Below are 47552 nucleotides of genomic sequence, written 5' to 3' on the forward strand. Positions count from 1 at the left end.
CGGCCGCATAATCCCCACGCGCAACAGCACTCATCAAGGAACGACTGCCCCTATGACCTCCAGCTCCGAACACGCCCGCCTGCTGCGGCTGGCGACCCGTGCCTCGGTAGCGGTGGCGTGCACATTGGTCGTCGCCAAAGCCATCGCCTGGTGGCTGAGCGGCTCGGTGAGCATGCTCGCCGGGCTCACCGACTCGGCCCTCGACGGCGTCACGTCATTGCTCAACCTGCTGGCGGTGCATTACGCCCTGCGCCCCGCCGACGATGATCATCGCTACGGGCACGGCAAGGCCGAGTCATTGGCCGGCATGGCCCAGGCGCTGTTCATTGGCGGCAGTGCGGTGCTGATTGCCTTGCAGGCCTACGAGCGGTTGAAACATCCCGAACCGGTCGGCGCGCCGTGGATCAGTATCGGTGTGATCGTGTTTTCGCTCGCCCTGACCCTGGCCTTGCTGATGCTGCAACATCGGGTGGTCAAGGCCACGGGCTCGAACGCCGTGCGGGCCGACTCGCTGCATTACCGTTCGGACATGCTGCTCAATGGCAGCATTCTGCTGGCGCTGATACTGGCCGGGTTTGGCTGGCATCAGGTCGACGCCTGGTTTGGCCTGGGAATCGCCGCTTATATCTTGTGGAGCGCGGTGCAGATCGCCCGGGAAAGTTTTGCGGTGTTGATGGATGAAGAGCTGCCGCCGGATGTCAGCCAGCACATGCTGGAACTGGCGTGCAGCGTACCCGGCGTATTGGGGGCGCATGACCTGCGCACTCGGATCTCCGGCAACCAGTGGTTTGTGCAGTTGCACCTGGAGTTGCCGGGGGAGTTGACGCTGTCAGTCGCCCACGGCATCAGCGATCAGGCGGCCGCGGCCATTCACAGCGTCTACCCGCGAGCCGAGGTGCTGGTGCACGCCGACCCGCAGGAAGTGGTAAAAGCCGCCCGGGCTCAGTAATTGACCTGATAACCGCGACTGCTCAGGCAACTGCCCTGGGCCTGTCGGTAGGCTTGCACCACCGACGGGTCTGGCTGGTAGGTGGCGGTTCGTGGATTGAAACCACTCTGCTGCACCGCGTATTGATAACACTCGTAGCCATCCCGGCTGACCTGCTCCGGTGACTGACCGTTGGCCGGATACGCCTCCACGTCATAACTATTGCTGCCGACTGACGGTTGCGATTGATCAACCGGCGGATCGACCACCTCGTAGTCCTGAGTGCTTTCCTGGTAGGCGTAATAGGAGCCGGCCGCGAGGAAAAACAGCGTCCCGGCGATCCATACCTGTTGGGCATAATCGGGCAGGTAGCGAACCCGAATCCCGCGTGGTGGCTGCACCACCTCATAGCGCGGGCCGAGCGGGCGGTACCAGTAACCGCCGGAAAAGTAATAATCCATGCCACGGTAAGGCACGCGGTAATTACGCTCGGGGAAGCGGTCGATCATCTGGCCAGGGCGATACCTCGGCCCGGGTCCCCAGCCGTTACCGCGCCCCTCAGGGTGACCCTGCCAGTGATTGTCATTGGTCGGTGCACCTATGTAGCCGCTCCAGCGCTGGTTGTAGTCATTGCGATGCGGCTGGTCCTGGTAATAACCACGCTGCGGCTGCTGGGTCTGGCGCACGGTGTCGGGGCGCGGCTGGATCGGAAAGTCATTGGCCGGCAGCTGCGGTGGCGGCGGCGGCGAGCGAACCGGGCTGTTGAAATCCGGTGCCGGACGTTTCTGCCACTGGCTGTTGTCCTGGTGTTGATTCTGGCCGTTGTGCTCGAACTGGCGATTGTCGTTGTTCTGCGCACGGGGCTGGTTCTGCGGCTGGCTGTTTTGTGGAGACGGCTGGTTGTTGCCTCCGTGGCCCTGATTACCACCCTGATGCCCATCCTGGCGCCCTTCCTGGCCGTGCTGCCCGCCATCACGGCCATGGTTTTGCTGCTCATCGGCCATCGTTTGCGCAGTGACACTGACACACAGCAAACCAACACCGGCCAAACGCCAGATGCGCGATTTCATGCTTTTCCTCATTGCGGGTTAGGGCCTGTACATAAGACTGGTAAAGCACGAGCCGGTTCTGCTACAGGTTATCAGTCACGCAACTTATTTATTGAGGGCTGAGCGTCAATTCACGGCAGTAAATTGCGCGCAAGAAAAAGGGGAGACCCGTCGGCCTCCCCTTGGAGAACTTCGTCCTGGCTCGACGCTTTTGACGTCGGCTCACCTCACGCCGTCTTCTGGACAGTGTGTAGCTCGGGGGCCGGCACGTCCCCGGTGGGGGTGGCGACCGCGGCGGGCCTGATTGGGCGAGCCGCACTGGACTGTTTGTCCGAGCAGTGATTCTGGTGATAAGAATAGGCCGGGAGCGCCGGCAGAGGATTGCGAAGATTGCTCAATTAAACATCACTTGCGCAATTTTTAACCCTGGATAGATAATCTGTCGCAATAGTTATGACAAAGGACTGATTGATGAGCAAGCTCGACCGTTATGACCTGAGTATTTTGGCGGAATTGCAGCGCGACGCACGCATCTCCAACCAGGAGCTGGCCGAGCGCATCGGCCTGTCGCCTTCGCCGTGCTCGCGGCGGGTCAAGCAACTGGAAGACGACGGCTACATTTCCCGTCAGGTCGCCCTGCTCGACCGCAAAATGCTCGGCCTGAGCCTGACGGCCTATGTGCTGATCGGCATGGACCGTCACACGCCGGAGCGTTTCGAAAACTTCGAAGCCGCCATCCGCACCTTGCCCCAGGTACTTGAATGCAGCCTGGTGACCGGGATGGACGCCGACTATCAACTCAAGGTCGTGGTGCCGGACATGGATCACTACCAGAAACTGCTGCTGGGGCATCTGACCCGGATTGAAGGGGTGACCAGCGTGCGCTCGAGTTTTGTGTTGAATCAGGTGTTGAATAGCACCGAACTGCCTTTGACTCATCTGCGTAGCTGAAATCGCCTTCGCGAGCAGGCTCGCTCCCACAGGGATCTCCCATGCACTGAAGATCCCTTGTGGGAGCGAGCCTGCTCGCGAAGGGGCCGGCACAAGCGACGAATGACTGCGACACACCGACGCAGGTCAATACTGCACGAAGCCAGCGCGGCGTATACTCGCCGCGCCCTTTTAGCCTCGCCTGTGCTGGAGATGTTCGATGGATCCTGCCGTATTCGAAGAGTGGATGATGACCGGACTGGTCACGATCCTGATCATTTTCATGGGTTTCATCGTCTGGGATCTGGCGAAGAAGTCCAAGGCCGGACGCTTTGGCTCGTTCATCCTGTTCTTCGTACTCGGCCTGGGCGTTGCTGCATTCGTGATCAAAAGCGTGGTCATCGGCCTGATCGAATCCGGCACGTTATAAGCGCGCTGGCACTTCTTTCCACTGCCCCTGATCGAGCCCTTCGATCGTCCAGTCGCCGATTCTGACCCGTACCAGGCGCAACGTCGGCAAACCGACCGCAGCCGTCATGCGCCGCACCTGGCGGTTGCGCCCCTCGCGAATCACCAACTCCAGCCAGCTGGTCGGCACGCTTTTACGAAAGCGCACCGGCGGATTGCGCGGCCATAGCTCGGGCTCGTCCAGTTGTCGCGCCTCGGCGGGCAAGGTCATGCCGTCATTCAATTCAACGCCGTCACGCAAGCGCTGCAATTGCTCGGCGCTCGGCTCGCCCTCGACCTGCACCCAATAGGTCTTGGCCAGTTTGTGTTTCGGGTCGGCGATCCGCGCCTGAAGCTGACCGTCGTTGGTCAGCAGCAACAAGCCTTCGCTGTCGCGGTCCAGCCGTCCGGCCGGATAGATGCCCGGTACATCGATGTAATCCTTGAGGGTCGCGCGCCCTTCGCCATCGCTGAACTGCGTCAGCACATCGAACGGTTTGTTGAACAGGATCAGTTTCGGCTCGGCCGGCGGCGCCTTGGCGACACGGCGCGGGGCTGATGGGGATGGCTTCACGCCAGGGCGGCGGGAAACGGGACGTGGCGGACGGGACATGGCAAAGAGAACATCTAACGGTCAGGGCTGCTAATGCTAGTGCCCTGACCGTCAAATGACCATGACAACCGTTAGCGGAACGGCGGCTCGTCGAAGCTGCGCAGTTTGCGCGAGTGCAGCGAGTTGAGCTCGGTACGCAACAGATCCACCGCCTCGATACCGATCTTCAGGTGCTGGCTGACCGCGCGTTCATAGAAAGCGTTCGCCGAACCCGGCAACTTGATTTCGCTGTGCAGCGGTTTGTCCGATACACACAGCAACGTGCCGTATGGCACCCGCAAACGATAACCCTGGGCGGCGATGGTGCCGCTTTCCATGTCCACTGCCACGGCGCGGGACAGGTTGATCAGCGGCCGTTCCTGCGCCCAGCGCAGTTCCCAGTTACGGTCGTCGTAGGTCAGCACGGTGCCGGTGCGCAGACGCTTCTTCAGTTCGTCGCCCTTCTCGCCGGTGATGTTCGCCGCCGCTTGCTGAAGCGCCAGCTGCACTTCGGCCAGGGCCGGAATCGGAATGTTCGGCGGCACCACCCGGTCAAGAATCCCGTCGCGGCGCATGTAGGCGTGGGCCAACACATAGTCGCCGATGGTCTGCGACTGACGCAGGCCGCCGCAGTGACCGATCATCAGCCAGCAATGCGGGCGCAGAACGGCCAGGTGGTCGGTGATGTTCTTGGCGTTGGACGGGCCGACACCGATGTTGATCAGGGTCACACCGTGACCGTCGCTGGCGATCAGGTGATAGGCCGGCATCTGATACCGGTGCCAGACCACACCGGCGGCAATGGCCGAAGCTTCGCCGTGGTCCATGCTCTTTTCGATGATCACGTTACCCGGCAGCACCATGCGCACGAAGCGCGGATCATTGCGCAGCTGCTCCAGGCCATGGACGATGAACTGGTCGACATAGCGGTGATAGTTGGTCAGCAGAATCCACGGCTGCACATGCCGCCAGTCACTGCCGGTGTAATGCACCAGTCGGCGCAGGGAGAAATCCACCCGCGCGGCATCGAACAGGGCCAGTGGCAGCGGATCGGTGTTTTCCCAGTCGTACAAGCCGTCGGCAATGCCGTCGGTCGCGGCCGACAGGTCGGTACTCGGGAACACCCGGGCCAGCACGGCAGCGGTGACGCCGGAACCCGCCAGCTCATCGCCCTGCTCGACCACATACGGATACGGGATGTTCTGCTCGCTGACCCCGACTTCCACGGTCACGGTGAAGTCGTGCATCAGCGGAACCAGCTGTTCCAGCAGGTACTTACGGAAAGCCGACGGATGGGTGACGGTGACGCTGTAGGTGCCCGGCAGCTGGACCTTGGCATAGGCACGGGTGGTCTGCGGGACTTCGCCCTGGCAATGGTACGTCAGGCGCAGTTCGGGATAACGGAACAACGCCCGCTGCTCGGCGTCCGGCTCGACACGATCCTTGAGATAACGCTTGAGCGCCTGGCTCAGCGCGGTGGTTGCACGATTGTGCAAGAGCGCAAGCCGATCCACGGCTTGCTCGGCGGTTTGAACGACAATAAAAGCTTCGGTCACGATCAGCATCCTGTGTTCTGACTTGCAGACCTTCATCTTGCCTGCATCGTCGCTTCACGGGAACAGTGGCATGTTGGCGATGTGCATAGAGAACATCTGTGGGAGCGGGCTTGCTCGCGAAAGCGGTCTTTCAGCCACATCAATGTTGAATGTGACACCGCATTCGCGAGCAAGCCCGCTCCCACATGGGGCCCGATGGCGATCAGAAGCCCTGCGGAGTCGAGCGGGCGACAATCGCTTCCACGCCCAGGCCTCGAGGCAACGCGCCGTACACTCGGCCGCCGCCCTCCAGACGACTGGCAATGAAGGCATCACTGACCACCTCGTTCCCCGCTTCCAGCAACAATTTGGCCTGCAGCGCCAATGCAATGTCCTCGGTCAACTGCCGGGCGCGGTACTGGATGTCACCGGTGTCCTTGAAGGCCGCCTGCAGTTGATGAATGTGCGCAGCCAGGCGCTTGTCGCCATGGCCATCGCCCAACTCGCTGAACAGCGCGTCGAGCACACCCGGCTCTTTCGACAGGGCACGCAGCACATCAAGACACTGCACGTTGCCGGAACCTTCCCAGGTTGAATTCACCGGTGCTTCACGATAGAGCCGCGGCAGGATGCTCTCTTCGACATATCCCGCGCCGCCCATGCATTCAGCCGCTTCGTTGATCATGGCCGGCGCCCGCTTGCAGATCCAGTACTTGCCCACGGCTGTCACCAGACGGGCGAATTTGGCTTCCTGCGAATCGTCCAGATGATCCAGCGCCCGACCCATGCGCAGGCTCAAGGCCAGGGCGGCTTCGCTTTCCAGCGCCAGATCCGCCAGCACGTTCTGCATCAAAGGCTGTTCGCTGAGCAGTTTGCCGCCAACCGAACGGTGCGCGCAGTGATGGCTGGCCTGAGTCAGCGCCTGACGCATCAACGCACTGGAACCGACCATGCAATCGAAGCGGGTCATGGCAACCATCTCGATGATCGTCGGAACGCCACGCCCCTCTTCACCGATCATCCACGCCAGTGCGCCACGGAACTCCACTTCGCTGGAAGCGTTGGAGCAATTGCCGAGCTTGTTCTTCAGGCGCTGGATGTAGAACTGATTGCGCGTGTCGTCCGGACGATGACGCGGCAACAGGAAACAGGTCAGGCCCTTGTCGGTCTGTGCCAGTGTCAGGAAGGCGTCGCACATCGGCGCCGAGCAGAACCACTTGTGCCCCACCAGCTCATAGGCCTGGCCCGGACCGCTGGCGCCAACCGGATACGCCTTGGTGGTATTGGCCCGCACATCGGTGCCGCCCTGCTTCTCGGTCATGGCCATGCCGATGGTGACCCCGGCCTTGTGGGCCATGCCGACGTTGCGCGGATCGTATTCGGTGGCGAGGATTTTCGGCAGCCACTTTTCGGCCAGGTCCGGCTGCAGACGCATCGCCGGAACGCTGGCGAAGGTCATGGTCAACGGGCAGCCACTGCCGGCTTCGGCCTGGCTGTGCAGATACGACATGGACGCGCGGGCGACATGGGCGCCGTCCTGCGGGTGCGCCCAGGGCAGCGAGGTCAGGCCGTGCTCGACCGCCGTGCGCATCAATTGGTGATAGGCCGGATGAAACTCCACCAGGTCGATGCGATGACCGAAGCGGTCATGGCTGTTGAATACCGGCTTGTTCTGATTGGCCAGGAACCCGGCTTCCATCAACGGGCCACCGGCCAGTGCGCCATAGGCGTCGATCCGCGATTCGGCCCAACCGGCCCCGAAGCGTCGTGACCATTCCTGCAACGGCAAGTCGATGCGGTACAGGTTGGCGCCGTCCAGTGACGGTGGCTGGTTGTTGACTTCGTGGGTTTCGGCGAACTGATGCAGGTTCATGACTGGGCTCCTTTGGTCGGCCAAGGGATTTCAGTTAAGCACCGCCCCCCGGTCGATCAAAGTGTCATATCCGCCTAATTGTCGGCGCTTTCGCCCTGTTGCGAGCAAAGCACGCGGCGGTAGAGCGCAGCCTGCAAGTCTTCGAATTTCACCGGTTTGCTCAAGTGATCGATCACCGCGCCGGTCGGACAGCGCTCTCGGTCACCGCTCAGGGCGATCATGAACAGCGGCAGCTCGGCATAACCGGGCAACGCACGGATCTGGCAGCACACCGACTCACCGTCCAGAAGCGGCAACTGACAATCGACCAGCACCGCGTCAAACACTTCGCGCTGCAAGAGATCGAGCGCGACATCGGCGCTGTCGGCCGTCCGCACGCGGAAACCCAGCTTGAGCAACATGCCGCGCATCACCAGCTGGCTGATGCCGTTGTCATCCACCAACAGCACGGCACAATCCTGGGGCAGGCGCAGGCGCGCAAAGTCCCGGGTCATCAACGGCATCACAGGACGCTCGACCACCGGCAACCCGACTTCCACATCAAGCTGAAACCGGCTGCCGCGTCCTGGCTCGGAGCGATGAGTCAGGCGTCCACCGAGCAATTCGACCAACTGTCGGCAAATCGCCAGGCCAACACCCAGGCCACCGTATTCACGGGTCATCGAGCCATCGAGCTGGAAGAACCGCTGATACATCGTGGCCTCCCCCAAATCGGTGAAACCGATGCCCGTGTCGATCACCGCAAAGGTCAGCGCCAGCCGATCAGGTTCAATCGCCTTGCCGGTCACCCGCAAGGCCAGGCCGCCGACCCGGGTGAACTTGATGGCGTTATCCAGCAAGCATTCCAGGCACTGGGCGATCTTGACGTTGTCGCCGTACACACGATCCGGCACACCTGGCGCGACATCGACCTTGAAGTCCAGCGACTTGCCCGATGCGTTGCCGTCGAACTGCGCGCGCAACGCCTCGACCATGCCGCGCAAGCTGAAAGTATCGGCCGAGGCCTTGAGTTTGCCGGCCTGCAATTCCGTGAGGGTGAGGATGCCGTTGACCATGCGCATCATGTCCCGCGCCGAGCCCGAAGCCGTCTGCTGATACTGCTCTAGCTCAGGGTCCATTTCGACCGTCTGCATCAGCTCCAGCGAACCGATCACACCGTTCATGGGCGTGCGCAATTCATGGGTCAGGGTGGCCAGGAACTCGTCCTTGAGCTTGTTGCTGCGTGCCAGTTGCTGGTTGAGCACTTCAAGCTTCTGGCTGGCGTCGAACAGGGTTTGCGCCTGCTGCTCGCGCATGGCGTTGATGCGGTCGGCCAGCGCCAGGGACAGCAACGCCACTTCGATGGCCGAGCCGATCTGGCTGGAATACATGGTCAGGAACACGTTTGGCAGGTATCCCAGCACCATCAGTGTATTGACGATGCCGCCGAGCAAAAACGCCGACCAGGCAATAATGAAATACCGCGCGACGCGCAGGCCCCGCAGCCAGGCAAAGATCCCGGCGGCGAAAATCACCACGGTGAACGTCAGCGCCAGCGCGGTGGCCAGGCGCAAGGCCAGGGCGTAGCTGGTCATCAACGACAGGCCCATCACCAGCGCACTGAAGGCGATCAGCACCAGCAACAAGCGGTCGAGCCAGCGACTGTGGGTAGCCATTTGCAGGAAACTGCGGGCGAACTGACTGCCGAACAGCCCTGCACAGGCGATGAAAAACGGCGTCGCAGCGTTGGCCCACCAGGGGTTGTCCGGCCAGAAATACTGCACCGCCGCGCCGTTTACCGACAGCTGATACAGGCCGAACGAGGCGATATAGAAGATGTAGTAGAGGTAGCTGGTGTCGCGCACGCTGAGGTAGATGAACAGGTTGTAGACCAGCATCCCCAGCAGCACGCCGTAGATCAGCCCCAGTACGTAGAGGCGCACGGGCTGCTCTTCGAGGTAGGCCGTGCTCGACCACAAGGTGACCGGTGCCTGGATCGAGCCTTCGCTTTGCAATCGCAGGAATACGGTTTCGGCCTGGTCGGGCTTGAACGTCAGGTCGAACAGATAGTTGTTCTGACGAACCTCGCGGCTGGCGAACGGCAAGGCATCGCCGGTCTGCCTGACCAACTGATAGTCGCCAGCCGCATCAGGCAAATAGAGGTCGAGATGATCGAGGGGCGGATAGGCCAGTTCCAGCAGCCAGGTCCGCTGTGCCGCCGGATTGGCCGGGCGGTAATGCAGGTCGATTTTCAGCCAGTACACCGAACGCGAATACCCGGCGTTGAGCGTGTCCTTGTGGTGCGGCTTGAAGTTGCCGGCTGTCGCTTGCGCACGGATATCGGCGATGGTCGCCTGACCACCTGCGTCCTCGTAGACCTGCAGGGTACGGCCCAAGGGGAGGCTTTGAGTGAACTCATCGAACTCGACGGCGTTTGCCAGGAGGGGCAAACACAACAGCAACATCAGCAAATAGTGCATTGAAGCCCCAGCGTGGCCAGTCCGGTTCTGTCAGGAAGCCCCCCATTCCTTTTGAGCAGACGTAAAACCGGTATCACCTGTTATTGGTTTGGATCCACTCTAGCATAGCCGTTGATGGCCATTAAACACCATTGAAATTTTTCCTGAAAAGGCTCTAGGACGGGCGTCTCAGAGTAAATACCGGAAGACATTTTGTGGATGATGAGTCACCGTGGCGAGGGAGCAGCCGGACTGGCTGTCGCTACACCCGAAAAACGTTGTTTGGTGGTAAGCTCGCGCACCATGAATATCTACAGCTCTCGCCCCGTTGTCCTCTGTCTCTCCGGCCACGACCCAAGTGGTGGCGCCGGCTTGCAGGCAGATATCGAAGCCCTGCTCGCTCAGGGTTGCCATGCGGCTCCGGCCGTCACTGCCCTGACCGTGCAAGACACCGTCAATGTCACTGACTTCCGCGTCCTCGACCGTGAGTGGGTACTGGCCCAGGCCAATGCCGTGCTCAACGACTCCGAAGTCGCGGCCGTCAAACTGGGCATGCTCGGTTCCCTAGAAATGGTCGACACCGTCGTCGAACTGCTTTCGGCGCACCCGCACTTGCCGGTGGTCTGCGACCCGGTGCTGCGCGCCGGCGGCGGCGGACGCCTGGGCAAGGACGAAGTCGGCTACGCCATGCGCGAACGCCTGCTGCCCTTGTCGATCATTGCCACCCCTAACCTTCCCGAAGCCCGAATCCTCGCCGAACTGCCCGAAGGCACCGCGGACGAGTGCGCTGAAAAACTCCTGCCGTTCGTCAAACACCTGCTGATCACCGGCGGTCATGGCGACGAAACCGAAATCCACAATCGCCTGTACAGCCGCGATGGCCTGCGCGAAACCTACACCTGCCAGCGCTTGCCCGGCAGTTACCACGGTTCCGGCTGCACCCTGGCCAGCGCGCTGGCCGGTCGTCTGGCCCAGGGCGAAAACCTCGCCAGCGCCGTGCAGACCGCGCTTAACTACACGTGGCGCACCCTGCGCGATGCCGAGCAACTGGGCAAAGGCCAGTTCGTGCCGCGCCGCTTGCCGCTGGATTTCTGTTCGTAACTTTCTATTAGCAATGCGGTGAGGCTTGTCCGATGAAACTACGTGGCCTGTACGCCATCACCGACAGCCATTTGCTGGACGGTAAGTTGCTCAAGTACGTGGAGGCGGCGCTGGAAGGCGGCGTCACCTTGCTGCAATACCGCGACAAGAGCAGTGACGAAGCCCGCCGCCTGCGCGAGGCCGAAGCCTTGCGCGAGCTGTGTGAGCGCTACAAGACGCAGTTGATCATCAACGACGATGCCGAGTTGGCGGCACGCCTGAACGTGGGCGTACACCTGGGTCAGACCGATGGCCCGCTGACGCCGGCCCGTGCACTGCTCGGGCGCCAGGCGATCATCGGTTCAACTTGCCACGCGCAGCTCGAACTGGCCGAACAGGCCGCCAAAGAAGGCGCCAGCTACGTCGCGTTCGGTCGCTTCTTCAATTCCAATACCAAGCCCGGCGCGCCGACCTGCAGCCTCGACCTGCTCGACCAGGCCCGCAAACAGTTGCACCTGCCGATCTGCGCGATCGGCGGCATCACCCTGGATAACGCCGCCCCGCTGGTGGCCCACGGCGTCGACCTGCTGGCCGTGGTGCATGGCCTGTTTGGCGCCCAGAGCACGGCTGAAGTCACTCGCCGCGCCCGCGCATTCAATGAATTACTAAAAGTCTGAGAGCCCGATCATGTCTCGTTCCGAAACGCTGTTTGCCAATGCCCAGAAACACATTCCCGGTGGCGTGAACTCGCCGGTTCGCGCGTTCAAGAGCGTCGGCGGCACGCCGTTGTTCTTCAAGCACGCCGAAGGCGCCTACGTCACTGACGAAGACGACAAGCGCTATGTCGATTACGTCGGCTCCTGGGGCCCGATGATCCTCGGCCACAGCCACCCGGACGTGCTGGACGCCGTGCGCAAACAGCTTGAGCACGGACTGTCCTACGGCGCCCCGACCGAGATGGAAACGCAGATGGCCGACCTGGTCTGCTCGCTCGTGCCGTCGATGGAGATGGTGCGCATGGTCAGCTCCGGCACCGAAGCCACCATGAGCGCCATCCGCCTGGCCCGTGGCTTCACCGGCCGCGACAGCATCATCAAGTTCGAAGGTTGCTACCACGGTCACTCCGACAGCCTGCTGGTCAAAGCCGGCTCCGGCGCACTGACCCAAGGCGTACCGAGTTCGGCCGGCGTACCGGCAGCGTTCGCCAAACACACCCTGACCCTGCCGTTCAACGACATCGATGCCGTTGAGAGCATGCTGGCCGACGTTGGCCAGGACGTGGCCTGCATCATCGTCGAGCCGGTGGCCGGCAACATGAACTGCGTGCCGCCTGCTCCGGGCTTCCTCGAAGGCCTGCGGACCCTGTGCGACAAGCACGGCGTAGTGCTGATTTTCGATGAAGTGATGACCGGTTTCCGTGTCGCCCTCGGCGGTGCCCAGGCGTACTACGGCGTGACCCCGGACCTGACCACCTTCGGCAAGATCATCGGTGGCGGCATGCCGGTCGGCTGCTTCGGCGGCAAGCGTGAAATCATGTCGCGCATCGCCCCGCTGGGCCCGGTGTACCAGGCCGGCACACTGTCCGGTAACCCGCTGGCGATGGCCGCCGGCCTGACCACCCTGCGCCTGATCAGCCGCCCGGGCTTCCACGCCGAGCTGACCGACTACACCACTCGCCTGCTCGACGGCCTGCAACAGCGCGCCGATGCGGCCGGCATTCCGTTCGTGACCACCCAGGCCGGCGGCATGTTCGGCCTGTACTTCAGCGGTGCCGACGACATCGTCACCTTCGATGACGTGATGGCCAGCGACGCAGCCCTGTTCGGCCGCTTCTTCCACCTGATGCTGGAAGGTGGCGTGTACCTGGCACCGAGTGCCTTCGAAGCCGGTTTCACTTCGATCGCTCACGGCGAAGCCGAGCTGAAACTGACCCTGGACGCCGCCGAGCGTGCCTTCGCTGCCTTGAAATAACGCTGTAGCGCTGACGTTGGCCATGGCCAGCGTCAGCTTTCACCTACATGCCCGCGTTTTTTCCTACTCATCTGCCGATAATCCCCCGCAAAGTGGGCGATATATTTCCCGTGCAGCAGAAAAACGAGTAAAGACTTTGTAAGGTTGGCCCTGCTTATTTCATAATGCGCGCTTATTGGATCCCCTCGATGGGTCCGCGCGCCCTTCAGAGGTAAGTCGATTCCCATGAACCGCACCGGCCGCACCCTTGCACTGGGCTGCCTGTTGCTTCTTCAGCCCCTGCTCGCGCAAGCACAAGCAGGCGGCAACTCGTTGTTAATCCCAGCGATGGGTCGCTGCACCCTCAATACCCAGCCGCAAGATTTTGAACAGGCGCTCGCCGCCTGCCAGAAAGCGTCGGATGAAGGGGATGCGCAAGCGCAGTACGAGTTGGGTGAGTTCTACTACGAAGGCAAAAACGCGCCGCGCGACCTCAATAAAGCCCTGAGCTATTTCGAAAAAGCTTCGCTGCAAGGCCACGCCCAGGCGCAATTCAAGCTCGGCACCATGTTCTTCCACGGCGAAGGCGTGCCGGCCAATAACGTTCAGGCGTACATCCTGCTGAAGATGGCGGCGGTCAATGGCGCCGAAGATGCACTGGACACCGCCGACGAAGTCACCGAAAAAATGCCCCGCGAAGAGCTGGAGGTGGCGACCCAGGTGCTCGGGCAAATTTTCCGTAAATACCTGATGGAATTGCAGAGCGCCGATGGGCGTACGCCTTTTTCGCCGCTGCCCTGACAGCGACTCGCCCCCCTCGCCACAGAGCCTTACTTCTCAGGCATCGGCATCGGGAACGGCATGACATTGCCGACCGCGCCACGGGCTTCGCTGATTTTCGGTGTCCCCAGTCGCTCGACTTCGTCGATACGCACGATCGAATGCATCGGCACAAAACTGCGCACCACGCCTTCGAACTGAGCCTTGAGCTTTTCTTCGCTCGGATCGACGACCACTTGCGTGCGCTCGCCAAAGACGAACTCTTCCACTTCCAGAAAGCCCCACAGATCACTTTGATAGATCTGCTTGGCGTACATTTCGAACACCTGGCCCTGGTTGAGGAAAATCACCTTGTAGATTGGAGCTTCACGTTTGGTCATGGTGGGCGGGTAACACATCGGGGTAAAAATGAGGGCGCAAACTATAGCACAGCCGTCGGACGCGCAACGGTAGGAACCACAGGACATGTCCCCTATAATGCGCGGTTCTTTGAATCAGGTGATGACTCTTTCCATGGCCAAGAAGCTTTACATCGAAACCCACGGTTGCCAGATGAACGAGTACGACAGCTCGCGCATGGTCGATCTGCTGGGCGAACATCAGGCCCTGGAAGTCACCGCCCGCGCCGAAGACGCCGACGTGATCCTGCTCAACACCTGCTCGATCCGCGAACGTGCCCAGGACCGGGTCTATTCCCAGCTCGGTCGCTGGCGCGAACTGAAGCTGGCCAACCCGGACATGGTGATCGCCGTCGGCGGTTGCGTGGCCAGCCAGGAAGGCGCGGCCATCCGCGATCGCGCACCCTACGTCGACGTGGTCTTCGGCCCGCAGACCCTGCACCGCCTGCCGGAAATGATCGACGCCGCGCGCATCAGCAAGCTGCCGCAGGTCGACGTCTCGTTCCCGGAAATCGAAAAATTCGACCATTTGCCCGAGCCGCGCATCGACGGCCCGAGCGCTTACGTGTCGGTGATGGAAGGCTGCAGCAAGTACTGCACGTTCTGCGTGGTGCCCTACACCCGCGGCGAAGAGGTCAGCCGGCCGTTCGACGACGTGATTGCCGAGATCATTCACCTGGCCGAAAACGGCGTGCGTGAAGTGACGTTGCTGGGGCAGAACGTCAACGGCTATCGCGGCACCACTCACGACGGGCGCCTGGCGGATCTGGCCGAGCTGATCCGCGTGGTCGCCGCGGTCGATGGCATCGACCGCATCCGTTACACCACGTCGCATCCGCTGGAGTTCTCCGACAGCCTGATCCAGGCCCACGCCGACGTGCCGGAACTGGTCAAACACCTGCACCTGCCGGTGCAGTCGGGCTCGGACCGCATCCTCGCCGCGATGAAGCGCAACCACACCGCGCTGGAATACAAATCCAAATTGCGCAAGCTGCGCGCCGCCGTGCCGGGAATCTGCATCAGCTCGGACTTCATCGTCGGCTTCCCGGGCGAAACCGAGAAAGACTTCGAGCAAACCATGAAGCTGATTGCCGACGTCGGTTTCGACTTTTCCTATTCGTTCGTCTACAGCCAGCGCCCCGGCACCCCGGCCGCCGACCTGGCCGATGACACGCCGGAAGAGCTGAAAAAAGAACGTCTGAATGCCCTGCAGCATCGCTTGAACCAGCAAGGTTTCGAGATCAGCCGACAAATGGTCGGTTCGATCCAGCGGATCCTGGTGACCGATTACTCGAAAAAGGACCCTGGCGAGCTGCAAGGCCGGACCGAGAATAACCGTATCGTCAACTTCCGCTGCGACAATCCAACCCTGATCGGCCAGTTCGCAGATGTGCACATCGATGCCGCGCAGCCGCATTCGCTGCGCGGCTCGCTGATCCAGTAACACATTTCGGAAACACTGAGGACCTGTGGGAGCTGGCTTGCCAGCGATGAGGCCATCAACCCCGACAAATAGTCGTCTGTTGCACCGCTATCGCTGGCAAGCCAGCTCCCAGAGTGGACTGCATTGTTCTCGAGAATGGGCTTATCCATTTAAGAGCTTTCGCACCCAGCCCACTGGCGTTATCCTTGATTTCATCTCAATTGCCCCAGGGCGGCTAAATACGACCTTGAACGCACCCATAGAACCACATCGTTTCATCCTCGAGCCTTTTGAAGCTCGCCGCTTCGCCAATCTGTGCGGGCAATTCGACGAGCATTTGCGCTTGATCGAACAGCGCCTGACCATCGAGATCCGCAATCGCGGAAACCAGTTCGAACTGATCGGCGAACCCAAACACACCACCTCCGCGGAAAACCTCCTGCGCCGCCTGTACCGGGAAACCAAGGGTACGGAGCTGTCGCCGGACATGGTGCACCTGTTCCTGCAGGAATCGGCCGTCGAACAGCTGGACAACCACTCCCCCGCCGAAGCGTCCGTGGCCCTGCGCACCAAGAAAGGCATGATTCGCCCTCGCGGCTTGAATCAGCTGCGCTACGTGAAGGAAATCCTCGGTAACGACATCAACTTCGGCATCGGCCCGGCCGGTACCGGCAAGACCTATCTGGCCGTTGCCTGCGCGGTCGACGCACTGGAGCGCGAGCAGATCCGCCGCATCCTGCTGGTTCGCCCGGCGGTCGAAGCAGGTGAAAAACTCGGCTTCCTGCCCGGCGACCTGTCGCAAAAAATCGACCCGTACCTGCGCCCGCTCTACGACGCACTCTACGAAATGCTCGGCTTCGAATACGTCGCCAAGCTGATCGAGCGCCAGGTGATCGAAGTCGCACCGCTGGCCTATATGCGCGGCCGTACGCTGAACAACAGCTTCATCATTCTCGATGAAAGCCAGAACACCACGGTCGAGCAAATGAAGATGTTCCTGACCCGGATCGGCTTCGGCTCCACGGCCGTCATCACCGGCGACATCACCCAGGTCGACCTGCCCCGTGGCACCAAGTCCGGCTTGCACCACGTGATCGAGGTGCTCAAGGACGTGCCGGGAATCAGCTTCACCCATTTCCAGCCCAAGGACGTCGTGCGCCATCCACTGGTGCAACGGATTGTCGAAGCCTACGAGCGCTTCGAAACCAAAGCGGCCGATGATGCCGCCGCCAAGGATAGCCGCCGCGATGCTTGAGCTTGACCTGCAAATCGCCACCGAAGCCACCGCCCCCAGCGAAGCCGAATTCCGCCAGTGGTGCGAACTGGCTTTGCGCCAGCGCACCGCCGACTCGGAGATGACCATTCGTCTGGTCGACGAAGCCGAAGGACGCGAGCTGAATCACACCTGGCGGCAAAAGGATTACGCAACTAACGTCTTGTCATTCCCGGCCGATGTGCCGGATGAGTTCCTCGACATCCCGCTGTTGGGCGACCTGGTGATCTGCGTCGCCGTGGTCGAGCGCGAGGCCGCTGAACAAGGCAAGGAACTCAAGGCCCATTGGGCACACCTGGTGATTCACGGCTGCTTGCATCTGCTTGGCTACGACCATATTGATGACGACGAAGCCGAAGAAATGGAAGCACTGGAACGAACGTTGCTTGCAGAACTGGGCTTTCCCGATCCGTACGCGGACGACGAAACCGATTTATCCCCCACCAAAACAACAAAGGATTCAGAGTAATCGCTATGAGCGAAGATCGATCGAGCAACGGGCAGAAGTCATGGCTGGGTAAGCTCACCCAGGCTTTTGCCCACGAGCCGAAGAACCGCCAGGAGCTGCTGGAGCTGCTGCGCGATGCACATCAGAACAAACTGCTGGACAGCGAAGCGCTGGCCATTGTCGAAGGCGCCATCCAGGTGGCTGACCTGCAGGTCCGGGACATCATGGTCCCGCGCTCGCAAATGGTCAGCATCAAGGCGCACCAGACACCCCGCGAGTTTCTGCCTGCGGTGGTCGACTCGGCCCACTCCCGCTACCCGGTCATCGGCGAAAGCCACGATGACGTGATGGGCGTGTTGCTGGCCAAGGATTTGCTGCCGCTGATCCTCAAGGAGAACGGCGACAGCTTCAATATCAAGGACCTGCTGCGTCCGGCCACCTTCGTACCGGAATCCAAGCGCCTCAACGTGCTGCTGCGCGAGTTTCGCGCCAACCACAACCACATGGCCATCGTCATCGACGAGTACGGCGGCGTGGCGGGCCTGGTCACCATCGAAGACGTACTGGAACAAATCGTCGGCGACATCGAAGACGAACACGATGTCGAGGAAGACAGCTACATCAAGCCGCTGCCCAGCGGTGATTTCCTGATCAAGGCCCTGACGCCGATCGAGAACTTCAACGAGTTTTTCGACAGCACGTTCTCCGACGATGAATTCGACACCGTTGGCGGCCTGGTGATGAGCGCGTTCGGGCATCTGCCAAAACGTAACGAAATCACTGAAATCGGCCCGTACCGTTTCCGCATCCTGAACGCCGACAGCCGTCGGATTCACTTGCTTCGCCTGACGCCCATTGCTCGCTAAGGATTGAAATGCGCTGGACAACCCGCCCCGGCTGGCCCGGTAACCTGCTGGCCGTGGCGGCCGGTGCAATCACCACACTGGCCCTGGCGCCGTTCGATATCTGGCCACTGGCACTGCTCGCCGTCGGCCTGTTCTATGCCGGTCTGCGCGAACTGAGCCCACGTCAGGCATTGGGTCGCGGCTGGTGTTTCGGTTTCGGCCTGTTCGGTGCCGGCACCAGCTGGATCTATTACAGCATCCACCATTTCGGCGGTGCTTCGGTCCTGCTGGCCGGTTTCCTGATGCTGCTGTTCACGGCGGCGATTGCCTGGTTCTTTGCCCTGCCTGCCTGGATTTGGGCGCGCTGGCTGCGCCGCAATGAGGCGCCACTGGCCGACGCCCTGGCCTTCGCGGCGCTGTGGGTTGGCCAGGAAGCCTTCCGTGGCTGGTTCCTGACGGGCTTCCCGTGGCTGTATTCCGGCTACAGCCAGCTTGATGGCCCGCTGTCCGGGCTCGCCCCCATCGGTGGGATGTGGCTGATTTCCTTCACCCTGGCCCTGACAGCTGCGCTGATCTACAACGGCCTGCGTCTGGTCCGCACGGGACGCAAAGGCTTCATCGCCGCCGGCGTATTGCTGCTGGTCGGTCCGTGGCTGGTCGGCATGGCGCTCAAGCACCACGCCTGGACCAGCCCGTCAGGCCCGCCACTGAGCGTCGCCGCCATTCAGGGCAACATCGAACAAAGCATGAAGTGGGATCCGGCGCAGCTCAACGCGCAACTGGCGCTGTACCGCGACATGAGTTTCAGCTCCAAACGCGTCGATCTGCTCATCTGGCCGGAAACGGCAATCCCGGTGCTCAAGGAGTCCGCCGAGGGCTACCTGAACATGATGGGCAACTTCGCGGCCGAACGTAAATCGGCGTTCATTACCGGCGTCCCGGTCCGTATGGAAGTACGCCACGAAAAGCGCTTCTTCAATGGCATCACCGCTACCGGTGAAGGCGACGGCACCTACCTGAAGCAAAAACTGGTGCCGTTTGGTGAATACGTGCCCCTGGAGGACATGCTGCGCGGATTGATCGCCTTCTTCGACCTGCCAATGTCGGACTTCGCTCGCGGCCCGGCTGACCAGCCGCTGCTGCAAGCCAAGGGTTATCAGATCGCGCCGTTCATCTGCTATGAAGTGGTGTATCCGGAGTTCGCCGCCAGCCTTGCCGCCCGCAGCGACCTGCTGCTGACCATCAGCAACGACACCTGGTTCGGCACTTCCATCGGTCCGCTGCAACACCTGCAGATGGCACAGATGCGCGCCCTGGAAGCCGGCCGCTGGATGATCCGCGCCACCAACAACGGTGTGTCCGGCCTGATCAACCCGTACGGCCAGATTACCGATCAGATCCCGCAGTTCGAACGCGGCATCCTGTATGGCGAAGTGGTGCCGATGCACAACCTGACGCCGTACCTGCAATGGCGTTCGTGGCCGCTGATCATTGTCTGTGTGCTGTTGTTTGGCTGGGCACTGATCGCCAGCCGGATGGCCAAGACCGTCTGAAATCATCTGTGGCAAGGGACTTGCTCCCTTGCCACAGGGTTTGGCGCTCAGCGATAGAAGAGCGAATAACCGACCTGCCCCACCGCCTCGTTCATCAATTGCCCGTTCTGCCAGATCGCCTTGAACTCCGGCATCCAGCCACCCAGTGGCCGCGCGTTGTCGCCCCCCAGAAACCCTACCGGCGCCGGTACCACTTCAAACCCGGCCTTGCGGAAACTCCAGACCGCCCGTGGCATGTGCCAGGCCTGAGTCACGACCACCACACGCTTGATGCCCTGAGGCAGCAACACCTCGGCGCTGAACTGGGCATTCTCCCAGGTCGTGCGGCTTTGCCCTTCCTGCCAGCGTACTGTCACGCCGAAATCGTCACGCAAGGAGTCAGCCATCATTTGCGCCTCGCTGGGCGGCGTGCCGTAGTGCAAGCCGCCGCTGGTCAATACCGGCAGGCCGGAAGCCTTGGCCAGTCGCGCGGCAAAGCGCTGGCGTTCCAGACCAACGCCCGTGGGCTGGTCGGTGCCCCAGGCGATGTCACCGCGCTCGCGCCCCGAGCCGAGGACCACGATCGCATCCGCGCGCTGCCCCAGGCCTGCCCATTCATTGTGGGCCAGCGGTGGCTCCCGCTCGAGCAGGCCGGCACTCCACTGCACCACCACCGGCAGGCTCATCAGCCAGAAGCCCCCCAGGCCCAGTGCAAAGCACGCACTGGCAAGCCTCGGCCTTGAGCGGCGCAACCACCAGGCAAGCAGAAGCAGCAGCAATAGAATGCCGGGGGGCAAAAGGAGTTGTTTTACGAAATAACGAAAAGGCATCGAGCATCTCCCGGAGATGCCCGAAGCCTAAGTGGGTTGGCGCAATACGACAATCAATACGGAAGGACTATGCTTGAAAAAACCCTTCGGCACGGCTCTGTGTCCTATTTGAAGTGCAAAGACCGGACCTTTACCGCGTCTCTGCCGGGAACCTTGTCCTTGAGCCAGATGATCTTGGCCGAACGTGGTGCATCGAGTTGTTTTATCGCCTCTGACAAGCATCCGTGTGTCTCACGCTCACTGCGATCCAGATACGCTTTGACCAATGCAAACTCTGCGGGGCTCAGGCCGCGCAGTTCCAGTTCCAGAGGGTGTTCGTCGCGCAACCGGCCAGCGGTCCTTGCCGCCTCCAGGGCCAAGGCCAAACGATCGATCAGCCTTTCGTACAGCTCCGGTTTTGTAGCTTTTTGCTGTGACTCAACCATCCCTCACCTCATTGGAAGATAAGACCTACTCCCCAGTTAGAGCTTAGCTTCCATGAACAAACCGGCTGAACGCCGCGACCAACGGCCCTCACAGCGGTTTTCGCAGGACCTGCGGCAACAATCAGGGTTTCCCTCGGTAGAGCACGGTCATGTATGCTACGACGCTTCCTGTAACTCCACTTCCAGCTCGGCTGGGCATCGAAAACGCCAATTTGGCGTGATCACCGTCCAGCATTGCATTGAAGAGGATTAGGCCACCCCTATTCAGTTCAAAAGTAGCCATGCACGAACAATATCAGCCCCGTGAAATCGAAGCCGCCGCCCAGTCGTTCTGGGACGAGCAAAAGTCCTTTGAAGTCAGTGAACAGCCAGGCAAGGAGACTTACTACTGCCTGTCGATGTTCCCTTACCCCAGCGGCAAGCTACACATGGGGCACGTGCGCAACTACACCATCGGCGACGTGATCTCCCGCTACCAGCGCATGCAAGGCAAGAACGTTCTGCAACCTATGGGTTGGGACGCCTTCGGCATGCCGGCGGAAAACGCCGCGATGAAGAACAACGTAGCACCCGCCAAGTGGACCTACGAAAACATCGCCTACATGAAGTCCCAGCTGCGCAGCCTGGGCCTGGCGGTGGACTGGTCGCGCGAAGTGACCACCTGCAAGCCGGACTACTACCGCTGGGAACAATGGCTGTTCACCCGCCTGTTCGAAAAAGGCGTGATCTACAAGAAAAGCGGCACCGTGAACTGGGACCCGGTCGACCAGACCGTCCTGGCCAACGAGCAAGTGATCGACGGTCGCGGCTGGCGTTCCGGCGCGCTGATCGAAAAACGCGAAATCCCGATGTACTACTTCAAGATCACCGCCTACGCGGATGAGCTGCTGGAGAGTCTCGACGAACTGACCGGCTGGCCTGAACAGGTCAAGACCATGCAGCGCAACTGGATCGGCAAGTCCCGCGGCATGGAAGTGCAGTTCCCGTACAACGTCGATTCCATTGGCGAAACCGGCACCCTGAAAGTCTTCACCACCCGTCCGGACACTTTGATGGGTGCGACTTATGTCGCCGTGGCAGCCGAACACCACCTGGCGACCTTGGCCGCCCGCAACAATCCTGAGCTGCAAGCGTTCATCGCTGAATGCAAGGGCGGCAGCGTGGCCGAAGCCGACGTCGCCACCCAGGAGAAAAAAGGCCTGCCGACCGGCCTGTTCGTCGAACACCCGCTGACCGGCGAAAAACTGCCGGTATGGGTCGCCAACTATGTGCTGATGCACTACGGCGATGGCGCGGTAATGGCCGTTCCTGCCCACGACGAGCGCGATTTCGAATTCGCCCACAAGTACAGCCTGCCGGTCAAATCGGTAGTGCGCACCAGCTCCGGCGATAGCAATCCGACACCATGGCAAGACGCCTACGGCGAGCACGGCACGCTGATCAACTCGGGCGAGTTCGATGGCCTCGATTTCGCGGGCGCCTTCGACGCCATCGAAGTCGCGCTGATCAAGAAACAACTCGGCGCCTCGCGCACCCAGTTCCGCCTGCGCGACTGGGGCATCAGCCGCCAGCGCTACTGGGGCTGCCCGATCCCGATCATCCACTGCGGCACTTGCGGTGACGTACCGGTGCCGGAAGATCAACTGCCTGTCGTGCTGCCGGAAGACGTCGTACCCGACGGCGCCGGCTCGCCACTGGCGCGCATGCCCGAGTTCTACGAGTGCAACTGCCCTAAATGCGGCGCACCGGCCAAGCGTGAAACCGACACCATGGACACCTTCGTCGAGTCCTCGTGGTATTACGCCCGCTACGCCTCGCCGCACTACCAAGGTGGCCTGGTCGAAAAATCCGCGGCCGATCACTGGCTGCCGGTGGATCAATACATCGGCGGTATCGAACACGCGATCCTGCACCTGCTCTATGCGCGCTTCTTCCACAAGCTGATGCGTGACGAAGGCCTGGTGAGCTCCAACGAGCCGTTCAAGAACCTGCTGACCCAGGGCATGGTGATCGCCGAGACTTACTATCGTCGCGAAGCCAATGGTGCCTACACCTGGTTCAACCCGGCGGACGTTGAACTCGAACGCGACAGCAAGGCCAAGGTCATCAGCGCCAAGCTGATCGCGGACGGCTTGCCGGTGGAAATCGGCGGCACCGAGAAGATGGCCAAGTCGAAGAACAACGGCGTTGACCCACAGTCGATGATCGACCAGTTCGGCGCAGACACCTGCCGCCTGTTCATGATGTTCGCCTCACCTCCTGACATGAGCGCGGAATGGTCCGACTCGGGCGTCGAAGGTTCGCACCGCTTCCTCAAGCGCGTCTGGCGTCTGGCTCAAGCCCACGTCACCCAGGGCCTGCCGGGCAAACTCGACGTTGCCGGCCTGAGCGACGAGCAGAAAGCCATTCGCCGCTCGATCCACCAGGCTATCAAGCAGGCCAGTCATGACGTCGGCCAGAACCACAAATTCAACACCGCCATCGCCCAGGTGATGACGCTGATGAACGTGCTGGAAAAAGCCGCGCAAGCCACAGAACAGGATCGCGCACTGGTCCAGGAAGGCCTGGAAACCGTGACGCTGCTGCTGGCCCCTATCACCCCGCACATCTGCCACGAGCTGTGGCATCGCCTGGGTCACGCCGACCCGGTGATCGACGCCGGTTGGCCGGTGCTGGACGAAAGCGCGCTGGTACAGGACAGCCTGCAACTGGTGATTCAGGTCAACGGCAAGCTGCGTGGCCACATCGAAATGCCGGCCAGTGCCAGCCGCGAAGAAGTCGAAGCGGCCGCTCGTGCCAACGAGAACGTCCTGCGCTTCGTCGACGGTCTGACCATTCGTAAAGTGATCGTAGTGCCCGGGAAACTGGTCAATATCGTCGCCAGCTAATTGGATCAGGCGCCAGGTGAGCCTGGCGCCGAGTAAAACCTTTCGGGCCGCTTGATCGGCCCACATGGTTTCAAGGGGAGCAACAAGATGATCAAACGCAATCTGCTGGTGATGGGCCTCGCGGTTCTGCTGAGCGCCTGTGGTTTCCAGCTGCGTGGAACCGGCACCGACGAACTGGCGATCAAGGAACTCGACCTGAGCGCCCGTAACGCCTATGGCGATACCGTGACTCAGTTGCGCAAGGCGCTCGAGGGCAGTGGCGTCAAGGTCTACAACGGTGCACCGTACAAACTGGTGCTGACCAATGAACAGGATACCCAGCGCATCCTCAGCTACGCAGGTGCCGGTCGTGCAGGCGAGTACCAGCTGACCAGCGTACTGAACTACGACATCCGTGGTCGCGGTGACCTGCCACTGATGAGCGACAAGCTTGAAGTGCAGAAAATCTACATGCACGACGGCAACAACCTGGTGGGTTCCGACCAGGAAGCCGCAACGGCCCGGGCCGAAGGCCGCCGGGAAATGGTCCAGCGCATGATGCTGCGCCTGCAACAACTGACCCCGAGCCAACTGGATCAGTTGCAGCAGACTGCCGAAGCCCGGGCCAAGGCTGAAGCCGCAGCACTGGAAGCGGCAAAGAAGGCTGAAGCGGACACCCCGCGCCAGTCGCCAATCGAACTGCCGCAGCAGTAAGACTTACGGGGCGCTCAGGCGCCCCGTTCGCCCTCTCTTATGAAGCTCGCCCCCGCCCAACTCGCCAAACACCTGCAAGGCGCCCTTGCGCCGGTCTATATCATCAGCGGCGATGACCCGTTGTTGTGCCAGGAGGCAGCCGACGCTATTCGCGCTAGCGCCCGCCAGCAGGGATTCGATGAACGCCAGGTGTTTGCCGCCGACGCCAGTTTCGACTGGGGCACTTTGCTACAAGCCGGTGCCAGCATGTCGCTGTTCGCCGAAAAGCGCCTGCTGGAACTGCGCCTGCCTTCCGGCAAACCCGGCGACAAAGGTGCTGCCGCGCTGATCGAGTACTGCTCGCGCCCGGCCGACGACACTGTGCTGCTGATCAGCTTGCCGAAACTCGATGGCAGCGCGCAGAAAACCAAGTGGGGCAAGGCACTGGTCGAAGGACAGCAGACCCAGTTCGTGCAGATCTGGCCGGTCGATGTCGCCCAGTTGCCAGGCTGGATCCGCCAGCGTTTATCCCAGGCCGGGCTTTCCGCCAGCCAGGACGCCGTTGAGTTGATCGCAGCAAGGGTCGAGGGCAACTTGCTGGCTGCCGCCCAGGAAATCGAAAAGCTCAAGCTGATGGCCGAAGGCGGTCAGATTACCGTTGAAACCGTGCAGGCCGCGGTGGCCGATAGTGCGCGCTTCGACGTCTTTGGCCTGACCGATGCGATTCTCAATGGTGAAGCAGCCCACGCGCTACGCATGCTCGAAGGGTTGCGTGGTGAAGGTGTCGAGCCGCCGGTGATTCTCTGGGCCCTGGCCCGGGAGCTGCGCCTGCTGGCCAACATATCGCTGCAATACAGCCAGGGTACGCCGCTGGACAAGGCCTTCAGCCAGGCCAAGCCTCCGGTCTGGGACAAACGTAAGCCGTTGATGAGTAAAGCGCTGCAACGTTACTCGGCACAACGCTGGGCGCAACTGCTGCTGGAAGCGCAACGCATCGACGCGCAGATCAAGGGCCAGGCTGCGGGATCGCCGTGGATGAGCCTGAGTCGGTTGACGTTGTTGATGGCCGGGCAACGCTTGTCGTTACCGGCGGAGTGAAAAGTCCTACACAAAGTAGGGACTAGACAGCACCCTCACTTGAGCAGATGATTCGCCTCGCAAAATCCACTCATTTGCGAGAAATCATCATGAGCAAAAAGCCATCGAAGCATGGCCCCAACAAGGCCAAATCCATCATCGCCCAGCCATTGTTCCGCAGCCGCCAGGAACGCCCCGCCAAGGGCAAGGGCAGCTACCGCCGCGAAGCCTTCCAGTCTGACAGCTGGGAGGCTTCTTACTTTCTGGCAGCCTGAAAGGCAAGCATCCGCTCAACATGTTAAGGTCTGCACCTGATACGTTTTCCCTGGACTTGTGCATGCCCCTTTGTATTTCCCGTCGTTGGCACCTACGCCAATTGATTGCTGCCTCCAGCCTTGTTTTGCTAGTCGCCTGCGCGGAAAAACCAACCGCTGCCGACGCACAGCCGCTTCAGACACTCCCGGTCGCCACCGCCCCCGCAGTCATTGCGCCCGTGGTTCCGAGCGGCGAAAACCTCGATATCCAGCCAACCCAGACCTTCGCCGAATGGCAGGCGGGTTTCCGCAAGGATGCCCTGGCCGCCGGTATCCGCGCCGACCTGTTTGATCGCGCTTTTGCCAATGTCAGCTTCGACCCCAGCGTGATTCGTGCCGACCGCAGCCAGCCGGAGTTCGCAAAACCGGTGTGGGAATACCTCGACGGCGCCCTGTCGCCGCTGCGGGTACGCAAAGGCCAGTCACTGATCAACCAGTACGCCGACATCCTGCAAAGCATCGAGCAGCGTTACGGCGTTGATCGTCAGGCGTTGGTGGCCGTTTGGGGCATGGAAAGCAACTTTGGCCAGTTCCAGGGCAACAAGTCGGTGATCAACTCGCTGGCGACCCTGGCCTACGAAGGGCGTCGCCCCGGATTCGCCCACGCGCAATTGATTGCCGCGCTGCAGATTCTGCAACAAGGTGATATCGAACCCGAGAAGATGCTCGGTTCCTGGGCAGGCGCCATGGGCCAGACCCAGTTCATCCCGACCACCTACAACACCCATGCCGTGGACTTCGATGGCGACGGGCGCCGCGATATCTGGGGAAGCTCGGCCGATGCCCTGGCCTCGACTGCGCATTATCTGCAAAGCTCAGGCTGGCAAAAAGGCCAGCCATGGGGCTTCGAGGTGCAGCTGCCAGGCGGGTTCAACTACGTGCTGGCCGATGGCACGATTCGCAAGAGCGTCGCGGAATGGCGGCAACTGGGGATTACGCTGCCCAATGGTGGCCAGGTCCCGGCCGGCTCCGAGCAATTGTCCGCGGCCCTGTTGCTGCCGGCCGGTTACCGTGGCCCGGCGTTCCTGGTGCTCGACAACTTTCGGGCGATTCTCAAGTACAACAACTCGTCGTCCTACGCCTTGGGGGTGAGCCTGTTGTCCGAACGCTTCAATGGCGCGGGCCTGATCAGCGGCATGTGGCCCAAAGATGATTTGCCGCTGAGCCGCACCGAGCGGATCGAGCTGCAAAACCTGCTGAGTGCCCAGAATTACGACGCGGGCAATGCCGACGGGATTATCGGTGCCAATACCCGCAAGGCGATCCGCAGCGCGCAGCAGTCGTTTGGCTGGCCGGCGGACGGGTATCCGACGCACAAGTTGCTGGAAGGGTTGCGCAGCCGCTAAAAGCTTCGCGAGCAAGCCCGCTCCCACATTGTTTTTGTGTCGTTCACAGATCAAATGTGGGAGCGGGCTTGCTCGCGAAGGCGGACTGTCAGGCGATGAAGACCTACTGCCTGACCACTACATCCTGCTCCAACACCAACTCCTTGTTCCCCGCATCCAGCCGGACCAGCGCGCCCATGGGCAATGTCAGGTTCGGATCGCAATGCCCGCTACGCCATCCGGACAACACCGGTATCCGCAACGGCTCGAACGTCTGCTTGAGCAAGCGTTCCAGCGCAGGCACCTCCACCCCCGCCACATCCCCCACCAGCACCCCGCGCAACTTGCCCAGAGTGCCAGCCAGCCGCAGTTGGGTCAGCAATCGATCGATGCGATACAGCGGCTCGTTAATGTCCTCGATAAACAGGATGACACCCTCGGCATCAATCTCGTAAGGCGTGCCCATGGTCGCGGCAATCATCGACAGATTGCCCCCCAGCAAACGGCCGTGGGCGATGCCAGGTTCGATCGTCGTCAATGGATAGGCAACGGGATGCGCCAACACGCTGCCGGCCTTCACCTGCCCGCGCAGCATGTTGAAAAACGAAGGCTCGGTGGGCTTTTGCTTGTCGCCCAGCAGATCAGCGTTGAGCAGCGGGCCATGGAAGGTCACGAAGCCTGCATAACGACTGATGGCCAGATGCACTGCGGTGATGTCGCTGTAGCCGATGAACGGCTTGGCGTTATTGCGCAGCAGCTGGAAATCGATGCGATCAAGCAACCTTGGTGTTCCGTAACCACCGCGCAGGCAAATGATGGCATCGACTTCGTTGTCGGCGAACGCTGCGTGCAGGTCATTGAGCCGCACCTCGTCACTGCCGGCAAGATAGCCATCCTTCTCGTAGACGCCAGGAAAGATCTTCAGCGAATAACCGCGGGCGCGCATCCATTGCACGGCTTTATCGGTGTCCAGCGGCGCGGGACCGGCAGGCGCGATGACACCGATCGTTCCTTCCGCCGGCAAGGCAGGAACCGGTTTGTGGGGACAGAGGGTGTGGGTCGGTCGAGCGGTCATCCTTGAATCTCCGTTGGTGAAAACTTCAACACACAGTAGTCAGGAACGACGACAAACAGAAGTAGGTTCGTTGCCTCGCAAGTTGCAGGAAACGTCAACTGCTGCCGTAGGCAAGACAAAAAAACGCCCGCAAGACTGAACGCCATGCGGGCTGTCTTCATTGCTGGCAGTCGATCAGGACGACATCAGCTCGGCCTTGACCAGTTTCGCCTGTTCATCGGCATGGTACGAGGAACGTACCAGCGGACCGGAGGCAACGTTCTTGAAGCCCATCTTGTAGCCTTCCTCGGCGAACCAGGCGAAGGTGTCCGGGTGCACGAAGCGCTGCACCGGCAAGTGGCTGCGGGACGGTTGCAGGTATTGGCCCAGGGTCAGCATGTCGATATCGTGCTCGCGCATGCGCTTCATGACTTCGATGACTTCTTCGTCCGTTTCACCCAGACCCAGCATCAAGCCGGATTTGGTCGGGATGTGCGGCATCATCTGCTTGAAGCGTTGCAGCAGGGTCAGCGACCACTGGTAGTCCGAACCAGGACGTGCAGCCTTGTACAGGCGCGGCACCGTTTCCAGGTTGTGATTGAACACATCCGGCGGCTCGGCGGCAGTGATTTCCAGGGCAATGTCCATGCGACCACGGTAGTCCGGGACCAGGGTCTCGAGCTGGACGTTCGGCGACAGCTTGCGGATTTCACGGATGCAGTCGGCAAAGTGCTGTGCACCACCGTCGCGCAAGTCGTCGCGGTCCACCGAAGTGATCACCACGTACTTCAGGCGCAAGTCGGCGATGGCGATGGCCAGGCTTTCCGGCTCGTTGACGTCCAGTGGCTTCGGACGGCCGTGGCCGACGTCGCAGAACGGGCAACGACGGGTGCAGATGTCACCCATGATCATGAAGGTTGCGGTGCCGCCGGAGAAGCACTCGCCCAGGTTCGGGCAGGAAGCTTCTTCGCACACGCTGTGCAGCTTGTGTTTGCGCAGCAGGGCCTTGATGCGGTCGACTTCCGGCGAAACCGGGATGCGCACGCGAATCCAGTCCGGCTTCTTCGGCAGTTCGGTGGTCGGAATGATCTTCACCGGGATGCGTGCAACCTTTTCGGCGCCGCGCAGCTTGACGCCGGCTTCAACCTTGGGACGCGGGGTCGGGCGCTCGGTGACATCGAGCGTCGGGATCATGGTTTGCACTGCATCAGTAGTCATATCAGTCGATTCCGCCCGTCAGGGTCGTCTGCTCAGCATAGTCGAGGTGTTTGACGAGCTGCGCACGCAGCCGGGCACTTACCTCGGCAAATTCAATCGATCCTGCGTGATCGCTCAGCTGGGTCATCGCCAGCCCGGCGTAGCCGCAGGGATTAATCCGTCGAAACGGTTCCAGGTTCATGTCCACGTTCAAGGCCAGGCCATGAAAGGAACAGCCGTGGCGAATCCGCAGACCCAGCGAAGCGATTTTCGCCCCGTCGACGTAGACACCCGGTGCATCGGGCTTGGCCACGGCGGTCACACCGTAACTGGCCAGCAGCTCGATCAGGCATTGCTCCATCCGGCTGACCAGATCGCGCACACCAAAACCCAGCCTGCGCACATCCAGCAGCAGATAAGCCACCAGTTGGCCGGGGCCGTGGTAGGTCACCTGACCACCCCGGTCGACCTGCACCACCGGAATATCACCGGGAAGCAGCAGATGCTCGGCCTTGCCGGCCTGGCCCTGGGTGAACACCGCAGGGTGTTCCACCAGCCAGATCTCGTCGGCAACGTCGGTGCCGCGTTCGTTGGTGAAGCGTTGCATGGCATGCCAGACCGGCTCGTAAGCCATCTGGCCGAGCTCGCGAAAGCCCAGCGTGCCGGACATCACAGCACCATGTGCACGAAACCGGTCGCCCGCAGAAAGCTGTTGATGTTGTACAGCTGGTCCTGGTCGGTCGCGACGATGTGCAACTGAATGGTGGTGTACTTGCCGTTGCTGCTTTGACGCTCATCGACACGTTCATCGTTGATCGTCGCGTACTGCTTGACGATTTCGATGATCCTGTCTTTGTTGCCTGCGCCCGTATCGCAAATCACCTTAACCGGATAATCAGTCTGGGGAAATTCGATCTTTGGCGCCTTTACTTCGGTATCGGTCATGGCGTAACGGCCTCGTAAGCGTAAGCCGTGGCGACGGGCATGGCTGCGCGCCAGATCAGCGCGGAGCCATGCAGGTGCACACTAAATTCAGTTGAACAGGCTGTAGAAGAATAGACGGATGCTATCCCACATGCGGCGGAAGATACCACCTTCCTCGACGGCGTCCAGAGCGATCAGATCGGCGCTGTGCACCACCTTGTCGTCCAGTTTCACCTCGACCTTGCCGATCACGTCGCCCTTGGCGATTGGCGCGACCAGTTGCGGGTTCATGGTCATGCTGGCAGCGAGCTTTTTCAGCTGGCCTTTAGGCAGGGTCATGGTCAGGTCTTCAGCCAGGCCGGCCTTGACTTGATTGGTCGAACCCTTCCAGACAGGTGCCTGGGCCAGTTCGGCGCCCTTCTGATAGAAGGTCTGGGTTTCGAAGAAACGGAAACCGTAGGTCAAAAGCTTCTGGGTTTCGGCGGCACGGGCCACTTCGCTGTTGGTGCCGAACACCACGGCGATCAGGCGCATGCCATCACGTACGGCCGAAGACACCATGCAGTAGCCGGCTTCGTCGGTGTGGCCGGTTTTCAGACCGTCGACGGTCTTGTCGCGCCACAGCAGCAGATTGCGGTTCGGTTGCTTGATGCCGTTCCAGAAGAACTCTTTCTGCGAGTAGATCGCGTAGTGAGCCGGGTCTTCGTGGATGATCGCGCGGGCCAGGACTGCCATGTCGTGAGCCGACGAATAGTGCTCCGGGTTCGGCAGGCCGGTCGGGTTCATGAAGTGGGTGTTGGTCATGCCCAGGTCGGCGACGGTCTTGTTCATCAGGTCGGCGAACGCGTCTTCGCTGCCGGCGATGTGCTCGGAGAGCGCGACGCTGGCGTCGTTGCCCGACTGGATGATGATGCCGTGCAGCAGGTCGCTGACAGTGACCTGCGAGCCGACCTTGATGAACATCCGCGAGCCGCCGGTACGCCAGGCGTTTTCGCTGACGGTCACCGGATCGTTTTCGCCGATCTGGCCACGACGGATTTCCAGGGTCGCGATGTACGCGGTCATCAGCTTGGTCAGGCTGGCCGGTGGCAGACGCTGGTCACCGTTGTTCTCGACCAGCACGTTGCCGCTGCTGGCATCCATGAGCACATAGGCCTTGGCAGCCAATTGCGGTGGCGACGGCATCATCTCGACCGCGAATGCGGCAGGTGAGAGGAGCAGCGGGACTAGCAGGAACAGGCGTTTGGCAAAGGTGGTGATGTTCATCCGTCTCTCGAAATCGCTAATGGAAACTTGCCCGAAGGCAAAACTATTCAGATGACCTTCTAACGGGCCATCGCGTATTCAGCTGCTCACTCTGTAACCCTTGCCGGGTTTTTGTTCTTAAAAGAGCCAACAACCTGGTTCATCCCCCAAAACCGCAGATGAACCGTCAATCAAGTCCTACGTTTTTTACTCTGTGACCACGCTCGGTGAACCGAGATTGGCCAGGCGCACGCTGTTCTGCACCTGCTGGATTTCACCCGGCGATCCGATCGGGCCCAGGCGAACCCGATGCAGGGTCTGCTGATTGCGCACGATCGAGCTGATGAACACCGGAGCGCTCACCATCCCGCTGAGCTTCGATCTCAGGAGTTCTGCAGCGTCCGGGTTGGCGAACGCGCCCACCTGCAGATACTGGCCAGAGGCTGGTACAGAAGCGTTTTTTTTTGCATCAAGCTGCACCGGCACCACTGCGGCGGCGTGTTGCTGCGGCGGCGGTGTCCATTGCTCGACGGTGCCGGCCGAGGCCGTGATCACCGGGGCGCTATTCTGCGCGACTTGCGGCTCGTTGAGCATCAAAGGCGCCGGACGGCCTTTGGCTGCCCAATAGGCCTGTGGATCGATGCCCTCGACTTTCACCCGCGCGGTGCCGATTTCGGCATAACCGAGCTTCTTGGCGGCGGCGTAGGACAGGTCGATGATACGGTCCGAATAGAACGGTCCACGGTCGTTGACCCGCAGGATCACGCTCTTGTTGTTGTCCAGGTTGGTCACCCGGACATAACTTGGCAGTGGCAATGTCTTGTGCGCGGCACTCATGCCGTACAGGTCATACACTTCGCCGTTGGCGGTGTTCTGGCCGTGGAACTTGGTGCCATACCAGGACGCCGTGCCCGAAGCCACGTAGGTCTTGGACTCTTGCAGCGGAAAGTAAGTCTTGCCGAGCACAGTGTACGGGTTGGCCTTGTACGGGCCGGTGTGCAGGGTTGGCGTGGCGTCCGGGATGCGCGAGACATCGACATCCCACCATGGCGCGCCATCCTTGTGGGCCCGGTTGATGTCCAGCCCCGGCGTCGAGCGCACGGCGGTGGAGGACTTCTGGGCCGGCGCACGGCTGGTCGAACAACTGGCGAGCAGCACGGTCAACGCGGCGAATGCCATCAGCTTCAGGGGTTTATTGATAGGCAATGCCCGCATTACTTGACGCCCCGTGCTTGGACCAGCTGTTCAGACAGTTGATGTACGGCCATGGCGTACATCACGCTGCGGTTATAACGCGTGATCGCGTAAAAATTCTTCAGGCCCATCCAGTACTCGGAGCCATTGTCGCCTTCCAGGCGGAAAGCGGTAACCGGCATATCATCGCGCAGCGCATCATGACTTGACCACCCCAGGGCTCGCAACTCCCCAACGGTTTTCGTTGGTTCGATTCCTGTGGTCAAGCCTTCGTCGACCTGATCGCCACGGACATCGGCGCGGCTGACGACCGGTTCGCCGGCAACCCAGCCATGACGCTTGAAGTAACTGGCGACACTGCCGATGGCATCGTCCGGGTTGGTCCAGATGTTGATATGACCATCACCGTCGAAATCCACCGCATAGGCGCGGAAACTGCTCGGCATGAATTGTGGCAATCCCATTGCGCCGGCGTAGGAGCCCTTGAGCGTCAACGGATCGACCTGTTCTTCGCGAGCCAGCAGCAGGAACTCACGCAATTCCTTGCGGAAAAACTCGGCACGAGGAGGATAGTCGAAACCCAGGGTAGACAAGGCATCGATCACCCGGAAATTTCCGGTATTACGACCGAAAAAGGTTTCAACGCCGATGATCGAGACAATCACCTGGGCCGGTACGCCGTATTCCTGCTCGGCACGGGCCAACACCGCTTCGTGCTGACGCCAGAAGTCCACACCCCGGGCAATGCGCGCATCGGTGATGAACATCGGGCGATATTCGCTCCACTGCTTGACCCGTTCGGCGGGTTTCGAGATGGCGTCCAGAATCGACTGCTTGCGCTCGGCTTCGCGGAACACGCCCATCAACTGTTCACCGGCGAAACCGTAGTCGCGGGTCATTTCACCGACGAATTCGGCCACTTGGGGTGAGCCTTCATAGTCGCCGGCCAACGCTTCCTGCACGGTGCCAAGGATGCTTACCAGGCCGACCCATGGTGCATGTCGAGTCGCCCAGCCACGCATTACTTGCATTGAAAATTTCACCTTATTCAAACCTGCGCGATCCACTTGCGATGGGTATGGATCGACATCAAAACCCCAAACGCTGACAGCAGCGTCACCAGCGAAGTTCCTCCGTAGCTAATGAACGGCAACGGCACCCCCACCACCGGCAACAGGCCACTGACCATACCGATGTTGACGAAAACATAAACAAAAAACGTCATGGTCAGGCTGCCCGCGAGCAACTTGCCGAACAATGTCTGCGCCTGGGCGGTAATCACCAGGCCGCGACCGATCAACAGCAGGTAGATCAGCAACAGCGCGCAGATCCCCACCAGGCCAAATTCTTCGCCCATGACGGCAATGATGAAGTCGGTATGGCTTTCCGGCAGGAAGTCCAGGTGCGACTGGGTGCCCAGCAACCAACCCTTGCCGAACACGCCACCGGAGCCGATGGCGGCCTTGGACTGGATGATGTTCCAGCCCGTACCGAGCGGATCGCTCTCCGGATCGAGGAACGTCAGGATTCGCTGCTTCTGGTAGTCGTGCATGATGAAGAACCACATGGCAACCGCCACGGGAACGGCGGCGGCCAGTACGCTGAGGATCCAGCGCCAGCGCAAGCCACCCATGAACAGCACGAAAGCGCCGCCAGCCAGGATCAGCAGCGAAGTGCCGAGGTCCGGCTGCCGCACGATCAGAATGAACGGAATGCCGATCAGCATCAGGCTGATACCGACGTGCTTGAGCTGTGGCGGCAAGGTGCGCTTGGACAGGTACCAGGCAATGGTCGCCGGCATCAGGATCTTCATGAACTCCGAGGGCTGGAAGCGGATGACACCGGGGATGTTGATCCAGCGCGTGGCGCCCATCGCGTTGTGGCCCATGACGTCCACGACCACCAGCAACAACACGCCGATCACATAGCCGACCGGTACCCACCGCGCCATGAACCGCGGCTCGAACTGGGCGATGACGATCATCGACACCAGGCCGATGCCGAACGAAGTGGCCTGCTTGGCCAGCAGATCCCAGCTTTTTCCACTGGCGGAATACAGGACGAACAGGCTGCCGGCGGCAAGCGTCAGCAGCAGGATCAGCAACACGCCGTCGATGTGCATACGTTGCAACAGGGTTGCACGGCGACGCATCACATCCTCGCTGGAGAGCATGCGATCAAAATTATTCATCACGGGCGGTAGCCTCTGCACTGATAGGGCTGGCGTATTCGGGCTTCAACCGACCGTCCTGGTCCAGGAGCCAGGCGTCCATGACTTGACGCACCACTGGCGCGGCGACACCGGAACCGGACTCGCCGTTCTCGACCATCACCGACACCACGATTTTCGGGTCGTCTGCCGGCGCGAAGCCGACGAACAAGGCGTGGTCACGGTGACGCTCCTGGACCTTGGAGCGGTCGTACTTTTCACCCTGCTTGATCGCGACCACCTGGGCCGTACCACTTTTGCCGGCGATCCGGTACTGCGCACCGATCGAGGCCTTGCGCGCCGTGCCCCGGGCACCGTGCATCACTTGCTGCATACCGTGGTTCACCCGGGTCCAGTCCGCCGGATCGCGCAGGATGATGTCCGGCATCGGGTTAGGATCCACCGGCTTCTGGCCTTCAATGGTCCTGGCCAGGTGCGGACGATTCCAGATGCCCTTGTTGGCCACCAGCGCGGTGGCCTGGGCCAGCTGCAACGGCGTCGACTGCATGTAGCCCTGACCGATACCGAGAATCAGTGTCTCCCCCGGGAACCAGGCCTGACGACGCGTCGCACGCTTCCATTCCCGGGTCGGCATCAACCCCGGCGATTCTTCGAACATGTCCAGGGAGACTTTCTGGCCGATACCGAACTTGCTCAGGTACGCCGACAGCCGGTCGATCCCCAACTTGTGGGCCAGGTCATAGAAGTAGGTGTCGTTGGAACGCATGATCGCCGTATCGAGGTCGACAAAGCCGTCGCCGGTACGGTTCCAGTTACGGTACTTGTGATCGTAGTTGGGCAGCATGTAGTAACCGGGGTCGAACACCCGGGTCGACGCCGTCACCACGCCGGAATCCAGGCCGGCGATCGCCACCGCCGGCTTGATGGTCGAACCCGGCGGGTACAGGCCACGCAGCACACGGTTGAACAGCGGTCGGTCGATGGAGTCGCGCAGTTCGGAATAGGCCTTGAAGCTGATGCCGGTGACGAACAGGTTGGGGTCGAAACTCGGCTGGCTGACCATCGCCAGCACTTCGCCGGTCTTCGGGTCCAGCGCTACCACCGCGCCTCGACGACCACCGAGCGCAGCTTCGGCGGCTTCCTGCAATTTGATGTCCAGGCTCAGGACGATGTCCTTGCCGGGAATCGGATCGGTGCGCTTGAGCACGCGCAATACGCGGCCCCGGGCGTTGGTCTCGACTTCCTCGTAACCCACCTGGCCGTGCAATTCAGGCTCGTAGAAGCGCTCGATGCCGGTTTTGCCAATTTGATGGGTGCCGCTGTAGCTCACCGGGTCCAGAGTCTTCAGCTCTTTCTCGTTGATCCGCCCCATATAGCCCACCGAATGCGCAAAATGCGCGCCCTGCGGATAGTGACGGACCAGCTGCGCAACCACCTCCACCCCAGGCAGGCGGAACTGGTTCACGGCGATCCTTGCGATCTGCTCTTCGGTCAATTCGAACATGATCGGCACCGGCTCGAACGGCCGGCGCCCCTGACGCATGCGCTTCTCGAAAATCACCCGGTCCTCGGGCGTGAGCTCCAGCACCTGGACGATCACATCGAGCACCTGCTGCCAATCGCCAGAGCGCTCGCGGGTCATGCTCAGGCTGAAGCTGGGCCGGTTGTCGGCAATCACCACGCCGTTGCGGTCATAAATCAAGCCACGGGGCGGCGGAATCGGCTGCACGTGGACCCGGTTGTTTTCCGACAGGGTCGAGTGGTACTCGTACTGGATCACCTGCAGGAAATACAGGCGCGCGATCAGCACGCCGATCAGCGTCACGACTGCAATTGCACCGAACACGACGCGGCCACGCACCAGACGGGCGTCTTTTTCGTGGTCCTTGATGCGGATCGGCTGGGTCATGGGGAGCAGAATTACTTGTGGTAAGGGTGACCGGACAGCACGGTCCAGGCACGGTACAACTGTTCGCCGATCAGGATCCGCACCAGCGGGTGCGGCAAGGTCAGCGGTGACAACGACCAACGCTGGTCAGCCCGGGCACAGACTTCCGGCGCCAGCCCTTCGGGGCCGCCGACCATGAAGTTGACGGTGCGCGAGTCCAGCCGCCAGCGATCGAGCTCGACCGCCAGTTGCTCGGTGCTCCAGGGCTTGCCATGGACTTCGAGTGTGACTACCCGCTCGTTCGGCCCGACCTTGGCCAGCATGGCTTCGCCTTCCTGACGGATGAAACGGGCCACGTCGGCGTTCTTGCCACGGGTATTGAGCGGTATTTCCACCAGTTCCAGCGCCAGCTCGGACGGAAGACGCTTGGCATATTCATGCCAGCCTTCTTCCACCCACTTGGGCATGCGTGAACCGACGGCGATCAGTCGCAGTCGCACAGCGGTCCCTTATTCCTGGTCTTTGTTGAGCTTGTTGAAGTGCTCGTGACCAACTTCAGGGCTGTGGTGCTTGCCATCGGCCGCACGGCTCTGCTCGGCACCTTTCCACAGGCGCTCAAGGTCGTAGAACTGACGGGCGTTGGAAGTCATCATGTGGACGATCACGTCGTCCATGTCCAGCAGCACCCAGTCGCTGTCGCCCTTGCCTTCTTCACCCAGCGGCTTGATACCCAGGGCTTTGACGGCTTCGCGGACCTTGTCCAGCATTGCGCCGATCTGGCGGTTGGACGTACCGGTGGCGATGATCATGAAGTCAGTGATGCTCTGCTTGTCGCGAACATCGATGACCAGCACGTCCTGGGCCTTGACGTCTTCCAGGGCGGCTACGGCGATCTTGACCAGCTCGTCGCCTTTGGGTGGCTCGGCAGCGAGGACCTTCTCAGGCAGCGGGGCACTCTTGAACGTGCCTTTGCGCTTAACTTTGTTTACGTCGTTGTTCGTCATATAAAACTCGTTTTGCTCGTATGTTCGGGCGCTTCAATACACGTTGTTGCCACGTGCCTTGAGGCACTCCTATTCAGTTCGACGCACGGTAGAGTCCGTGCGCATCGATGTAGGCCAGGACCGCGTCGGGCACCAGGAAACGTACCGACTTACCGCTGGCCAGCAGTTGACGGATCTGGGTGGCGGATACCGCGAGCGGTGTCTGCCAGACGAATGCAATCTGTCCGCTCGGCCCTTTGAGGGCCAGCGGGTCGCTCACCGAGCGCGCTGCCAGCAGGTTGCGCAAGGCATCCGGCGGTTCGCTGTCGGCATCCGGGCGTTGCAACACCAGGATATGGCAATGCTGGAGCAACTCTTCCCAGCGGTGCCAAGTGGGCAGGCCGCAAAAAGCGTCCCAGCCCAAAAGCAGAAAAACCTGGTCGGATACGGCCAGTTCGGCACGCATCAGTTCCAGGGTATCAATGGTGTAGGACGGTTTGTCCCGCTGCAATTCGCGGGCGTCCACCACCAACGGCGCCACACCGGCCACCGCGCACTCGACCATCGCCAGACGGTCTTTCGCCGACACCTGCGGCTTGTCCCGATGGGGCGGCCTGGCACTGGGCGTCAGACGCAGCTCATCGAGCGCCAGGGTTTCGGCGACTTCCAGCGCACCGCGCAAATGGCCGATGTGCACCGGGTCGAACGTTCCACCCAGCACGCCAATGCGGCGAGGGGCTGGCTCGCTGGCAGTGACCTGGGCTGACGGGTCGAAGTCGCCCAAGTCAGGCCGGCTCCTGTCCGCGCAACTGCCCGTCGCCGACCACGATGTACTTCTCGCAGGTCAGCCCTTCGAGGCCCACCGGGCCGCGGGCGTGCAGCTTATCAGTAGAAATGCCGATCTCGGCACCCAATCCGTATTCGTAGCCATCGGCGAAGCATGTCGGGGTATTGATCATCACCGAGGATGAGTCGACTTCAGCCATGAAACGCCGGGTGTCGCCCTGGTGTTCGCTGACAATCGAATCGGTGTGATGGGAGCCATAATGGTTGATGTGCTCGATGGCCTGGCCCAGTCCGTCGACCACACGGATCGACAGAATCGGCGCCAGATATTCGGTACTCCAGTCTTCTTCAGTCGCGACCACGGCATCGATGATCGCCCGGGTGCGCTCGCAACCACGCAGCTCGACGCCTTTTTCGCGGAACTGTGCCGCCATCGCCGGCAGGAAATCGCTGGCGACGGTTTGATCGACCAGCAGCGTTTCCATGGCACCGCAGATGCCATAACGGTAAGTCTTGGCGTTGAACGCGATGCGCTGGGCCTTGGCCAGATCGGCGTGTTCACTCACGTAAACGTGGCAGATGCCATCCAGGTGCTTGATCACCGGTACGCGGGCATCGCGGCTGACCCGTTCGATCAGGCCACGGCCACCGCGCGGCACGATGACGTCGACGTATTCAGGCATGGTGATCAGCGCGCCGACGGCAGCGCGATCCGTGGTTTCGACCACTTGCACCACCGCAGCCGGCAGATCGGCCTCGGCCAGGCCACGCTGAATGCAGGCGGCGATGGCTCGATTGGAATGAATCGCCTCGGAACCGCCACGCAGGATGGTCGCGTTGCCGGACTTCAGGCACAGGCTGGCCGCATCGATGGTCACGTTCGGCCGCGACTCGTAGATGATTCCGATCACGCCCAGCGGCACGCGCATCTTGCCGACCTGGATTCCGGACGGGCGGAAGCTCATGTCACGGATCGCGCCGACCGGGTCCGGCAGGGCTGCCACCTGACGCAGGCCGACGATCATGCCGTCGATACGCGCCGGGGTCAGTGCCAGGCGCTCAAGCAAGGCCGGCTCCAGACCGTTGGCGCGACCGGCGGCCAAATCCAGCTCGTTGGCCGCCGTCAGCTCGGCGCGGGCAGCGTCCAGCGCATTGGCGGCGGCCTGCAGGGCGCGGTTTTTCTGCGCGGTGCTGGCACGGCCGATCACGCGGGAAGCTTCGCGGGCAGCGCAACCCAGGCGGGTCATGTAGTCAAGAACGGACTCAGTCATGGTCTGGCGTGGTCTTTGATTAGGTCTTGGTAAAGAGTAAAGCGGCAGATTATAGCTGTCGCGTCCCGGGACTAACAGCGGTGACGGGCGGATGGTCGAAATGGAGGGGCATTTACCGATGTTCAGCCGGGATTAAGCTGCAAATTGTTATCATCACGACTCATTCAGCCCTGACAAACGCCGGTCATCATGTCCAACCTGACTGTTCGAGCGTCCACCACGAGCCTGCCAGCAGGCCTCCCGGACGCGTTTTTCGACCGTGACGCCCAAATTCTGGCCCGGGAGTTACTGGGCAAAGTCATTCGCCATCGAGTTGGCGACCTGTGGCTCAGCGCCCGGATTATCGAAACCGAAGCCTATTACTGCGCGGAAAAAGGCAGCCATGCGTCCCTCGGTTACACAGAAAAGCGTAAGGCTTTGTTTCTGGATGGCGGCCACATCTATATGTATTACGCCCGGGGTGGCGATTCCCTGAACTTCAGCGCCCAAGGGCCAGGAAACGCGGTACTGATCAAGTCCGCCTACCCGTGGGTCGATGAGTTGAGCGGACCGGCCAGCCTGGCGCAGATGCTGTTGAACAACCCTGATGCCAAGGGCCACCCTCGCCCGTCACAAAAGCTCTGTGCCGGGCAAACGCTACTGTGCAAGGCGCTGGGCCTGAAAGTGCCAATGTGGGACGCCAAACGCTTCGACCATGAAGCGCTGCTGGTGGAACACGTCGGCCAGACGCCTGCCCACATCATCCAGACTACACGCCTTGGCATCCCCCACGGGCGCGATGAGCACCTGATGTACCGCTTCGTCGATGCGGCCTACGCGCCGTACTGCACGCGAAACCCGCTGCGACGGGGGCAGATTGAAGGTCGCGATTATCTTGTGCTGACCTGAAATTGACTCAGACTTGATGCAAACAGAAATCCCCTGTGGGAGCGGGCTTGCTCCGGGCGGCGTTCCGACGAAGGCTGAGTGTCAGGCGACGTCGATATCGACTGAAAGGGCCTATTCGCGGGCAAGCCCGCTCCCACAGGGGACAGTGGCNGACTTGATGCAAACAGAAATCCCCTGTGGGAGCGGGCTTGCTCCGGGCGGCGTTCCGACGAAGGCTGAGTGTCAGGCGACGTCGATATCGACTGAAAGGGCCTATTCGCGGGCAAGCCCGCTCCCACAGGGGACAGTGGCGCATTCAAAGTTGCACTTATCACCTGGAAGCAATTGAACATTAGATGGAGTGGTTTTTATGGGCCAATGGCTCGATAGCCTGACCGGTTGGTTGACGGTCAACCCGCAATGGCTGGCGGCGGCAATATTTCTGGTGGCTTTTGTGGAGTGCCTGGCGATTGCCGGGCTGATCGTCCCGGGCACGGTTTTACTGTTCACCGTTGCGGTACTGGCCGGCAGTGGTGCGTTGACGCTGAGTGAAACCTTGCTGCTGGGCTTCCTGGCCGGCGTCCTGGGCGACGTGGTCTCTTATTTTCTTGGGCGTCATTTCCACCAGAATATCCGGCGCCTGCCCGGCTTGCGCCATCACCCGGAATGGATTGCCGGGGCCGAAGCCTACTTCCAGCGCTATGGCATCGCCAGCCTGCTGGTCGGGCGTTTTATCGGACCGCTGCGGCCAATGCTGCCCATGGTCGCCGGCATGTGCGACATGCCCTTCCCACGCTTCTTCGCCGTCAGCCTGCTGGCCGGCGCGGGCTGGTCGGTGGCTTATCTGCTGCCGGGCTGGGCTACCGGCGCGGCAATTCGCTTGCCGCTGCCTGAAGGCTTCTGGACTCAGGCCGGGATCGTTGCCGGCAGTATTGCGGTCATAGTGGGGCTGAGCGCCACCAGCAGCCTGCGTCAGCATCGACGGGCTACAACACTGATAGCTGGCATGAGCCTGTTGATCCTGGCCGGGTTGTTTATCGGCTATCCCTACCTGAACGCCCTCGACCAAGGGGTGATGACCCTGGTGCAGGAACATCGCAGCCCGATGCTCGATGAGGTGGCGGTGGTCTTCACGTTGATTGGCGAATTCCGCAACATGCTGCTGTTCAGTGCATTGCTGGTAGCGCTGCTGCTGATTACCCGGCAATGGCGACAGGCAGTCTTTGCGTGCAGCACCCTCCTCTGCACGGCATTGGCCAACACTGTAACCAAACAGTTTTTCGCCCGCGTACGCCCGGAAGTATTGAGCGATCCACTGACCAGCTACAGCATGCCCAGCGGCCATGCCTCAGGCTCGTTCGCGCTGTTTCTGACCCTCGCCGTGCTGGCCGGTCGCAGACAACCGCCGCGCATGCGCCTGACCTGGGTGCTGGTAGCCAGCTTGCCGGCGATGGCGATTGCCCTTTCCCGGGTGTACCTCGGGGCACATTGGCCAACCGATGTCATGGCCGGCGCGATGCTGGCGGCATGTGTCTGTGCGGCGAGCCTGTGGCTGATCCAGCGCAAGGATCCGTTGAACGCCTTGCCACCCAAGGTCTGGTGGCTGGTCTTGCCGGCGCTGGTGGCACTGTTCGGCTTCTTCGTGTTGCGGCATTTACCGCATACGATGTTGCGGTATGCCTATTAGAAATATTTCCCTCAAAAAAAAACCCCAACTCAACAGTTGGGGTTCCTGTTACTCAAGCTCAGTTAGGACTCCACTGACGCTTACGCTTTTCCATAATCAGCGCATCGGCAAACTCGCCGGCTAATTCAGCATTGGCTGCAAAGGGCTGGTTGTTATCGACAAGTTTAAGCATGAACTCTGTTGCCGCAGTGTCCCATACAGACCATTCACGTTTATAGATAGTCATGGCATTAATCCCTTTAGTCATTGAAATGACCCACCTCATGTGGGTAGCCACAAACTAATCGCCGCCCAGGTACTCAGCAATGCTGGCAACTGCACTCAATGATTGCCAAATACTGCTCAGGCAAACAACTCACCCTGCAACTCATCCAGCAGCGCCTGAATCGCATCCAGTCGCTGCTGCGGATCGTCAAGTTGCAGCAAGTCGATCTTGTCCAGCTCGGCAAAAGGCAGCAGGTACGCCAACTGATTGGCCAATGACTGCTGCCCGGTCGCCTCAGTACCCATGTTCAAGGCTTCGACCATCGGGTGCTCGGCCAAAGCCTTGAGCAATGCCACCAGGTCGGCATCCTCATCCTGCAGTGGCTGTTCCGGTTCGTCTTCCAGCCACTCGACCTCGGCAACGGTCAACTGATCGCGCTGGACCTCCGCTTTCAATACATGGAAACGCCGCCCACCCTGAACCCGAATCCCCAGCAGGCCGTTGTCCTGCTGTTTGAAATCGGTGATCAGCGCTTCGCAGCCCACCAGCGCGTAGCCGGCCGGCGCGATTCCGACTTCCTCACCCTCGAGGATGCACACCACGCCGAAACCACCGCCCTGCTTCATGCAGCGACCGATCATGTCCAGATAGCGCGCTTCGAAGATCTGCAAGTCGAGGATGCAGCCAGGAAACAGCACTGTGTTCAACGGAAAAAGCGGCAGACTCATAGACATTTCCTTACACCACCATCGACACCGCCAGCGGCAGCAACACCGCCGTGGCCACGCCCATCAAACTCATCGCCAGCGCCGCGAAGGCACCGCACTCTTCATTTTCCTGCATCGCCACTGCCGTGCCGACCGCGTGGGCCGTCATGCCCAGCGCCATGCCCCTGGCTTCCGGGCTGTGCACACCCAGCCGGGTCAGCAGGGCCGGACCGAAAATCGCCCCGATCACACCCGTAATCAAGACAAACACCGCGGCCAGCGCCGCGACCCCGCCGATCTGCTCAGCCACCAACATGGCAATTGGCGAGGTCACCGACTTCGGCGCCATGGTCATCAGGATCATGTGCTCGGCACCGAACGACCAGCCCAGCAAAACGCCCATCCCCGTGGCCACGACGCCACCTATCACCAGCGTAGTAAATATCGGCCAGAACAACTGCCGAATCCGTCGCAGGTTGAGATAAAGCGGCACCGCCAGCGCGACAGTGGCCGGACCGAGCAGGATGCTCAGAATCTCGGTGCTCTTGCGGTATTCGGCGTAAGTCAGGCCGCAGCCCACCAGTACGCCGATCACCAGCAACATGGAGACCAGCACCGGCTGCAAAAAGATCCAGCGGGTTTTCTCGAACACGCCCAGGACAAGCTGATAGGCACCGAGGGTAATGCCAATGCCGAACAACGGATGGTGAATCACCGAAGCCCAGGCGCCATGCCAGTCGAAGATCATTGGCCGTCCTCGGAGATCGCGTGGCGCTTGACCATGCGCTGCATCAGCACCCCGGCGAAGGCCATCGAAAGCAGCAGCGACAACACCAGCGCACCGACGATGGCCCAGAAGTCCGCCGCGATGTCAGCGGCATAGACCATCACGCCCACGGCTGGCGGCACCAGCAACAGCGGCAGGTAGCGCAACAGGCTGCTGGCCGCCAGGTTCAGTGGCTCGCCGACCTGTCCACGACAGATGAGGTAAACCAGCAACAGCAGCAACCCCACAATCGGCCCCGGCAGCACCGGCAAAAACAAATGATTGATCGCAGTGCCGAGCAATTGGAACAGCACCAGCCATGTCAGGCCCCGTAACAACATCAAAGATCTCCCGCAAAATCCATCACCCGCATTGGCCGGGCATTATAAGCATGCCCGCGCTATGGACCGGCATTCGCCAAAAGCATGGTCAGTTGACCTGAGCGTTTGGCCATGTTGATCTAAAGTAGTAAGCCGGGAAGTGAAATCCCCGCAAGCCAAAACTATAAAACCGATGAACCCAAGGAGAGTCTCAATGCCCTATGTTCCAGTTGCAGAGCTCAAAGATTATGTCGGCAAGGAACTCGGACGTTCCGAATGGCTCACCATCGATCAGGAACGCATCAACCTGTTCGCCGAAGCCACCGGGGACTATCAGTTCATCCACGTCGACCCGGTCAAGGCCGCGCAAACGCCATTTGGCAGCACCATCGCTCACGGTTTCCTGTCGTTGTCGCTGATCCCGAAACTGATGGAAGACATCCTCGTCATGCCCGAAGGCTTGAAGATGGTGGTCAACTACGGACTCGACAGCGTGCGCTTCATTCAGCCGGTCAAGGTCAACTCGAAAGTGCGGCTCAAGGTCGACCTGACCGAAGTCATCGAGAAAAAACCCGGCCAATGGCTGCTCAAGGCCACCACCACCCTGGAAATCGAAGGTTCGGACAAACCGGCGTATATCGCCGAACCCCTGTCCCTGTGCTTCGTATAAACCTTCCCGGATGCGAAGCAGCTCACGCTGTTTCGCGCCCTCAAGCGGTACCTCACCCTATATAAGGACACATAGCTGCGGCATACTCCCTCGCCTAATTGCCCGGAATCCGCTATGCGCCCACTTGCACTCCTTGCCTTGACCCTGATGCTCACCGCTTGCGGCGACGGCGAATCGCCTTTGCCTCCCGACGCACGCCTGCCGGACGGCGGACGCTATCGCGGTGACCTGGTAAATGGCTTGCTGCAAGGCAAGGGGCGCATCGACTACCCGAACGGCAGCTGGTACGCCGGTGAATTCGACAAAGGCCAGTGGCAGGGCCAGGGCGAATGGCATGGCAGCAATGGCGAAGTCTATCGCGGGCAGTTCAATCAGGGGCTGTTCGAAGGTCAGGGGGCACTGACCACCAACGGCAACAGTTACACCGGCGGCTTCAAGGCTGGCCGGCGCGACGGCGAAGGCACGCTCAAAGAAAACGGCATGAGCTATCGCGGAGAGTTCAAGGCCGATCAATATGCCGGCCTGGGTCGCCTCGAACTCGAGGACGGCAGCTCCTATCAGGGTCAGTTCGCCCACGGCAAACCCAATGGCGAAGGCCAGCGCGGCGATGGCAACGGCAATCAGTTCACCGGACACTTCGTCGACGGCCAACTGGAAGGCAACGGGACATTCAACAGCGCCGATGGCGACATCTATGTCGGCGGCTTCAAGAACAATCAACTGCACGGCAAGGGCCGCTATGAAAACGCCGACGGCGATGTCTGGCTGGGCCAGTTCAAGGAAGGTTCGCTGAACGGCAAGGGCGAGTTGATCGGCGCTGACGGCAGCCACTACATCGGCCAGTTCAACGACTGGCGCTTTTCCGGCCAGGGCCGACTGAACCTGTCCGACGGCAGCTTTTACACCGGCCAGTTCGACAACGACAGCTACCAGGGGCGCGGCACACTGGTGTTGACCGACGGCACCGTGCTCAGCGGCACCTGGATCAACGGCCAGCGTGTACGTGATGTCGATGGCAAATTACTGCCCGACACTCTGGAACTCGGCCTGCTCGCCCAGGGGCGCCTGCTCGACTCGGCGCTGACCAACATTCCGCCCTCGACCCCGGCGGTGGAGCTGTATTCGTTGACCCTGGGCGGTGATGGCAAGCAGAGCGTGTTTCTGCGCGAGTCCGACTACGTCGCCAATATGCTCACCACCCGTTTCGGCGCCTTCGGCCAGATCCGCCTGGTGAACCATCGTGACCACCTCGCCGACCGCCCGATGGCGACCCGGGAAAACCTGCGCCGCGCCGCCCTGACACTGGCCGAACGCAGCGGTCCGGAAGACCTGATTTTCATCTACCTGACCAGCCATGGCACCAGCGAACACGAGCTGGTGCTGGACCAGCCGCGCATGGAGCTGGCCGACCTGCCAGCCGACGAATTGGCTGCTGTCCTCGCTCCGTTGAAAAACCGCGACAAGATCATCGTGATCTCCTCCTGCTACTCCGGCGGTTTCATCCCCGCCCTCAAGGATGAGCGGACCCTGATCATGACCGCCTCGCGAGCCGATCGGGTGTCCTTCGGTTGCTCGGAGGAAGCCAACTTCACCTACTTTGGCGATGCACTGTTCGCCCAGGCCCTGAACCAGACCGATGATCTGGAACAAGCCTTCAAACTGGCCAGGACCACTGTCGCCGAGCGGGAGCTGGCAGACGGGTTCGAAGCCTCCGAACCACAGATCTGGGCACCGAAAACCGTCCTCTCGCATTGGCAGCTGCTGCGCAAACAACAGGCACGAAAAGCCCTGCAAAGTGCATCCATGGAAAGCAAGGATGCAAACAGCAACTAAGCTGAACAGTATCAAGGGAGAAACACTATGTACTTGACGCCTCAGCACGTGCTGCTCGCCGGAGCCACCGGTTTAACGGGTGAACACCTGCTCGATCGCCTGCTTAACGAGCCAACGATTACCCGGGTTCTGGCCCCCTCACGCCGGCCACTGGCCAAACACCCGCACCTGGAAAACCCGGTCGGCGACCCTGCGGCGTTCCTGCCACAATTGAACGGGCGGGTCGATATCGCTTATTGCTGCCTGGGCACCACGATCAAGCAGGCCGGCTCGGAAGAGGCGTTTCGCGCAGTGGACCTGGACATGGTGGTGGCATTCGCCAAACGTGCCAGGGAGATGGGCGCACGGCATTTGATCGTGATCAGCGCCTTGGGAGCCGACCGCAGATCCTCGATTTTCTACAACCGGGTCAAAGGCGAGATGGAGCACGCATTGCGTGCACAGAACTGGCCGCAGCTGACTATTTGCCGCCCTTCGTTGTTGCTGGGCGAACGCACCGAACCACGCCTGGGCGAGAAAGTCGCCGGGCCGTTGTCACGGCTGATTCCCGGCAAATACCACGGCATCGAAGCCTGCCAACTGGCCCGGGCAATGTGGCGCCTGGCGCTGGAAGAGCAGGACGGGATCAGGATTGTCGAGTCGGATGAGCTGAGGAAGCTGGGCAAGTAATTTTATGTTGCCTAAGCGGGCCTCATCGCGGGCAAGCTGAACTGGTCAAGTAATCCCAGACACC

Annotated in this window: 48 protein-coding genes (1 of these 48 running past the window's edge); 23 read left to right on the top strand and 25 right to left on the bottom strand. The window is 61.0% G+C overall.

The genetic code is table 11. The features are described 5' to 3' along the window. Positions 1 to 11, top strand: partial view of a polyribonucleotide nucleotidyltransferase gene (locus tag ACLD1X_RS23130; protein WP_429371614.1) — the 3' portion only. The gene continues 409 nt to the left of window position 1, outside the view; the window shows 11 of its 420 coding nt (coding positions 410-420); the start codon falls outside the window, past its left edge; it ends in the stop codon at positions 9 to 11. 41 nt (positions 12 to 52) lie between these two features. Continuing rightward, positions 53 to 949, top strand: coding sequence for a cation diffusion facilitator family transporter (locus tag ACLD1X_RS23135; protein ID WP_429371616.1), 897 nt, complete (start codon positions 53 to 55; stop codon positions 947 to 949). On the opposite strand, the gene ACLD1X_RS23140 is transcribed toward ACLD1X_RS23135, so the two are convergent. Further along, the gene (locus ACLD1X_RS23140; RefSeq protein ID WP_429371618.1) at positions 943 to 1998 is read right to left on the bottom strand and encodes a DUF6515 family protein; all 1056 of its coding nucleotides are present in this window, start codon (positions 1996 to 1998) and stop codon (positions 943 to 945) included. The genes ACLD1X_RS23135 and ACLD1X_RS23140 overlap by 7 nt on opposite strands. 450 nt (positions 1999 to 2448) lie before the next feature. Between ACLD1X_RS23140 and ACLD1X_RS23145 the strand changes: the two genes are divergently transcribed. Next, the gene (locus ACLD1X_RS23145) at positions 2449 to 2928 is read left to right on the top strand and encodes an Lrp/AsnC family transcriptional regulator (RefSeq protein WP_007937367.1); all 480 of its coding nucleotides are present in this window, start codon (positions 2449 to 2451) and stop codon (positions 2926 to 2928) included. Positions 2929 to 3127: 199 nt separating this feature from the next. Continuing rightward, the gene (locus ACLD1X_RS23150; protein ID WP_008022976.1) at positions 3128 to 3337 is read left to right on the top strand and encodes a DUF2788 domain-containing protein; all 210 of its coding nucleotides are present in this window, start codon (positions 3128 to 3130) and stop codon (positions 3335 to 3337) included. Here the strand turns inward: ACLD1X_RS23150 and ACLD1X_RS23155 are convergent. The 4 genes from ACLD1X_RS23155 to ACLD1X_RS23170 all read right to left on the bottom strand — a co-directional run bounded on the left by ACLD1X_RS23155 (position 3332) and on the right by ACLD1X_RS23170 (position 9813). Next, positions 3332 to 3967 (bottom strand): pseudouridine synthase, encoded by a 636-nt coding sequence (locus tag ACLD1X_RS23155; protein ID WP_429371621.1) that lies wholly within the window; start codon positions 3965 to 3967, stop codon positions 3332 to 3334. The two genes, ACLD1X_RS23150 and ACLD1X_RS23155, sit on opposite strands and share 6 nt — an antisense overlap. A 71-nt stretch (positions 3968 to 4038) precedes the next feature. Beyond that, the gene (gene amn / locus ACLD1X_RS23160) at positions 4039 to 5538 is read right to left on the bottom strand and encodes an AMP nucleosidase (RefSeq protein ID WP_178076732.1); all 1500 of its coding nucleotides are present in this window, start codon (positions 5536 to 5538) and stop codon (positions 4039 to 4041) included. A gap of 166 nt (positions 5539 to 5704) precedes the next feature. Next, the gene (locus ACLD1X_RS23165; RefSeq protein ID WP_429371623.1) at positions 5705 to 7354 is read right to left on the bottom strand and encodes an acyl-CoA dehydrogenase family protein; all 1650 of its coding nucleotides are present in this window, start codon (positions 7352 to 7354) and stop codon (positions 5705 to 5707) included. Positions 7355 to 7428: 74 nt separating this feature from the next. Next, positions 7429 to 9813 carry a 7TM diverse intracellular signaling domain-containing protein gene (locus ACLD1X_RS23170; protein WP_429371625.1) on the bottom strand — a complete coding sequence of 795 codons (2385 nt, stop codon included), beginning with the start codon at positions 9811 to 9813 and terminating at the stop codon, positions 7429 to 7431. 282 nt (positions 9814 to 10095) lie between these two features. Here ACLD1X_RS23170 and ACLD1X_RS23175 point away from each other — a divergent pair, with 282 nt between their 5' ends. The 4 genes from ACLD1X_RS23175 to ACLD1X_RS23190 all read left to right on the top strand — a co-directional run bounded on the left by ACLD1X_RS23175 (position 10096) and on the right by ACLD1X_RS23190 (position 13623). Next, positions 10096 to 10893 carry a hydroxymethylpyrimidine/phosphomethylpyrimidine kinase gene (locus tag ACLD1X_RS23175; RefSeq protein WP_008052407.1) on the top strand — a complete coding sequence of 266 codons (798 nt, stop codon included), beginning with the start codon at positions 10096 to 10098 and terminating at the stop codon, positions 10891 to 10893. A gap of 32 nt (positions 10894 to 10925) precedes the next feature. Further along, entirely contained in the window at positions 10926 to 11549 is a 624-nt protein-coding gene (gene thiE / locus ACLD1X_RS23180) for a thiamine phosphate synthase (RefSeq protein WP_429371628.1), read from the top strand. A gap of 10 nt (positions 11550 to 11559) precedes the next feature. Beyond that, on the top strand, positions 11560 to 12843 hold the full coding sequence (gene hemL, locus ACLD1X_RS23185) for a glutamate-1-semialdehyde 2,1-aminomutase (protein WP_429371629.1): 1284 nt from the start codon (positions 11560 to 11562) through the stop codon (positions 12841 to 12843). A gap of 225 nt (positions 12844 to 13068) precedes the next feature. Further along, positions 13069 to 13623 (top strand): tetratricopeptide repeat protein, encoded by a 555-nt coding sequence (locus tag ACLD1X_RS23190; RefSeq protein ID WP_429371631.1) that lies wholly within the window; start codon positions 13069 to 13071, stop codon positions 13621 to 13623. A gap of 29 nt (positions 13624 to 13652) precedes the next feature. Here the strand turns inward: ACLD1X_RS23190 and ACLD1X_RS23195 are convergent, their stop codons facing one another. Further along, entirely contained in the window at positions 13653 to 13982 is a 330-nt protein-coding gene (locus tag ACLD1X_RS23195) for a DUF1820 family protein (RefSeq protein ID WP_003185742.1), read from the bottom strand. A gap of 133 nt (positions 13983 to 14115) precedes the next feature. On the opposite strand from ACLD1X_RS23195, the gene miaB reads away from it, so the two are divergent. The 5 genes from miaB (at position 14116) to lnt (ending at position 19542) form a co-directional block, all read left to right on the top strand. Beyond that, on the top strand, positions 14116 to 15444 hold the full coding sequence (miaB, locus tag ACLD1X_RS23200) for a tRNA (N6-isopentenyl adenosine(37)-C2)-methylthiotransferase MiaB (RefSeq protein ID WP_429371634.1): 1329 nt from the start codon (positions 14116 to 14118) through the stop codon (positions 15442 to 15444). A gap of 226 nt (positions 15445 to 15670) precedes the next feature. Next, the gene (locus tag ACLD1X_RS23205; protein ID WP_110659872.1) at positions 15671 to 16678 is read left to right on the top strand and encodes a PhoH family protein; all 1008 of its coding nucleotides are present in this window, start codon (positions 15671 to 15673) and stop codon (positions 16676 to 16678) included. Then, positions 16671 to 17165 (top strand): rRNA maturation RNase YbeY, encoded by a 495-nt coding sequence (gene ybeY, locus ACLD1X_RS23210; RefSeq protein WP_429371636.1) that lies wholly within the window; start codon positions 16671 to 16673, stop codon positions 17163 to 17165. The genes ACLD1X_RS23205 and ybeY overlap by 8 nt, the downstream gene beginning before the upstream one ends. A 5-nt stretch (positions 17166 to 17170) precedes the next feature. Next, positions 17171 to 18010 carry an HlyC/CorC family transporter gene (locus ACLD1X_RS23215; protein WP_429371638.1) on the top strand — a complete coding sequence of 280 codons (840 nt, stop codon included), beginning with the start codon at positions 17171 to 17173 and terminating at the stop codon, positions 18008 to 18010. 8 nt (positions 18011 to 18018) lie between these two features. Further along, the gene (lnt, locus tag ACLD1X_RS23220; RefSeq protein WP_429371640.1) at positions 18019 to 19542 is read left to right on the top strand and encodes an apolipoprotein N-acyltransferase; all 1524 of its coding nucleotides are present in this window, start codon (positions 18019 to 18021) and stop codon (positions 19540 to 19542) included. A gap of 47 nt (positions 19543 to 19589) precedes the next feature. Here lnt and ACLD1X_RS23225 read toward each other — a convergent pair whose 3' ends face one another. Both ACLD1X_RS23225 and ACLD1X_RS23230 read right to left on the bottom strand, forming a co-directional pair. Beyond that, positions 19590 to 20351, bottom strand: a complete 762-nt coding sequence (locus tag ACLD1X_RS23225) for a YdcF family protein (protein WP_429371642.1) — start codon at positions 20349 to 20351, stop codon at positions 19590 to 19592. Between the two features lie 104 nt (positions 20352 to 20455). Next, positions 20456 to 20776, bottom strand: a complete 321-nt coding sequence (locus ACLD1X_RS23230; protein ID WP_429371644.1) for a hypothetical protein — start codon at positions 20774 to 20776, stop codon at positions 20456 to 20458. Between the two features lie 281 nt (positions 20777 to 21057). On the opposite strand from ACLD1X_RS23230, the gene leuS reads away from it, so the two are divergent. The 5 genes from leuS to ACLD1X_RS23255 all read left to right on the top strand — a co-directional run bounded on the left by leuS (position 21058) and on the right by ACLD1X_RS23255 (position 27073). Then, positions 21058 to 23664, top strand: a complete 2607-nt coding sequence (gene leuS, locus ACLD1X_RS23235; protein WP_429371646.1) for a leucine--tRNA ligase — start codon at positions 21058 to 21060, stop codon at positions 23662 to 23664. A gap of 87 nt (positions 23665 to 23751) precedes the next feature. Further along, entirely contained in the window at positions 23752 to 24357 is a 606-nt protein-coding gene (gene lptE / locus ACLD1X_RS23240; protein ID WP_429371648.1) for an LPS assembly lipoprotein LptE, read from the top strand. Between the two features lie 39 nt (positions 24358 to 24396). After that, a complete protein-coding gene (holA, locus tag ACLD1X_RS23245) occupies positions 24397 to 25434 on the top strand; it encodes a DNA polymerase III subunit delta (RefSeq protein WP_429371650.1) in 1038 nt (345 codons plus the stop codon). A gap of 89 nt (positions 25435 to 25523) precedes the next feature. Further along, positions 25524 to 25688 carry an alternative ribosome rescue factor ArfA gene (gene arfA / locus ACLD1X_RS23250; RefSeq protein ID WP_007990624.1) on the top strand — a complete coding sequence of 55 codons (165 nt, stop codon included), beginning with the start codon at positions 25524 to 25526 and terminating at the stop codon, positions 25686 to 25688. 62 nt (positions 25689 to 25750) lie between these two features. Continuing rightward, positions 25751 to 27073, top strand: coding sequence for a lytic murein transglycosylase (locus tag ACLD1X_RS23255; protein WP_429371653.1), 1323 nt, complete (start codon positions 25751 to 25753; stop codon positions 27071 to 27073). Positions 27074 to 27176: 103 nt separating this feature from the next. Here ACLD1X_RS23255 and ACLD1X_RS23260 read toward each other — a convergent pair whose 3' ends face one another. From ACLD1X_RS23260 to ACLD1X_RS23320, 13 genes are all read right to left on the bottom strand, one after another. After that, entirely contained in the window at positions 27177 to 28127 is a 951-nt protein-coding gene (locus ACLD1X_RS23260; RefSeq protein ID WP_429371655.1) for a S66 peptidase family protein, read from the bottom strand. A gap of 174 nt (positions 28128 to 28301) precedes the next feature. Beyond that, complete coding sequence (gene lipA, locus ACLD1X_RS23265) at positions 28302 to 29300, bottom strand: lipoyl synthase (RefSeq protein ID WP_429371686.1); 999 nt, start codon at positions 29298 to 29300, stop codon at positions 28302 to 28304. A 25-nt stretch (positions 29301 to 29325) separates the two neighbouring features. Beyond that, complete coding sequence (gene lipB, locus ACLD1X_RS23270; protein WP_008022935.1) at positions 29326 to 29973, bottom strand: lipoyl(octanoyl) transferase LipB; 648 nt, start codon at positions 29971 to 29973, stop codon at positions 29326 to 29328. Beyond that, the gene (locus tag ACLD1X_RS23275) at positions 29973 to 30248 is read right to left on the bottom strand and encodes a DUF493 domain-containing protein (RefSeq protein ID WP_429371657.1); all 276 of its coding nucleotides are present in this window, start codon (positions 30246 to 30248) and stop codon (positions 29973 to 29975) included. The genes lipB and ACLD1X_RS23275 overlap by 1 nt, the downstream gene beginning before the upstream one ends. 87 nt (positions 30249 to 30335) lie before the next feature. Then, positions 30336 to 31493: a D-alanyl-D-alanine carboxypeptidase family protein gene (locus ACLD1X_RS23280; protein WP_429371659.1), complete on the bottom strand. Its 1158-nt coding sequence runs from the start codon at positions 31491 to 31493 to the stop codon at positions 30336 to 30338. A 186-nt stretch (positions 31494 to 31679) separates the two neighbouring features. After that, entirely contained in the window at positions 31680 to 32687 is a 1008-nt protein-coding gene (locus ACLD1X_RS23285; protein WP_429371661.1) for a septal ring lytic transglycosylase RlpA family protein, read from the bottom strand. Then, the gene (mltB, locus tag ACLD1X_RS23290; protein WP_429371663.1) at positions 32687 to 33697 is read right to left on the bottom strand and encodes a lytic murein transglycosylase B; all 1011 of its coding nucleotides are present in this window, start codon (positions 33695 to 33697) and stop codon (positions 32687 to 32689) included. The genes ACLD1X_RS23285 and mltB overlap by 1 nt, the downstream gene beginning before the upstream one ends. Before the next feature lie 17 nt (positions 33698 to 33714). After that, positions 33715 to 34818, bottom strand: a complete 1104-nt coding sequence (gene rodA / locus ACLD1X_RS23295; RefSeq protein WP_429371688.1) for a rod shape-determining protein RodA — start codon at positions 34816 to 34818, stop codon at positions 33715 to 33717. A gap of 31 nt (positions 34819 to 34849) precedes the next feature. Further along, positions 34850 to 36745: a penicillin-binding protein 2 gene (gene mrdA / locus ACLD1X_RS23300; protein WP_429371665.1), complete on the bottom strand. Its 1896-nt coding sequence runs from the start codon at positions 36743 to 36745 to the stop codon at positions 34850 to 34852. Between the two features lie 11 nt (positions 36746 to 36756). Beyond that, positions 36757 to 37224, bottom strand: coding sequence for a 23S rRNA (pseudouridine(1915)-N(3))-methyltransferase RlmH (gene rlmH / locus ACLD1X_RS23305; protein WP_007937439.1), 468 nt, complete (start codon positions 37222 to 37224; stop codon positions 36757 to 36759). A gap of 9 nt (positions 37225 to 37233) precedes the next feature. Continuing rightward, positions 37234 to 37728 carry a ribosome silencing factor gene (gene rsfS, locus ACLD1X_RS23310; RefSeq protein WP_150734645.1) on the bottom strand — a complete coding sequence of 165 codons (495 nt, stop codon included), beginning with the start codon at positions 37726 to 37728 and terminating at the stop codon, positions 37234 to 37236. A 73-nt stretch (positions 37729 to 37801) separates the two neighbouring features. Next, positions 37802 to 38491 carry a nicotinate-nucleotide adenylyltransferase gene (gene nadD, locus ACLD1X_RS23315; RefSeq protein WP_429371668.1) on the bottom strand — a complete coding sequence of 230 codons (690 nt, stop codon included), beginning with the start codon at positions 38489 to 38491 and terminating at the stop codon, positions 37802 to 37804. 1 nt (position 38492) lies between these two features. Continuing rightward, a complete protein-coding gene (locus tag ACLD1X_RS23320; protein WP_429371670.1) occupies positions 38493 to 39764 on the bottom strand; it encodes a glutamate-5-semialdehyde dehydrogenase in 1272 nt (423 codons plus the stop codon). Positions 39765 to 39953: 189 nt separating this feature from the next. On the opposite strand from ACLD1X_RS23320, the gene ACLD1X_RS23325 reads away from it, so the two are divergent. Next, entirely contained in the window at positions 39954 to 40652 is a 699-nt protein-coding gene (locus tag ACLD1X_RS23325; RefSeq protein WP_429371672.1) for a DNA-3-methyladenine glycosylase, read from the top strand. A gap of 349 nt (positions 40653 to 41001) precedes the next feature. After that, a complete protein-coding gene (locus ACLD1X_RS23330; protein ID WP_429371674.1) occupies positions 41002 to 42318 on the top strand; it encodes a bifunctional DedA family/phosphatase PAP2 family protein in 1317 nt (438 codons plus the stop codon). Positions 42319 to 42376: 58 nt separating this feature from the next. On the opposite strand, the gene ACLD1X_RS23335 is transcribed toward ACLD1X_RS23330, so the two are convergent. The 4 genes from ACLD1X_RS23335 to ACLD1X_RS23350 form a co-directional block, all read right to left on the bottom strand. Beyond that, positions 42377 to 42544, bottom strand: a complete 168-nt coding sequence (locus ACLD1X_RS23335; protein ID WP_429371676.1) for a hypothetical protein — start codon at positions 42542 to 42544, stop codon at positions 42377 to 42379. A gap of 116 nt (positions 42545 to 42660) precedes the next feature. After that, positions 42661 to 43251 carry an LON peptidase substrate-binding domain-containing protein gene (locus ACLD1X_RS23340; protein WP_008022910.1) on the bottom strand — a complete coding sequence of 197 codons (591 nt, stop codon included), beginning with the start codon at positions 43249 to 43251 and terminating at the stop codon, positions 42661 to 42663. A gap of 10 nt (positions 43252 to 43261) precedes the next feature. After that, positions 43262 to 43978 (bottom strand): LrgB family protein, encoded by a 717-nt coding sequence (locus tag ACLD1X_RS23345; protein WP_429371678.1) that lies wholly within the window; start codon positions 43976 to 43978, stop codon positions 43262 to 43264. Further along, entirely contained in the window at positions 43975 to 44337 is a 363-nt protein-coding gene (locus tag ACLD1X_RS23350; RefSeq protein WP_429371680.1) for a CidA/LrgA family protein, read from the bottom strand. Before ACLD1X_RS23350 ends, ACLD1X_RS23345 begins: the two co-directional genes overlap by 4 nt. Before the next feature lie 193 nt (positions 44338 to 44530). Here ACLD1X_RS23350 and ACLD1X_RS23355 point away from each other — a divergent pair, with 193 nt between their 5' ends. The 3 genes from ACLD1X_RS23355 to ACLD1X_RS23365 all read left to right on the top strand — a co-directional run bounded on the left by ACLD1X_RS23355 (position 44531) and on the right by ACLD1X_RS23365 (position 47488). Beyond that, a complete protein-coding gene (locus tag ACLD1X_RS23355) occupies positions 44531 to 44986 on the top strand; it encodes a MaoC family dehydratase (protein ID WP_008022907.1) in 456 nt (151 codons plus the stop codon). Between the two features lie 114 nt (positions 44987 to 45100). Continuing rightward, complete coding sequence (locus tag ACLD1X_RS23360; RefSeq protein ID WP_429371682.1) at positions 45101 to 46819, top strand: C13 family peptidase; 1719 nt, start codon at positions 45101 to 45103, stop codon at positions 46817 to 46819. A 27-nt stretch (positions 46820 to 46846) separates the two neighbouring features. Beyond that, entirely contained in the window at positions 46847 to 47488 is a 642-nt protein-coding gene (locus ACLD1X_RS23365) for an oxidoreductase (RefSeq protein WP_429371684.1), read from the top strand. The last annotated feature ends 64 nt before the right edge of the window (positions 47489 to 47552 follow it).

Source organism: Pseudomonas sp. 18173 (genome assembly GCF_050432945.1).
GTDB lineage: Bacteria > Pseudomonadota > Gammaproteobacteria > Pseudomonadales > Pseudomonadaceae > Aquipseudomonas.

Coding starts and splice junctions, on each gene's coding strand:
- rodA (WP_429371688.1), bottom strand. CDS start 34,818: ATGCGTCGCCGTGCAACCCTGTTGCAACGTATGCACATCGACGGCGTG.
- ACLD1X_RS23145 (WP_007937367.1), top strand. CDS start 2,449: ATGAGCAAGCTCGACCGTTATGACCTGAGTATTTTGGCGGAATTGCAG.
- ACLD1X_RS23215 (WP_429371638.1), top strand. CDS start 17,171: ATGAGCGAAGATCGATCGAGCAACGGGCAGAAGTCATGGCTGGGTAAG.
- ACLD1X_RS23355 (WP_008022907.1), top strand. CDS start 44,531: ATGCCCTATGTTCCAGTTGCAGAGCTCAAAGATTATGTCGGCAAGGAA.
- lptE (WP_429371648.1), top strand. CDS start 23,752: ATGATCAAACGCAATCTGCTGGTGATGGGCCTCGCGGTTCTGCTGAGC.
- ACLD1X_RS23280 (WP_429371659.1), bottom strand. CDS start 31,493: ATGAACATCACCACCTTTGCCAAACGCCTGTTCCTGCTAGTCCCGCTG.
- ACLD1X_RS23320 (WP_429371670.1), bottom strand. CDS start 39,764: ATGACTGAGTCCGTTCTTGACTACATGACCCGCCTGGGTTGCGCTGCC.
- holA (WP_429371650.1), top strand. CDS start 24,397: ATGAAGCTCGCCCCCGCCCAACTCGCCAAACACCTGCAAGGCGCCCTT.
- ACLD1X_RS23135 (WP_429371616.1), top strand. CDS start 53: ATGACCTCCAGCTCCGAACACGCCCGCCTGCTGCGGCTGGCGACCCGT.
- ACLD1X_RS23345 (WP_429371678.1), bottom strand. CDS start 43,978: ATGATCTTCGACTGGCATGGCGCCTGGGCTTCGGTGATTCACCATCCG.
- ACLD1X_RS23340 (WP_008022910.1), bottom strand. CDS start 43,251: ATGAGTCTGCCGCTTTTTCCGTTGAACACAGTGCTGTTTCCTGGCTGC.
- ACLD1X_RS23225 (WP_429371642.1), bottom strand. CDS start 20,351: ATGCCTTTTCGTTATTTCGTAAAACAACTCCTTTTGCCCCCCGGCATT.
- ACLD1X_RS23325 (WP_429371672.1), top strand. CDS start 39,954: ATGTCCAACCTGACTGTTCGAGCGTCCACCACGAGCCTGCCAGCAGGC.
- ACLD1X_RS23350 (WP_429371680.1), bottom strand. CDS start 44,337: ATGTTGTTACGGGGCCTGACATGGCTGGTGCTGTTCCAATTGCTCGGC.
- ACLD1X_RS23195 (WP_003185742.1), bottom strand. CDS start 13,982: ATGACCAAACGTGAAGCTCCAATCTACAAGGTGATTTTCCTCAACCAG.
- ACLD1X_RS23275 (WP_429371657.1), bottom strand. CDS start 30,248: ATGACCGATACCGAAGTAAAGGCGCCAAAGATCGAATTTCCCCAGACT.
- ACLD1X_RS23335 (WP_429371676.1), bottom strand. CDS start 42,544: ATGACTATCTATAAACGTGAATGGTCTGTATGGGACACTGCGGCAACA.
- miaB (WP_429371634.1), top strand. CDS start 14,116: ATGGCCAAGAAGCTTTACATCGAAACCCACGGTTGCCAGATGAACGAG.
- ACLD1X_RS23150 (WP_008022976.1), top strand. CDS start 3,128: ATGGATCCTGCCGTATTCGAAGAGTGGATGATGACCGGACTGGTCACG.
- mltB (WP_429371663.1), bottom strand. CDS start 33,697: ATGCAAGTAATGCGTGGCTGGGCGACTCGACATGCACCATGGGTCGGC.
- ybeY (WP_429371636.1), top strand. CDS start 16,671: ATGCTTGAGCTTGACCTGCAAATCGCCACCGAAGCCACCGCCCCCAGC.
- ACLD1X_RS23155 (WP_429371621.1), bottom strand. CDS start 3,967: ATGTCCCGTCCGCCACGTCCCGTTTCCCGCCGCCCTGGCGTGAAGCCA.
- ACLD1X_RS23285 (WP_429371661.1), bottom strand. CDS start 32,687: ATGCGGGCATTGCCTATCAATAAACCCCTGAAGCTGATGGCATTCGCC.
- ACLD1X_RS23230 (WP_429371644.1), bottom strand. CDS start 20,776: ATGGTTGAGTCACAGCAAAAAGCTACAAAACCGGAGCTGTACGAAAGG.
- rsfS (WP_150734645.1), bottom strand. CDS start 37,728: ATGACGAACAACGACGTAAACAAAGTTAAGCGCAAAGGCACGTTCAAG.
- ACLD1X_RS23360 (WP_429371682.1), top strand. CDS start 45,101: ATGCGCCCACTTGCACTCCTTGCCTTGACCCTGATGCTCACCGCTTGC.
- ACLD1X_RS23330 (WP_429371674.1), top strand. CDS start 41,002: ATGGGCCAATGGCTCGATAGCCTGACCGGTTGGTTGACGGTCAACCCG.
- hemL (WP_429371629.1), top strand. CDS start 11,560: ATGTCTCGTTCCGAAACGCTGTTTGCCAATGCCCAGAAACACATTCCC.
- arfA (WP_007990624.1), top strand. CDS start 25,524: ATGAGCAAAAAGCCATCGAAGCATGGCCCCAACAAGGCCAAATCCATC.
- ACLD1X_RS23140 (WP_429371618.1), bottom strand. CDS start 1,998: ATGAAATCGCGCATCTGGCGTTTGGCCGGTGTTGGTTTGCTGTGTGTC.
- lnt (WP_429371640.1), top strand. CDS start 18,019: ATGCGCTGGACAACCCGCCCCGGCTGGCCCGGTAACCTGCTGGCCGTG.
- thiE (WP_429371628.1), top strand. CDS start 10,926: ATGAAACTACGTGGCCTGTACGCCATCACCGACAGCCATTTGCTGGAC.
- ACLD1X_RS23190 (WP_429371631.1), top strand. CDS start 13,069: ATGAACCGCACCGGCCGCACCCTTGCACTGGGCTGCCTGTTGCTTCTT.
- ACLD1X_RS23255 (WP_429371653.1), top strand. CDS start 25,751: ATGCCCCTTTGTATTTCCCGTCGTTGGCACCTACGCCAATTGATTGCT.
- amn (WP_178076732.1), bottom strand. CDS start 5,538: ATGAAGGTCTGCAAGTCAGAACACAGGATGCTGATCGTGACCGAAGCT.
- mrdA (WP_429371665.1), bottom strand. CDS start 36,745: ATGACCCAGCCGATCCGCATCAAGGACCACGAAAAAGACGCCCGTCTG.
- leuS (WP_429371646.1), top strand. CDS start 21,058: ATGCACGAACAATATCAGCCCCGTGAAATCGAAGCCGCCGCCCAGTCG.
- lipA (WP_429371686.1), bottom strand. CDS start 29,300: ATGATCCCGACGCTCGATGTCACCGAGCGCCCGACCCCGCGTCCCAAG.
- lipB (WP_008022935.1), bottom strand. CDS start 29,973: ATGTCCGGCACGCTGGGCTTTCGCGAGCTCGGCCAGATGGCTTACGAG.
- ACLD1X_RS23165 (WP_429371623.1), bottom strand. CDS start 7,354: ATGAACCTGCATCAGTTCGCCGAAACCCACGAAGTCAACAACCAGCCA.
- ACLD1X_RS23175 (WP_008052407.1), top strand. CDS start 10,096: ATGAATATCTACAGCTCTCGCCCCGTTGTCCTCTGTCTCTCCGGCCAC.
- ACLD1X_RS23260 (WP_429371655.1), bottom strand. CDS start 28,127: ATGACCGCTCGACCGACCCACACCCTCTGTCCCCACAAACCGGTTCCT.
- ACLD1X_RS23170 (WP_429371625.1), bottom strand. CDS start 9,813: ATGCACTATTTGCTGATGTTGCTGTTGTGTTTGCCCCTCCTGGCAAAC.
- ACLD1X_RS23365 (WP_429371684.1), top strand. CDS start 46,847: ATGTACTTGACGCCTCAGCACGTGCTGCTCGCCGGAGCCACCGGTTTA.